This is a genomic window from Mesorhizobium sp. B2-5-3, assembly GCF_006441005.1.
Classification (GTDB): domain Bacteria; phylum Pseudomonadota; class Alphaproteobacteria; order Rhizobiales; family Rhizobiaceae; genus Mesorhizobium.
This window is the reverse complement of the sequence record NZ_VFUS01000005.1, coordinates 114,136-171,806: the sequence shown is the minus strand read 5'-3', so window position 1 is coordinate 171,806 and position 57,671 is coordinate 114,136. Positions and strand designations below refer to the sequence as shown.

The window sequence follows — 57,671 nt, the reverse complement described above, 5'->3', positions numbered from 1 at the left end:
AGCGCAGTGCAACGATCGGCGGCGCCGTCCAGACCCGCGAGTTCACGCTGCCGGGTTTTCGGCACGATTTCGGTGCGATGAATCTGAGCCTGTTCGCCGGCTCGGCCTTCCACCGGAAATATGCAAATGAATTGAACGCCCACGGGCTGGAATTCGCGCCGGTCGCCGACTGTTTCGCCAGCGCCTTCCCGGACGGACGCTGGTTCGGCGTCAGCAACGATCTGGAAAAGACGGCCGCGCGCATGGCTGCCTTCTCCGCCGCCGATGCCGCCACGTGGCGCAAGCTGGTCGCCGCCTTCCCGGCGGAAGCAGAGCATCTGTTTCGCCTCTTGGGATCACCGATGAGCGCCCGCGCCCTTGCCGGCACGGCGTGGAACCTTTGGCGCAAGAAGGGCCTTACCGGCGCGCTCGATACCGGGCGCCTGCTGCTTTCCTCGCCCCGCGCGTGGCTGGAGGAGACTTTCGAGTCGCCCCATGTGCGGGCGACGCTCGCCACCTGGGGCATGCATCTCGACTTTGCGCCCGACATCGCAGGCGGTGCCGTGTTCCCTTATCTGGAATCCATGACCAACCAGAGTTTCGGCATGGTGCTGGGCAAGGGCGGCGCCCACACCATCATTCGTGCCTTATCGGGGATGGTCACGGGCGCCGGCGGCAAGATCTTCACCAACGCCGAGGTGGCCGAAATCACGGTTTCGGCCGGCAAGGCGACGGGTGTGCGGCTCAAGTCCGGTGAGACGCACACGGCCACCAGGGCGGTCATTGCCGGCGTTGCACCCAAGGCGTTGGCCGGCACGCTTTTGCCCAACGGTTCCGGCGACGCCGGCTTCGACACGGCGATGCAAAAATTCCGCCACGCGCCGGGCACCATGATGATCCATCTGGCGCTGGACGATCTGCCGGACTGGCGCGCCGGCGCCGAGTTGCGGCAGTTCGCCTATGTGCATCTGTCACCGTCGCTCGACGCCATGTCGCGCACCTATCAGCAGGCGATGGCGGGCGTGCTGCCGGACGAGCCGGTGCTGGTCCTCGGCCAACCAACCGCGGTCGATCCGTCGCGCGCGCCTCAAGGCAAGCATGTGCTGTGGGTGCAGGTGCGCATGCTGCCGGCAGAAATCCTTGGCGACGCCGCCGGCAAGATCACGCCCGCGCATTGGGATCAGGTCAAGGATCGCTATGCCGAGCGCGTGCTCGACATCGTCGAAACCTACGCGCCCGGCCTGCGAGCCAAGATCCTTGGCCAGGCCGTGTTCTCGCCCATCGACCTCGAGCGCGAGAACCCGAACCTCGTCGGCGGCGACCAGGTTTGTGGTAGCCACCACCTGGCACAGAATTTCCTGTTTCGCCCGGCACGCGGCTACGCCGGTTGGAACACGCCTGTGGCCAATCTGCATCTCACCGGTGCCGCCACATGGCCGGGCGCCGGCACGGGTGCCGCCTCGGGCTTCATGCTGGCGCAACAGCTTGGCGGGAGGTAGCAGCCGAAAGGCATTGGGGTGGAGCAAGGCAAGGTACGGTTGCCCAGGGAACCCACTGATCAAACAACGAAGCCGTGCACGGAAAACAGAAAAACCAACAAGGGGAACGACCATGACAATCAACAGACGCGAATTGCTCGGATACGGTGCCGCCGCACTCGGGGCGACGGCCATCGGCCTGCCGAGGATCGCCGGGGCGGCGGCCGGCGAACTGACCATCGCCTACAATGTCAACCTGCCGTCCTGGGATCCGACCACCGGACCTTCGGCGGTCAACCCGACCATCCAGGGCCTCTACCAGTCGGTGTTCGATCAGTTCATCCCGCAGAAGCCGGACCTGTCCTTCGCGCCGGGGCTGCTCACCGAGTGGGGCTGGAATGACGACCGCACCAAGATCACGATGACGGTGCGCGAGGGCGTAACCTGGCATGACGGCTCGCCGTTCACGCCCGAGGACGTGGTCTGGTCGTTGCAGCGGGCCGGCGATGAAAAGACCGGCAACCCGATCCAGTTCGTGTGGAAGAACGTCAACAACTTCAAGATCGAGGGCAACAAGATCACGGGCGATGTCGTGCAGTTCGACCCGGTCTACTTCAAGTGGATGTCGTTCCTCACGGGCTACATCATGCCGAAGGCCTATTACGAGAAGGTGGGCGCCGAAGGTTTCGAAAAGGCTCCGATCGGCACCGGCCCGTACATGGTCGAGAAGTTCGAACGCAACGCCTTCCTGCGGCTGAAGGCCAATCCGAAGTACTGGGGCGGCAAGCCGGCATTCGAGAACGTGACGATCAAATTCGTCACAGACGCGGCGAGCCGTGTCGCCGAAATCGAGTCCGGCTCCTCGCAGGTGACGCTCGAGATTCCCTATGAGGAGTATGACCGCCTGATCGCCAAGGACGGCCTTGCCGGCTCGATCAAGAATGTTTCCGACATCGGCATGATCTTCTTCAACGACGTCGAGGCGATGCTGGACAAGAACGTGCGCCAGGCAGCCGTCATGGCGGTCGACAAGGAGCTTCTGGTCAAGCGGCTGCTGCGCGGCTACGGCCAGCCGCTCGCCACGCTGGAAACGCCGGAATACGCGGCCTACGACGCGTCGATCAAGGTCGAGCACAATCCGGAAAAGGCCAAGCAATTGCTGGCCGCTTCCGGCTATTCGCCGGAAAAGCCGGTCAAGTTCACCATCCAGACGACCAAGGGCTTCAAGCCCAAGGACTACGAGATGATCCAGGCGATCGTCGGCATGTGGCGCAAGGTCGGCATCGAGGCCACCATTGAAGTCTACGAGATCGCCAAGCATTACGAATTGCGCGCCGCCGACAAGCTGGCGCCGGCGGCCTTCTACAACTGGGGCAACGCCATCGGCGACCCGACCACCTCGACCGGCTTTGCCATGTATGGTCCGAGCCCGCACTCGGTGTGGGACAGCCAGGATCTGATCGACATGATCAACCCGCTGTGGGGTGAGAAGGACGAGGCCAAGCGCATCGCCGGCTGGAAGGCGGTGGACAAATACATCGCCGAGCAAGCCTATGTGCTGCCGCTGATGCAGTATGCGCAGCCGATCGTGCACGCCAAGGGCGTCAACGTCGTGCAGCATGTGTCCGGCGCGCTGTTGCCGGCCCTGATGACCCCGGCCTGATATCGGCCGGGCTTGCCGCGCGCCGTCCATAGCGACGGCGCGCATCTTCTTTCGGCATACGAGCCTCCGGGCTCCAGCAAAGATTTACATGCTCCTGCAACGATTCCTGATCCGTCTTTTGACGATGCTGATCACGCTGTTCGGCGTGGCCGTCGTCGTCTTCGTCGTGATCCGCATCGCTCCCGGCGATCCGATCGCCATGATGCTGCCGCCCGGCGCGACCGATGTCGACATCGCCCGGCTGCGGGCGCTCTACGGCCTCGACAAGACGATTGTCGAGCAGTTCTTCATCTGGCTGTCCGGCGTCGTCAAAGGCGATTTCGGCACCTCGATCTCGCTGCGGCAAGACGTGCTCGGGCTTGTCTTCAACCGGCTGCCGGCAACGCTGGAACTCGCCATCGTCGCGCTTATCATGGCGGTGGCGATCGGGGGGACGATGGCCATCCTCGGCGCCCGCGAACGAGGCACGGCGGTGGAAGCCGGCATCGACATCGCCAGCGGGGCGGCACTTTCCATTCCCGACTTCCTCTGGGGCCTGGTGCTGATCCTGCTGTTCGGGGTGCTGGTGCCGATCTTCGACATTTCCGGCCGGGTCTCGCCGCAACTCGACCTGCCCTTCGTCAGCCAGTTCTATCTGTTCGAAAGCTTGCTTCGGCTCCGCCTCGATCTCACATGGGATCTCCTGAAGCACATGCTTATGCCGGCAGTGGCGTTGGCATTGCCGCTGGCGGCGATCATCTCGCAGCTACTGAAACAATCGCTGAAGGAAGTGCTCGACCTCGACTATGTCGTGCTGGCGCGGGTGAAGGGTTTTTCGGAAACGCAGGTCATCCTGCGCGAGGCGCTGAAGAATGCCGCCCTGCCCACGCTGACGCTGGTCGGCGTGCAGTTCACCTTCCTGATCGGGGGCACGGTCATCGTCGAGCGGCTGTTTTCCTATGAGGGTCTCGGCAACATGGCGATCGACGCGGTCATCAACCGCGACCTGCCGCTGATCCAGGGCATCGTGCTGGTCTTCGCGCTGTTGTTCGTGCTGATCAATCTCGCCGTGGATATGATGTATGCGCTGCTCAATCCGAGGCTGCGCCATGGATGAGAGGCGCATCTCGAGACACGGCTCAAGCGCCAGGCTTTGGCTGGCCGGCGGCTGGCTGCTGCTGGTGCTGCTGGCGGCGATCCTGGCGCCGCTGGTCGCGCCGCGGGACCCGCTCGCGCAGGATCTTATGCTCGAACGTTTGCCGCCGTTCTGGCTCGATGGCGCGGAGCCCGGCTATTGGCTGGGCACCGACAGCCTCGGCCGGGATCTCTTGTCACGCCTGATCTTCGGCGGGCGCATCGCCTTCATCGTTGCGTTCGCCGCCGCCAGCGCCGCCTGCCTTGTCGGCTCGACCCTGGGCTTGATCGCAGGCTATTTCGGCGGCTGGGCCGACCGCATCATCTCGCGCATCGTCGATGTCTGGATGGCATTCCCGCCGGTGCTGTTCGCCATCCTTTTGGTTGCCGTGCTCGGCACGGGTTTGAGCTCTGTCATCCTGGCGATCGCGATCATCGACTGGACGCGTTTCTGCCGGGTCATCCGCGCCGAGGCGATGGGCCAGTCGCGCATGGACTATGTCGAGAACGCCCGCATCGCCGGCTATGGCCGCATCGGCATCATGCTGCGCGAAGTGCTGCCCAATGTGGTGCCATCGATCGTGGCGCTGCTGTCGCTGGAAATGGGCATCGCCGTCATCGTCGAGGCGATCCTGTCCTTCGTCAACCTGTCGATCTCGACCGACGACCCGACCTGGGGCGGCATCATCGCCGAGGGCCGGCTGTCGATCCACCAGGCCTGGTGGGTGCTGGTATTCCCGCTGATCACGCTGATCCTGACCGTGCTGTCGTTCAGCCAGTTCGGCGAGGCGCTGAAGACACGTTTCGATCCGGTGCTGCGATGAGCGCCTGTCTCGATATCAAGGAGTTGAGCGCCGTGCTGCCGAACGGCCAGCGCGTGCTGCGCTCGGTGTCGCTTGCCGTGCAGCCCGGCGAAGTGCGAGCCCTGGTCGGTGAAAGCGGCGCCGGCAAGACGATGATCGGCAAGGCGGTACTTGGCGTCTTGCCGTCGAGCGTGCGCATCGTCGAGGGCGATATGCGGCTCGAGGGCGAAGATCTCGGCAAGCTCAACCCGAAGGCACGGCGCACGCTGATCGGCGCGCGCACCGCACTGATCCCGCAGGATCCGCTGACCGCGCTCAACCCGTCGCGCCGCATCGGCCCGCAAACGACCGACCGGCTGGTGCGCATCCTCGGCTGGAGCGGCGAGAGGGCCGAAACCCGCATCCGGCAATTGCTGGACGAGGTGCAGATCCGTGACCCCGACCGGGTACTGAAAAGCTACCCGCACGAGCTTTCCGGCGGCATGCGCCAGCGCGTGCTGATCGCCGCAGCCTTCGCCGCCGAGCCCCGGCTGATCGTCGCCGACGAGCCGACCACGGCGCTCGACGTCACCGTGCAGAAGCAGATCCTGCGGCTCATCGCTGCGTTGCAGCGCGAGCACGGCACGGCGATCCTGTTCGTCACCCACGACCTCGGCGTCGTCGCCAAGATCAGCCAGAAGGTCTCGGTGCTCTATGCCGGCAAGGTCGTGGAAGAGGCCGAAACAGCTGCCCTCTTCGCGGCACCGCAGCACCCCTACACACGGGCACTGATGGCGGCAACGCCGCGCTACACCGATCCCCTCGCCTCGCTAAAGCCGGTCGACGAGGCAGTGCTGGCCGGGCTTGCCACGGAGATTGCGGCCGCGGACCAGGCGTGGAGGCGACCGCATGGCTGAGCCGCTGTTTTCCGTGCGCGGTCTGAAAGTCGCGCTGCCCGACATGACCCGCAAGCCGCTGATCGGCCGCGCGCCGCTGGCGGAAATCCTAAAAGGCCTGGACTTCGACCTGCCCAAGGGATCGGTGACCGGCATCGTCGGCGAGTCCGGATCCGGCAAGTCGACGCTCGGCCGTGCCCTGGTACGACTGCTGGAGCCCAGCGCCGGCAGCATCAGCTTCGACGGCATAGACATCACACATCTGCCGGAGGCGGAGTTGCGGCCGCTGCGCCGCGATCTGCAGATGATCTTCCAGGATCCTATGTCGTCGCTCAACCCGCGCCGCACCATTGCCAGCATCATTGCCGCGCCGCTGAAGCAGAACGGGCTTGGCGACAATCTCAGGGACCGCGTGGCCGAGGCCTTGCAGCGCGTAGGCCTGCCGCAGAGCTTCGCCGGCCGCTACCGCCACGAACTGTCGGGCGGCCAGCGCCAGCGCGTCGGCATAGCGCGCGCGCTGGCGCTGGCGCCGAAATTCGTGCTGGCCGACGAGATCGTCTCCGGCCTCGACGTCTCGACGCAGGCGCAGATCCTCACCCTTCTGGAGAAACTGGCGGAGGAGATGGGGCTGACGGTCGCCTTCATCAGCCACGATCTGTCGGTCATCCGGCGGCTGTGCCGGCAGGTCATCGTCATGCGCGAAGGCAGGATCGTCGAAGCGAGCGCGACGGACGCTCTCTTCGAAAATCCCCGACAGACCTACACGCGCGACCTGATCGCGGCCATCCCACTGCCCGAAATCGACGACGGCTGGCTGGATATTCCTTCCGCTGCCAAGGCTCCGACATGAATGCATACGCACGCCGAAAAGCGGGCTCGGATGTGCGACCGGCCAATGACAAAGCCCCGCCAAATGGAGGAGAAACTGACATGAAGACAATAATTCGAAATGCAGCACTCGCTGCCGCCATCCTCGGCAGCACCGGTATGGCGGCAGCAAGCTCGATCCCCGGCATGCGCGGGCACGACCACACCGGCATCACGGTTCCCGACATGAAGCAGGCGGTCGATTTCTTCACCGACGTGGTCGGCTGCAAGAAGGCAATGTCGTTCGGCCCGTTCGCCGACGACAAGGGCACCTTCATGCAGGATCTTCTCGGCGTCGATCCGAAGGCTGTCATCGAGCAGGTCACCATGGTTCGCTGCGGCACGGGGTCGAACATAGAGCTGTTCAAATACACCGCGCCGGACCAGAAGGACCTGACACCGAAGAACAGCGACATTGGCGGTTTTCACATCGCCTTCTATGTCGACGACGTCGCGGCGGCGAAAGCCTATCTCGAGGCCAAGGGCGTAAAGACCAGGTTGGGGCCGCTGCCGGTCAAGGAAGGACCCGCCGCCGGCCAGACCATCCTTTACTTCCAGGCGCCTTGGGGCTTGCAACTGGAAGCGATCAGCTATCCCGACGGCATGGCTTACGAGAAGAGTGCCGAGACGGTGCTGTGGAGCCCGAAGAACCCGGAAAAGTGACCCCACGGACCGCGCGTGCGGCGATGCGCGAGCGCGCGGTCGGCTATTTCGCATAATCGTTTCGGCATAAAACTTTAAGCTTGAAATATCTTGGCCCCGGCGCGATACTGAAATCAAGCAAGCGAAGAGGAGATCGCACAGATGAAGGTTGCGGTTCTCGGCGGCGGACCAGCCGGCCTTTACTTCGCCATTTCGATGAAGCTGAGGGACGCCGCGCACGATGTGACGGTTTTCGAGCGTAATCGCGCCGACGACACGTTCGGCTGGGGCGTCGTTCTGTCAGCCGAAACGCTTGAGAATCTGGCCAGGAACGATCCGGTCAGCGCCGTCTGGATCAAGAAGCATTTTGCGTATTGGGACGACATCGCCGTGGTCCATGACGGCGTGCGCACTGTATCCTCAGGCCACGGCTTCTGCGGCATCGGCCGCAAGCGGCTCTTGATCCTGTTGCAGCGGCGCGCACGCGAGCTCGGTGTCAGGCTGATGTTCGAGACCGACATCGCCGATCCCCGGCCCTATATGGAGACGCATGACCTGGTCGTCGCCGCAGACGGGCTGAATTCCAGGGCGCGCAACAGCTTCGTCGACATCTTCAAGCCCGACATCGACACGCGCAAATGCAAGTTCGTGTGGCTCGGCACCCACCAGAAATTCGACGACGCCTTCACCTTCATCTTCGAAAAGACCGAGCATGGCTGGGTGTGGGCGCACGCCTACCAGTTCGACAGCGACACCGCGACCTTCATCGTCGAGTGCAGCGAACAGACCTGGGCCGCCTTCGGTTTCGGCGCCATGACGCAGCAGGAATCCATCGCCGTCTGCGAGCGCATCTTCGAAAAGCATCTTGGCGGCCACAAGCTGATGACCAATGCCAACCACATCAGGGGTTCGGCCTGGATCAATTTCCCGCGCGTGCTGTGCGAGCGCTGGTCGTTTGAGAATCTGGCGCTGATGGGCGACGCGGCGGCCTCAGCCCATTTCTCGATCGGCTCCGGCACCAAGCTGGCGCTGGAGAGCGCTGTCGCGCTGGCCGAGTATGTCGAAACCGAACCGGACCTAAAGGCCGCCTTCCGCAAATATGAGGACGCGCGCCGCACCGAGGTGCTGAAGCTGCAGTCGGCGGCGCGCAACTCGCTCGAATGGTTCGAGGAGGTCGAGCGTTATCTCGGCCTCGATCCGGTGCAGTTCAACTATTCGCTGCTGACCCGCTCGCAGCGCATCAGCCACGAAAACCTGCGGCTGCGCGACGCGGAGTGGCTTGAAAGCGCGGAGGAGTGGTTCCAGCGCCAGGCGGGCGCCGGCGCCAACAGACTCCGTCGCGCCCCGATGTTCGCGCCCTTCCAGCTGCGCGACATGCGGCTCAACAACCGCGTGGTCGTGTCGCCGATGGCACAATACAAGGCTGTCGACGGCTGCCCGACGGACTGGCATTTCACGCACTATGCCGAGCGTGCCAAGGGCGGCGCCGGGCTCATCTATATCGAGATGACCTGCGTCAGCCCCGAAGGGCGGATCACGCCCGGCTGCCCGGGCTTCTATGCGCCCGAACATGAGGCGGCGTGGAAACGGCTGGTCGATTTCGTCCATACCGAGACCGAGGCGAAGATCTGCGCACAGATCGGCCATTCCGGCGCCAAGGGTTCGACCCAGGTTGGGTGGGAAGGCACGGACGTGCCGCTCGCCTCGGGTAACTGGCCAGTCATGGCGGCATCGGCGGTCGCTTGGTCGCCGCAGAATCAGGTGCCGAAGGCGATGGACCGCGCCGACATGGACAGAGTGCGCGACGAGTTCGTGGCTTCGGCTGAGATGGCCGACCGCTGCGGCTTCGACATGCTCGAGATCCACGCCGCGCACGGCTATCTCCTGTCGTCCTTCATCACGCCGGTCACCAACCGGCGCACGGATGCGTATGGCGGTTCGCTGGAAAACCGCATGCGATATCCCCTTGAAATCTTTCGCGCCGTACGCGCCGCCTGGCCGGCGCAGAAGCCGATCTCAATGCGCATTTCGGCCAATGACTGGGTCGGCATCGAAGGCGTAACACCCGCCGACGCCGTCGAGATCGCGCGGCTGTTGCATGAGGCCGGCGTCGACATTTGCGACGTCTCGGCAGGACAAACTTCGGTGCTGGCAAAGCCGGTCTATGGCCGCATGTTCCAGACGCCGTTTTCCGACCGCATCCGCAACGAGGTCGGCATGGCGACGATGGCGGTCGGCAACATCTATGAGCCGGACCATGTCAATTCGATCCTGATGGCCGGCCGCGCCGACCTGGTGGCGCTGGCACGGCCGCATCTCGCCGATCCCTACTGGACGCTGCATGCGGCGGTGGCGCTCGGCGACCGTGGCGTGAAATGGCCGGATCCTTATCTGCCGGGGCGCGACCAGATCTACCGACTGGCCGAACGCGACGCCGCAGCGGGGCTGAAAGTATGACGGCCGCCGCGATGATCGCCGGCAGCCATGCCCTTGTCACCGGCGGCGGGTCTGGTGTCGGCCGAGCGATCGCTCTGGCGCTGGCTGGTGCCGGCATGGACGTCACGATTTGCGGCCGGCGCGAGGCGGAGCTGGCCAAGGTAGCTGGCGAAAGCAAAGGCATTTTCGCCATCACTGCCGATGTCACCAGTGAGGCGGCGATGGCATCGCTTTACGAGACGGCGGAGGCCGCGCGTGGGCCGTTCGACATCGTCGTCGCCAATGCCGGCATTGCGGGCAGCACGCCGGCGCACAGGACCACGCTGGCCGACTGGCAGCGCACGCTCGATGTCAACCTGACCGGCGCCTTTCTGACGGTGAAGCCAGCGCTCGCCGGCATGGCCGCGCGCAAGGCAGGCCGCATCGTCTTCATCGCGTCTACCGCCGGACTGAAGGGCTACGCGTATGTCGCGCCTTACGTGGCGGCCAAGCATGGCGTCGTCGGTCTGATGAGGGCGCTGGCCGCCGAGACGGCGAAATCCGGCGTGACCGTCAATGCGGTGTGCCCGGGGTTTGTCGAGACGGACATGCTGGACGAGTCCATTGAGCGGATCGTGGAAAAAACCGGCCGCTCGACTGAACAGGCGCGGGCGAGCCTTGCCGCGACCAATCCGCAAGGCCGCTTCATCCGGCCGCAGGAAATTGCCGCTGCCGTGCTGTGGCTCTGCGGCGATGCGGCAGCGTCGATCACCGGACAGGCAATTTCGATCTCAGGAGGCGAAACATGGTAGCCGGCCCCCTGCCCGCGCCGTCGGGACCCGGCAAGGACCGCTTGCGGCTGTGGATCAGGCTGCTGCGCGCCTCGCGCACGATCGAGGCCGAACTGCGCGAGCGCCTGAAGAAGGAGTTCAACACGACGCTGCCGCGCTTCGACGTGATGGCCGCGCTCTATCGCGCGCCCGAAGGCATGCTGATGAGCGATCTGTCGCGTTTCCTGCTGGTGTCCAACGGCAATGTCACGGGCATCGTCGATCGGCTCGTATCCGAGGGGCTGGTCGCCCGCGCCCGGCGCAATGGCGACCGCCGTACCTCGATGGTGCGGCTGACGGATGAAGGCTCCAAATCCTTCGCCGTCATCGCTGCCGCACACGAGGGCTGGGTCGGCGAATTGCTGGGCAAGGTCAGCGAGGACGAGGCACGCCGTCTGACCGGCATGCTGACCTCGTTCCGCAGCAACTGGGAGGGACGCGAATGAGCAAGATGGCCGGCTTCAAGCCGAAGCATTTCCTCTGGCAGGTCGAAGGCCGGATCGCCAAGGTCCGGCTCGACCGGCCGGAGCGCAAGAACCCGCTGACCTTCGACAGCTATGCGGAACTGCGCGATACATTCCGCGACCTCGTCTATGCCGACGATGTCGATGCCGTGGTGTTCCTGTCCAATGGCGGGAATTTCTGCTCCGGCGGCGATGTCCACGATATTATCGGCCCGCTGGTCAAGATGGACATGAAGCAGCTCCTGGCCTTCACCCGCATGACCGGCGACTTCGTCAAGGCGATGCTGAACTGCGGCAAGCCGATCATCGCGGCGGTCGACGGCGTGGCGGTCGGCGCCGGCGCCATCATCGCCATGAGCTCCGACATCCGCATCGCCACGCCGGACGCCAAGACGGCATTCCTGTTCACCCGCGTCGGTCTTGCCGGCTGCGACATGGGAGCCTGCGCTATCCTGCCGCGCATCATCGGCCAGGGCCGCGCCGCCGAACTGCTCTACACCGGCCGCAACATGACGGCTGCCGAAGGCGAGCGCTGGGGGTTCTACAACAGGTTGGTCGATGCCGCATCGCTCGAGGCCGACGCGCTCGACATGGCGGCGCGCATCGTCTCCGGCCCGACCTTCGCCCACGGCATTACCAAGACGCAGTTGAACCAGGAATGGTCGATGGGCCTTGACCAGGCGATCGAGGCGGAAGCTCAGGCGCAAGCGATCTGCATGCAGACGCGCGATTTCGAGCGGGCGTACAAGGCGTTCGTTGCCAAGGAAAAGCCGGTGTTCGAGGGGAATTGAGGATGAGCGGGTTGATGGAGACGTTGGCGGGACAGCGCCCCCCTCTGGCCTGCCGGCCATCTCCCCCTCTAGGGGGGAGATTGGCAGCTTCGGCGGCGGCAGCCATCCTGCGGCGCAGGCGATTCGCGAAAGCCGAGATGAGGATCGATCTCCCCCTTAGAGGGGGAGATGTCCGGCAGGACAGAGGGGGGCGCCGTAGAGCACGGACTCTGGAGAATAGCGGAGGCAGAAATGCCTGACCGCTCCTTCCTCGACTGGCCCTTCTTCGAAGACCGTCATCGCGAACTGGCCGAGCACCTCGAAGCATGGTGCGCGAAGAACCTACCCGTCGATCACCATGACGTCGACGCCGCCTGCCGCGAGCTGGTGCAAAAACTCGGCCGGGACGGCTGGCTGAAACCGACGGCGCTCGACACCGACAATCCGGGACCGCTCGACGTGCGCACCTTGTGCATCACGCGCGAGACGCTGGCGCGGCATGACGGGCTCGCGGATTTCGCCTTCGCCATGCAAGGGCTCGGCACCGGAGCGCTCAGCCTGTTCGGCACGCCGCAGCAGCAGCAATGGCTTTTGAAGACGCGCGCCGGCAAGGTCATTTCCGCCTTTGCGCTGTCGGAGCCGCGCTCGGGATCGGATGTCGCCAATATGGAGATGACAGCGACCCGCGATGGTGACGGCTATGTCCTGTCGGGCGAAAAGACCTGGATCTCCAATGGCGGCATCGCCGATCTCTATGTCGTCTTTGCCCGCACAGGCGAGGCACCCGCCGCCAAGGGGCTATCAGCCTTCATCGTGCCCGGGGACAGCAAGGGCCTCGGCATCGCGGAGCGCCTGGAAGTTATAGCGCCGCATCCGCTGGCACGACTGTCTTTCGATCAGGTCCGCCTGCCCGCCTCGGCGCTGATCGGCAAACCGGGCGACGGCTTTCGCATCGCCATGTCGGTGCTCGACGTGTTCCGCTCGACCGTCGGCGCGGCGGCACTCGGCTTTGCTCGCCGCGCACTCGATGAAAGCATCAAGCGGGTGGCCGAACGCAAGCTGTTCGGCGCGCCGATGGCCGAGCTGCAGATGGTGCAGGGCCATATCGCCGACATGGCGCTCGACGTCGATGCCGCGGCGCTTTTGGTCTACCGCGCCGCCTGGACCAAGGACATGGGCGCGGCGCGGGTGACGCGCGAGGCGGCGATGGCCAAACTGTTCGCCACGGACAAGGCGCAAGAGGTGATCGATAAAGCGGTGCAACTGCATGGCGGCGACGGCGTCCGCAAGGGTCATATCGTCGAAGGCCTGTATCGCGAGATCCGCGCGCTGCGCATCTATGAGGGTGCTTCCGACGTGCAGAAGGTGGTGATCGCGCGACAGGTGATGGGGGCGGCCTGACTCCGGTCACGTCAAGGTTTGGACGGTTTCGAACGCGGATATTGCGGAGAGTTTGAAATGCACGAGATTCTGCAGCCGGATGGCTGGGCCAAGCCGGTCGGTTACTCCAATGGCGTAGCGGCTCGCGGGCGGCTTGTCTTCGTCGGCGGACAGGTCGGCTGGAATGGGCAGTGCCAGTTCGAGACCGACGATTTCGTCGGCCAGGTGCGGCAGACGCTTCAAAATATCGTCGCGGTGCTGGCGGAGGCCGGAGCTGAGCCGCGGCACATCACGTCAATGACGTGGTATTTCACCGATAAGAGCGAATATCTGGCCAATCTCAGGGGTATAGGCGAGGCCTATCGCAAGGTGATCGGCCGGCATTTCCCGGCGATGGCCGCGATGCAGGTGATGGCACTGGTCGAGGACCGAGCCAAGGTGGAGATCCAGGCCACCGCGGTTATTCCGGAATAATCGGCCGTCGCTTCGTCATCCTGGGTGCAGCAAGGAGCGTAGCGATACGGCGCAGACCCCAGGATGAGAAATCAGGAAGGCATCGGCCAGACTATTTTCCGAAGGCCGGCCCGCTCCAGCAGCGGCAGCACGTGATCGCAGAAATAGGGGAGTTCCTGCGTGTAGTTGACGAAGGACAGCGCAATGCCCTGGTAGCCATGCCCGGCAATGGCGACCATATCGGCGGCGATCGTTTCGGGCGTTCCGACCAAGGGATAGGTGCCGGCGCCGCCGGCGAAACGCTGGCGGTAGCGGTCATAGGCATACGGATCGTGCGACCGCGAGAACTCCTTCTTGCCGGCCATATGGGCATCGACCGCCTCACGGTCGGCCAGATCGACGGCATAGCGCGTGTAATAGGCCTGCGCCTCCTCCATCGTCGGCCGGCAGACGACATGCGCCACGGTGTAGACGCCGACCTCGCGGCCAGCCTTGTCGGCCCGCTCGCTGATATCGGCGACATGTTTGCCGGCATCGGCCATCTCGGAAAAGGTGGTGAACAGATAGTCACATCTGGCGGCAGCGAAATCGCGGCCCGGACCGCCGAAAGCCGCGTTCATCGTCACCGGTCGCGGAACTTGCAGGCTGGCCGGCCGGCTCACGGCTTCCTTGAGACGATAATAAGTGCCCTCATAGTCGAGAGGTTCAGCCGACGCATACAGCCTTTCCAGAATTTCGATCCATTCGGCGGCCTGATCATACCCCTTCTCGACCAGCGGCGTGCCGAACATGCCGAATTCCTTCGGGTTCCAGCCGCAGACGATGTTGAGGCCGGCGCGGCCCTGGCTGATATGGTCGACCGTCGCCAGCGCCTTGGCGGCGTAGAGCGGATGCACGAGCGGCACATGCACGGTCATGAACAGCCCGATCTGCTCGGTGGCCACACTGAGCGCCGCCGCCCAGGTGAAGGTCTCGAACGACCATTCGCGCACCCTGTTGCGGCCACCAAAGCCGCGCCAGCGCGCGATCGGCAGCAGGAATTCCAGCCCCGCCCGGTCGGCGATCTGCGCCGCCGTCAGATTGTCGTGCCAGCTTGCCGTCCAGCGTTCAGGCACATCCGATATGGCAAGGCCGCCGTCGGCATTGGTGGAGAAGACGCCGAGCTTCAGTCTGTTTGGGCCGTGCAGGGGGTGCGCTTTGATCATGTCCGGAACTCGCGGCGGGAGATCGACACGCTAGGCCCGCGCGAAAATATTTCAAGCCTGAAATAGCTTCGCCTCGCGGCTGTTTGCGGATATGAATTCCGGCACGACAACAAAGGGATGGAGCGATGAGCGGGTTTCGCCACAAATGCATCGGCAGGGAAAGCCTCGTCGGTTCCTTTGCCGCCATTCCGCATCCCGTTGCGGTCGAGGTGATGGCCCAGTCCGGTCTCGATTTCCTCTGCATCGATTGGGAACATGCCCAGATTTCGCGCGACATGATCGAGGCGATGGTGCGCGCGGCCGACATCCATCGCGTGCCGGCCATTGTGCGCGTGCCCGGCCATGCACCGGAAGCGATCGCCGCGGCATTGGACAGCGGCGCGCAAGGCGTGCTCGTCCCGCGCGTCTCGACCGCCGCCCAGGCGCAGGCGGCGGTGAAGGCCTCGCGTTATCCGCCGACCGGCGAGCGCGGCGTCGGGCCCGGACGGGCCGCCGGCTATGGCTACCGCATCTCCGAATATCTCGCTCAAGCCAATGACAGCATCGTCGTGGCGGTTCAGGTCGAGACATCGGAAGGGCTGGCCAATATCGAGGCGATCACCGCCGTCGAGGGCGTCGACGTGATCTTCGTCGGGCCCGGCGATCTCTCCGTATCGATCGATGCGATCGGCCCCAAAGGCGCCGACAAACTCGCGCAAGCGATCCACAGGATCATCGATGCGACAATCGCGCATGGCAGGACATCCGGGATCTTCTGCGCGAAGCCGCAAGATGTCGCCCGATGGGCAGCACTCGGCGCCAGTTTCTTCATCCTGGCCAGCGACACGATGCTTCTGGGGGCTGGCGCTGCTGCCGGCAAAGCCGGCGCGGATGCCGAACTGGGCAGGAGCGGCCGCTAGCGCTATCGAAAGGTATGCCAGGCGCCGCCGCTGCCAACTTTTTAAGCTTAAAACTTTTGCCTTGAAAACTGCCGCGGTTTGGATAAGCATTCCTCGATCGATGGCGACTGCCGTTCCGGACGGGCTTGCCGGACATCCATCGTGGTGCATCGGGTGGGATCAAAGGGTTTCAGTCCTTGTCGTTCATGCTGCCCCCAGTCATCCTCCAGCACGCGCCATGCGTGCGATGGCGTGCGCGCGCCAGATCCGCGATCCGCATACCGAGAGCATCGCCAACCTTGCCTTCCCGCCGATGTGCGTCTGCCGCGACCGGACAGCGCCCGACCGTATGGCAGCGAGCATGAATTGACGCCCCGCTGGGAGGTGGGGCGGCAAGAAACCGTGCGGGCATCAGCCCGCCCGATCAACAACCAGAGGGAACACCCCAGAGGGACCAACAATGAGCCTGACCCGTCGCAATCTCATCCTTCTCGCGGCCGCCATCGGCATCGCCGCCGGACCGGCAACCGCCTATGCCGCCGATGTGCTCAATGTCGGCGCCTACCCGACCAACCCGCCCTTCGAGTACAAGAACGAGAGCGGCACTTTCGAGGGCTTTGAAGTCGACATCGTCAACGAAGCGGCAAAGCGCGTCGGCATGACCACCGACATCGCCGATCTCGGCTTCCAGGCGCTGTTCGCCGCCACCACCTCGAAGCGCATCGATGTCGCCATCTCGTCGATCACCATCACGCCGGAGCGGCTGAAGTCGCAGTCGTTCACGCAGCCTTACTATGATTCCGACATGGGCATCGCCACCAGGACCGACAGCCCGATCAAGGCCGAGGCCGACCTCAAGGGCAAGATCGTCGGCGTGCTGTCCGGCTCGACCGGCGAGACCTGGGTCAAGGCGCATCAGGAGGCCGATGGCCTCAGCGACGTAAAGGGCTATGACACACAGCAGAACCTTTTGCTCGACCTCAGCGCCGGGCGCATCGACGCGGCTGTCAGCGACATTCCGGGCATGCAGTACTCCTTCACCAAGATGAAGGATCTCACCGTCAAGGAACGCATCAAGACCGGCGAACAGTACGGGCTGATGATGACCAAGGACCACCCGCTGCTCGGCAAGCTCAACGACGCGCTGACGGCAATGAAGAAGGACGGCACGCTGGCCGCGATCCACAAGAAGTGGTTCGGCAGCGACGCGCCCGCCGATTCCTCGACCGCCAAGGAAATGCCGGTGCCGAAGGCCTGAGCGGCGGCCGCCAAGGAGAACGTGCCGGCTCGAAAGGCCGGCACGTTCCGTTTGATACATAGTCTCCCGGAACCAGCGCGGCGCGGCAAAACCGCTTTCGCTGTTCCGGACCTCTGCTCCGGCGTCAAGGGACGCCAAACGGTTCGGGAAAGCCTCCCATGTCGCTGCTCGATACCTTCTTCAACGCCGACGTCATCGCGTCCAGTCTGCCGGCGCTGCTGCGCGGCTTTCTCAACACGCTGCTGCTCGGCCTGCTCAGCATCGGCATCGGCATCCCCATCGGCCTGGTGATCAGCCTGTTGCGGCTTTATGCGCCGAAGCCGCTCCGGTGGCTGGCGGTCGGCTACACCGATATCTTCCGCGCGCTGCCGGTGCTGGTCGTGCTGATCCTGATCTATTATGCGCTGCCCTTCCTCGGCATCCGCCTATCGTCCTGGGCTTCCGCCGTAACGGCCTTCGCCATCATCATGTCGGCCTATTCGGCGGAAGTGTTCCGCTCCGGCATCGAAAGCATTCCGCGCGGCCAGTTCGAGGCGTCGCAGGCGCTCGGCCTGCCGTTCCTTTTGACCTTGCGCAAGGTGGTGCTGCCGCAGGCGGTGCGCGTCGTCATCCCGCCGATGACCAGCAACTGCGTCTCGATGTTCAAGGACACCTCGCTCGCCTCCACCGTGGCGCTGCCGGAACTCCTGAAGGAAGCGACCAATGCACAGTCGCTCTATGCCAATCCCTCGCCGCTGATCGGCGCAGCCCTGGTCTATCTCATCTTCCTGTGGCCGATGGTTCGCCTCGTCAGCCTGCTTGAAGACCGTTTCAAGACCGAGAAGACGCGCTGACCGCGCCTACAATTTCCCCTCTACCGAGCACTTCGCAGGAGACGACCATGAACAAGCATCAAGCCGCCAATGCGACCGGCACTTCCGGCGCGTTCCCTGTTGAAAGAATCCGGGCGATGTTTCCGGCCTTGCAGCGGGCAGGCGACTTCATCTTCCTGGACAACGCCGCCGGCGCGCAGATTCCGCAGAGCGTGCTCGATGCGGTGACCAACCATTTGGTTTCGCACAATGTGCAGCGCGGCGGCCGTTATGGGCGCAGCGTCACCGTTGACCAATCGGTCGCCGATGCGCGGACAAGCGTGGCACTGCTGATCAATGCCTACAGCCCATCCGAGATCTGCTTCGGCATGAACGCCACCTCGTTCATCCGCCTAGTCAGCCTCGGCATCGGCCAGATGCTTGGAGAGCGCGACGAGATCGTCGTCACCGACATGGACCATGACGCCAACATCGCGACATGGCTGGCACTCGAATCCGCCGGCGCCAAGTTCAAGTGGTGGCGCATGCGCGAGGACGGCAACCTGCATATCGACGATCTGCGCCCGCTTGTTTCCGATCGTACCCGGCTTGTCGCCTGCACGGTGACGGCGCATTCCATCGGCTCGATCGTCGACGTCGCTTCGGTGGCAGGGATCGCGCACGCCGCCGGCGCCGAAGTGTTCCTCGACTGCGTGCATTACGGGCCGCATGGGCTGATCGACGTCCAGGCATGGGATTGCGACTATCTCGTCTGTTCCGGCTACAAGAATTTCTCGCCGCATATGGGTTTCCTGTGGGGCCGCTTCGAAACGCTGAAGCGACTGCCGACCTTCCGCGAGGACTTCATCCCCGACGAGCCGCCCTACAAGGTCGAGGCCGGCACCTTCATTTACGAGAACGTGTCGGGCATGGATGCGGCCGTGCAGTATCTCGAGCTCATCGGCCGCAATCTTGCTCCGTCCAACAACCGCTCGCGGCGCGAAAACATCGTCGCCGGCATGGGCGCCATCCGCGACTACGAGCTGGTGCTGGCGCGCGAGATGCTGGCTGTGCTGAAGAGCTGCGGGGCAACAATCTACGGCGTTTCCGAGGAGGCCCGGATCAACGAACGCGTGCCGACCTTCTGTTTCAACATCGGCAAATTGTCGCCGCAGCGGATCGTCGAGGAAATGGCCGAGATGCAGATCGGCATTCGCGACGGCCACATGTACGCCCCGCGCCTGATGAAGCGCCTCAACCTGTCGATGGACAGCGGCGCCATCCGCGCCTCGCTGGTGCACTACAATACGGTCGAGGAAGTCAGGCGTTTCGGTGAAGCGCTGCGGGCTGTCATCGCGAAGCTGTCGTAGCGCTCGACCCTTTTCGCGAGAGAAACCGGAGGCGTGACTGCCTCCGTTTCGTCATCCACGGGCGGAGCAAGGAGCGGAGCGACGCGGCGCAGACCCGAGGATTCATGCCGTGATATGCGAGCGTTACCACGGTGCACAACCTGCTCCGCAGCGCTTTTCGGCTGAGATAACGGCATGGATCCTAGGATCTCCGCACCGCGTTGCGGCGCTCCGCCCTAGGATGACGAATTGGAGTCACGCCGCTTTCTTCTTCGCCAGCCTCGCCTTGATGCTGGCGACATCGGCGCGCGGCGTGGCGGCGAACAGCGTCCTGGTGTAGCTGTGCTTGGGGTCTGAAAAGACCTCGTCGCGCGAGCCGTATTCGACCGCCTCGCCGAAATACATCACCATCACGTCGTCGGCGATGTAGCGCACCACGGAGAGATCGTGGCTGATGAAGACATAGGTCAGCTGGAATTCGTCCTGCAGGTCGGCGAGCAGGTTGAGCACCTGTGCCTGCACCGAAAGATCGAGCGCCGAGACCGGCTCGTCCAGCACCAGAAGGCTCGGGTTCAGCATCAGCGCACGGGCGATGGCGATGCGCTGGCGCTGGCCGCCCGAGAACATGTGGGGATAGCGGTTGTAGTGCTCGTGACCGAGGCCGACCTTCTTCAGCATCTTCATGGCGAGGTCGCGCCGCTCGGCGGCCGTCTTGTCGGTGTTGATCAGCAGCGGCTCGCCCAGCACGTCGCCGATCTTCTGGCGCGGGTTGAGCGATCCGTAGGGGTTCTGGAAGACGATCTGCACCTTGCGGCGCATCTCCCTGGTCAATCCGCCCCTGGCGATGTCGACCTTGTTGCCGTCGATGAACAGTTCGCCCGATGTCGCCGGATCGATGAGCGTGATGATGCGGGCGAGCGTGGACTTGCCGCAGCCGCTTTCGCCGACGATGGCGAGCGTCTTGCCCTTATCCACGGTGAACGAGACGCCCTTGACCGCGTGCACCGTGCGCGGCCCGCTGAACAGGCCGCCGCCGATATGGTAGTCGCGAACGATGTTCTTGCCTTCGAGGACGGTGGTGCTCATGCGGAGGCTCCCGCGGCCGAGGGCGCCGGCTCGAACAGCATGTCGGAAACGGTCGGCAGCCGGTCGCCGACCGCGTTCTCCGGCAGCGCCGACAGCAGCGCGCGCGTGTAGTTGCTTTTCGGGCTCTCGAACAGCGACAGCACGTCGGCCTCTTCCATCTTGCGGCCCTTGTACTGAACGATGACGCGGTCGGCTGTCTCGGCCACCACGCCCATATTGTGGGTGATCATGATCAGGCCCATGCCGTATTTGGCCTGCAGCGAAACCAGGAGATCAAGGATCTGCTTCTGGATGGTGACATCGAGCGCGGTGGTCGGCTCGTCCGCGATCAAGAGCTTCGGATTGCAGGCGATGGCGATGGCGATCATGACGCGCTGGCACTGGCCGCCCGACATCTGGTGCGGAAACGAGCTCAGCCGTTCTTCCGGATCGGCAATGCCGACGAGCTTCATCAATTCGATGGCGCGCGCGCGGCGCTGGGCGCGGTCCATGCCCATATGGAAGCGCAGCACCTCCTCGATCTGGAAGCCGACGGTGAAGCACGGGTTGAGGCTGGCGATCGGCTCCTGGAAGATCATGGAGATATCCTTGCCGACGATCTTGCGCCGCTCGGACGGGCTGAGCTTCAGCAGATCGACGCCGTCGAAGGCCATGCGGTCGGCCTTGACGGTCGCGGTGTTGGGCAGCAGCCCCATCACCGCCAGCATCGCCACCGATTTGCCGGAACCGGATTCGCCGACGATCGCCAGCACTTCGCGCGGCTCGATCGACAGGTCGATGCCCTGCACGGCCATGAACGGACCGGCGGCGGTGTCGAAGGAAACGGTGAGATTCTTGATCTCGAGCAGGGACATGCTCACGACCTCTTCAGCTTGGGGTCGAGCGCGTCGCGCAGGCCGTCGCCGATCAGGTTGATGGCAAAGACGGTGATCAGGATGGCAAGGCCCGGGAAGGTCACCACCCACCAGGCGCGCAGGATGAACTCGCGTGCTTCGGCCAGCATCGTGCCCCATTCCGGGGTCGGCGGCTGCGCGCCCATGCCGAGGAAGCCCAGCGCCGCGGCCTCGAGGATGGCGTTGGAGAAGGACAGCGTCGCCTGCACGATCAGCGGCGCGATGCAGTTGGGCAGGATGGTGACCAGCATCAGCCTGAAATGGCTGGCGCCCGCGACCTTGGCCGAGATGACATATTCGCGGTTCTTCTCCGCCATCACGGCGGCGCGGGTGAGCCGGGCGAAGTGCGGCTGCAGCACGAAGGCAATGGCGATCATGGCGTTGACCAGCCCAGGTCCGAGAACGGCGACCAGCACCAGCGCCAGCAGCAGCGACGGGAAGGCCAGGATGATGTCCATGATGCGCATGATGAGCGTATCCACCCAGCCGCGGCAGTAGCCGGCGAGCAGGCCGAGGATGACGCCGGAGATCAGCGCCGTGGTGACGACGACGAAGCCGATGGCGAGCGAGAAGCGCGAGCCGTAGATCAGGCGCGAGAGAATGTCGCGGCCGACGGCGTCGGTACCGAGCAGGAACTGGGCGTTGCCGCCCGCCTGCCAGGCCGGCGGCGTCAGGAAGAAGTCGCGGAACTGGTCGTCCGGCGAATGCGGGGCGAGCAGCGGCGCGAAGACGGCGATCAGGATCAGCAGCGCGAAGACGAAGAGGCCGATCACCGCGCCCTTGTTGATCGAGAAATAGTGCCAGAACTCGGCGAACATCTGCAGCCGGGCGTCCTGCGGCCTGACGACGGTCGCGGCTTCGATTGTGGCAGGGCCTTCGTTGGTCATGTCAATTCGCCCGGATACGCGGGTTGATGACGGCATAGAGCACGTCGACGATGAGGTTCACCGACATGACGATGAGCGCGATCAAAAGCAACCCGCCTTGCACGGTGAAATAGTCGCGCTTGGAAATAGCATCGATCATCCATTTGCCGATGCCTGGCCACGAAAAAATGCTCTCGGTCAGGATGGCGCCGGTCAGGAGCGTGCCGACCTGCAGGCCAATGGTGGTGACGACCGGGATCAGCGCATTGCGGAAAGCGTGCAGCCCGATGACGCGGCGAGGCGCCAGGCCCTTGGCGCGCGCGGTGCGCACATAGTCCTCGCCGAGGACCTCGAGCATGGCCGACCGCGTCTGCCTGGCGATGACGGCAAGCGGAATGGTGCCGAGCACGATGGTGGGCAGGACGAGGTGCGACAGGGCCGAGCGGAATGCACCCTTCTGTCCGGAGATCAGGGAATCGATGGTCATGAAGCCGGTTACCGGCTTGAAGAAATAGAGAAGGTCGATGCGGCCGGAAACCGGCGTCCAGTGCAGCATGCCGGAGAACACGATGATCAGCAGCAGCCCCCACCAGAAGATCGGCATGGAATAGCCTGCCAGCGCCGTTCCCATGGTCAGTTGGTCGAACCAGGAGCCGCGGCGGATCGCGGCGAAGATGCCGAAGGCGACGCCGATGACGATGGCGAAGATCATGGCGAAGATGGCGAGTTCGACGGTTGCCGGGAACCGCACCAGGAAATCCTTGAGCACCGGCGTCTTGGTGGAAAACGAGGTGCCGAAATCACCGCTGAGGATATTGGCCAGATAGGTCAGGTACTGTCGCCAGATCGGCAGGTCGAAGCCGAACTGGTGCATCAGCGCAGCGTGACGTTCGGGCGACAGGCCGCGTTCGCCCGCGAGCACCAGCACCGGATCACCGGGCAGGATGCGCACGAAGCCGAAGGCGAGGATGGTTATCCCGATGAAGGTCGGGACGATGAGGGCGAGCTTGCCGAGGATATAACGCAGCATGGCGGGCGAGGTGGGACGGCGCTGTGGCGCCGCCCCGTTTCGCGAACCTTATTCGGCGATATCGACGCCGTCGAAGCGATGGATGCCGAGCGGATCCATCGCAAAGCCGGAGACGGTCTTCTGCATCGGCATGAACACCTTGGAGTGTGCGAGCGTCGCCCACGGTGCCTGTTCCTTGAAGATGACCTGCGCCTGTTCGTAGAGCTTGGTGCGCTCGGCCTGGTCGGAAACCGTCTTGGCCTTGTTGATGAGCGCATCGAAGTCCTTGTTGCACCATTCCGCGCGGTTGTTCGAACCGACGGAAGCGCAGCTCAAGAGTACACCGAGGAAGTTGTCCGGATCGCCATTGTCACCGGTCCAGCCGACGATGACGGCGCCGTCGTGATCGACCGCCGAAGCGCGCTTGAGGTATTCACCCCAATCGTAGCTGACGATATTGACTGTGACGCCGACCTTGGCGAAGTCGGCCTGGATCAGCTCGGCGGTGCGGCGCGCGTTCGGCATGTAGGGGCGCGACACAGGCATGGCCCAGACATTCATCTTGAGGTCCTTGACGCCGGCCTCTTCGAGCATCTTCTTGGCCGCATCCGGATCGTACGGATCGTCCTTCACGTCCTTGTTGTAGGACCACATGGTCGGCGGGATCGGGTTGACGGCCACCTGGCCGGCGCCCTGGAAGACCGCGTCGATGATAGCCTTCTTGTTGATGGCCATGTTGAGCGCCTTGCGCACGCGCACGTCGTCGAACGGCTTCTGCTGGGTGTTGTACATCAGCGCACCGACATTGAGGCCTTCCTGCTCGTCGACCTTCAGGTTCGGATCGGCCTGCAGGCCGGCGATGTCGGCCGGCGCCGGGTAGGACATGATGTTGCATTCGCCGGCCTTCAGCTTCTGCGCACGGACCGCCGGATCGGTGGTGATGGCGAAGACAAGGTCGTCGATCTTCTGCTTGCCGCCCCAATAGTCGGGGTTGGCCTTGTAGCGGATGGCAGCGTCGGTCTGGTAATCGACGAAGATGAACGGGCCGGTGCCAATCGGCTTCTGGTTGAACAGTTCAGGCGTCTTGTCCGCCTGCAGCTTGTCGGCATATTCCTTGGAAACGATTGAGGCGAAGTCCATGCCCAGCGTCGGGATCAAAGTGATCGCCGGCTCCTTGAGGGTGAACTTCACCGTCAGGTCGTCGACCTTCTCGACCTTGGTGATGTTGTCGCCGAACTGGTCATTGTAATACTGGTAGGCAATGCCCGGTATGTACTGGAACCAGGGGCCGTTCTTGTCGACCTGACGCTGGAACGAGAACACCACGTCGTCGGCGTTGAAGTCGCGCGTCGGGGTGAAATAGTCGGTAGCGGCGAACTTCACACCCTTGCGAAGCTTGAACGTGTATTCCTTGCCATCGTCGGAAATGGACCAGCTTTCGGCCAGGCCCGGCGAGACCGTTGTCTTGCCATGATCGAATTCGACGAGGCGGTTGAAGACCGTACGCGAAGACGCATCGAACGTCTGTCCCGCGGTGTAGGGCGCCGGGTCAAAGCCTTCCGGCGAAGCTTCGGCGCAGTAGACCAAGGTTTTTGCGTTGGCCACGCCGCCCAGGACGCTTGCAGCCAGCAACGCGGCTGCAAAAGTCAGTTTCTTCCTCATTGAGCACTCCCTGATGTTTTTCCAAGCCCCTCTATCAGGCTCGCGAAGCGCGCATATAAGCACCGTTTCTCCGGCTTTGGAACACCCAGTTTGCCTACCCCATGGTAAGCGGGAAAAAAATCCTCCTCTCCGCAAAAAAATGGAAAAATTCAGTATTTTTTTCTATTCACAACATTATTAACGACCGCATTTTTTTATTGATCACCAATCTTACGAGATCAACGTCGCGCCCGCTTTCATATGACCGGGGATGCCGGACGATGCAGGGCCGCTGCGCCCGTGGCGGGAAAGATTTTCGGCGGCAAATCTTTCGACGGCTTGCCGCTGGGGCAAGGCTTGCACGCCCGCCGATAGAGGCCATACATAGACAAGGCACCGTCGGCAGCGGGGGACGCCTCTCTTAGCAGGAGGCGAGCGCGGCAGGGGCGAACAAAACAGGGAGGGACGGTTGGCAAAAGCATCGAACAGGACGGCTCCGCCGAAGACGGCCAAGGCGACCCTGAAGCCGGCCGCGGGCGCCGACAAGCAGCCAACGCCCTCCGCCAAGAACGCAAAGGGCGCAAAGAGCACAAAGGCAAAGGTCGCAGGGAAACCTTCCGCCGGCAAGGCGGACGCTGTTGTCAAACCGGCCGCGAAGCCGGCGGCCAAAGCCGTCCCCGCAAAGACGTCGGCGAAGGCCGGAACTGCTAAAACCGGGACGACAAAGACCAGTTCGACCAAGGCCGGGACGACGAAGACTGGCGCGAGCAAGACCGGGGCGACCCGGACTAGCAAGACTGGGGCCGCACAAGCCGCATCCGTGGCCAAGCCGGCACCGGCGGCCTCGAGACCGGCGGCCGCCAAGCGATTGCCGAAAGCGCTCACCGCCCTTGCCGCAGGCTTGCCGGAAAAGCCCTGGCTGGAAAGCTACCCGAAGAACATGCCGGCCGAGATCGGCGCCCTGCCCTACAGCTCCATCGGCGATTTCCTCGTTGCCGCCTGCAAGCAATTTGCCGGCCAGCCGGCCTTCACCTGCATGGGCAAGTCGATCACCTATGCGGAACTCGAACGGCTTTCGGCGGCGTTCGGCGCCTACCTGCAATCGACCGGGTTGCCCAAAGGCGCACGCGTCGCCCTGATGATGCCGAACGTGCTGCAATATCCGGTGGCGATGATGGCGGTGGCGCGCGCCGGCTACACGGTGGTCAACGTCAACCCTCTCTACACGCCGCGCGAGCTGGAACACCAGCTCAAGGATTCCGGGGCACAAGCGATCATCATCCTGGAGAACTTCGCCAGCACCTTGCAAGCGGTGATCGCCAGGACGTCGGTCAAGCACGTCGTCGTCGCGGCCATGGGCGACATGCTCGGCGGGCTCAAGGGAAGCATCGTCAATCTGGTGGTGCGCCGCGTCAAGAAGATGGTGCCGGCCTGGTCATTGCCCGGCCATGTCAAGTTCAACGCGGCGCTGAAGGTGGGCAGCGGCATGGGTTTCAAGCCGGCCAAGGTGGCGGCCGACGATATCGCGTTCCTGCAATATACCGGCGGCACCACGGGAATCTCGAAGGGTGCTATCCTGCTGCACAGCAACGTGCTGGCCAATGTCGCGCAGAATTCGCTGTGGCTGCAGGACGCTTACACGGTCAAGCCAAAACCCGCCCATCTCAACCTCATCTGCGCACTGCCGCTCTATCATATCTTCGCGCTGACCGTGAATGCGCTGATGGGCATGCAAATGGGTGGACAGAACATACTGATCCCCAACCCGCGCGACATCCCCGGCTTCGTCAAGGAAATGGGCAAGTATCCGATCCATATCTTTCCAGGCCTCAACACGCTGTTCAACGCGCTGCTCAACAATGAGGATTTCCGCAAGCTCGACTTCAAGCCGCTGCTCCTGACGCTGGGCGGCGGCATGGCGGTGCAGAAGGGCGTCGCCGAGCGCTGGAAGGCGCTGACGGGCTGCCCGGTCAGTGAAGGCTACGGCCTGTCGGAGACGTCGCCCGTGGCAACGGCCAACAAGTTCAGCTCCGGCGAATTCACCGGCACGATCGGCCTGCCGCTGCCGTCTACCGAGATCGCCATCCGCGACGAGGAGGACAACAATTTGCCGCTCGGCGAGGTCGGCGAAATCTGCATCAAGGGGCCGCAGGTGATGGCGGGCTACTGGAACCGGCCTGACGAGACCGCCAAGGTGATGACCAAGGACGGCTTCTTCAAGTCGGGCGACATGGGCTTCATGGACGAGCGCGGCTACACCAAGATCGTCGACCGCAAGAAGGACATGATCCTCGTTTCCGGCTTCAACGTCTATCCGACCGAGCTCGAGGAAGTCGTGGCGCTGCATCCCGGCGTGCTCGAAGTGGCGGCAATCGGCGTGCCGGACGAGCATTCGGGCGAAGTGCCGAAACTGTTCATCGTCAAGAAGGACCAGGCGCTGACCGCCGAGGCCATCACCGCCTATTGCCGTGAGAACCTGACCGGCTACAAGCGGCCCAGATACATCGAATTCAGGACAGAACTGCCGAAGACGCCGGTCGGAAAGATCCTGCGGCGCGCATTGCGCGAATAGGAGCCGGCTTGGACCACGATCTTGCCGGCGACGATGCGCCGGACCGGCGCCAGCGCCTCGACCCGGCCGAGTTCATCAAGGCCAACATGCGCCTTGTCCCTGCGCCTGCGCTTCCAGAAATCCGGTTTTACACGGCGCACCCCAGCAGCGGATTGAGACGGCTCGTCGAGCCCGAAGGCGATGCGGAAGATGCACCGGAGCCACAACCGCCCTACTGGGCCTACGCATGGGCCGGCGGCACCGTGCTCGCGCGCTATGTCCTCGACCATCCGATGACCGTGGGGGGACGCCGCGTGCTCGACCTTGGTGCCGGTTCCGGCATTGTCGGCATCGCTGCCGCGAAGGCCGGGGCCCGCGAAGTGATCGCCGCCGAGATCGACCGAAACGGCGTCGCCGCGCTCGGTCTCAATGCAAAAGACAACGGCGTCACGATCTCGGTGATCTGCAAAGACATTACCACCGGTCCGCCACCAGCGGTCGACCTTGTGCTGGCTGGCGACGTGTTCTACGGACCCGATGTCACCCAACGCATGATCCCCTTCCTCGACCGCTGCCTTGCCGCTGGCGTCGAGGTCCTGATCGGCGACCCGCGCCGCGCCGATCTACCATTGTCGCGGCTCAGGCTGCTCGCCGAATATCAGGTGCCGGATTTCGGCGACGCGAAGGGCGCCGCAAGCAGGCCGAGCGGCGTCTTTTCCTTCGAAGCCGAGACGCCGCTAGCGACGAGATCAGATCGTCTCCTTGACCCGCGCTGAAAGGAAATCCGGCAGGTCGACAACCGAATCCAGGATCACGTCGGCAATTCCGGCCAGAGATTCACGCGTGCCGGTGCCGGAGAGCACGCCGACCGCCAGGCCGCAGCCGCCGGCACGAGCCATTTCGAGATCGTGGCGGTTATCGCCGATCATGGCGACCTGCGTCGGCTTCAGGCCGGTGAGATCGCAGAAGGCCTGGATCGTATCCGGCGCCGGCTTGGGATTGGCCACCGCGTCATAGCCGTAGGCGGCGTCGAACAGCTGCGCGACGCCGAGCGTTACCAGCGTTTTTTCCGCGCCGCTGGTCGAATCGTTGGTGGCGACGCCGAGCCGATAGGACCTTGCGTGCAAGGTGCCGAGCGTTTCGACGATGCCCGGCAGAGCCACCGCCATCGCCGAGCCCTGCACCGAGGTGATCTGGTTGAAGCGGGCGACGGCCAGCATCTGGTCTTCATCGGACAGGCGCGGAAACCACAATTCGACGACGTCGAGATTGGTGCCGGAGGCAAAGATGGAGTCGGGCTTGAAGCGCCTGTTGGCGAAATCGAAGCCCGCGGCCGCAAGCAGCCTGTCGGCCTTCCAGCGGTCGCCTTCGGAGGCGTCCATGGCCATGAAGTCGGCAACCCCGAGCCAGGTCGCATTGAAGTCGACAAGCGTTCCGTCCTTGTCGAACAATATTCCCTTGATGTCTGCCAACTCAGTCACTCCGAACCACGCAATTGGTGGATGTGTTCCACCAGGCCGGCGGTCGAGGCATCCCGCTTTGCGGCACTTTCCTTGCCTTCCACGACTGGCAGAAGGCCGGTGGCCAGTTCCTTGCCGAGCTCGACGCCCCACTGGTCGAAGGAGTTGATGTCGAACAGCGTTCCCTCGACGAAGACGCGGTGTTCGTAGAGAGCGATCAGGCGGCCGAGCGTGCGCGGGTCGAGCTTGCGATAAAGAATGGTCACCGAGGGCCGGTTGCCGGAGAAGACGCGGTGCGGGGCAATGCGATCGACATCGGCCGGCTTCATGCCCTTGGACAGCATCTGCGCGCGCGCTTCCTCCAGCGTGCGGCCCCTCATGAAGGCTTCCGACTGCGCCAGGCAGTTGGCGAGCAGCAGGTCGTGATGGTGCTTCAGCTCCGGCTCGTGGCCGTTCGCCGCGGCGAGGAATTCGACCGGAATGAAATCGGTTCCCTGGTGCAGGAGCTGGAAGAAGGCGTGCTGGCCATTGGTGCCGGGCTCGCCCCAGACCAGCGGCCCGGTCGGCGTCGCCACGGGGCCGCCGTCCAGGGTGACGCTCTTGCCGTTCGATTCCATGTCGAGCTGCTGGAGATAGGCCGGCAGCCTGGACAGGCGCTGGTCATAGGGGATGACCGCGCGGGCCGGGTATTTGCAAACGACGCGATGCCACCAGCCGACAAGGCCAAGCAGCACCGGCAGGTTTTTGGCCAGCGGCGCTGTGCGGAAGTGTTCGTCCATTTCGTGCGCGCCATCGAGGAAGGCGCGGAAATCGCGTGGACCAATGGCGATCATCACGGGAAGGCCGATGGCGCCCCACACAGAATAGCGGCCGCCGACCCAATCCCAGAAGCCGAAGACGCGGTCCGGCTCGATGCCGAACTTCGCCACCAGGTCGAGTGCCGTCGAGACAGCGGCGAAGTGCTTGCCGATCGCTTCCTTGCCGAGCGCCTTTTGGACCCAGTCGCGCGCCGTCTGCGCATTGGTCATCGTTTCGACCGTGGTGAAGGTCTTGGAGGCGACGATAAAAAGCGTGCTCTCGGCGGAAAGACCCTTCAGCGTGTCGTGGATATGGGCGCCGTCGATGTTGGAGACATAGTGCGCGCGCGGACCGTCATGATAGGGCGCCAGCGCCAACGTCGCCATGGCCGGGCCGAGATCGGAGCCGCCGATGCCGATATTGACGATGTCGGTGATCTTCTTGCCGGTGGCGCCTGTCGCCTTGCCGGAACGCACCGCGTCGGCGAAGGCGCCCATCGCGTCCAATACGGCGATGACCTCCGCCTTCACATCCTGCCCGTCGAGCACGATGCCCTTGCCGGTCAGGTTGCGCAGGGCGGTGTGCAGAACAGCGCGGCCCTCTGTAACGTTGATCTTCTTGCCGGCGAACATGGCGGCGCGGCGGCCTTCGAGATCGGCGGCGTCAGCCAGATTCTCCAGCAGGTCCATCGTGCGCGCATCGACGGCGCATTTCGACCAGTCGAGCAACAGGTCGCCGTCGCTGGCGGAGAACGTCTTGAACCGCTGCGGATCGGCGGCGAAGGCCTGGCGCATATCGCCGGCTGCCGCGGCGCGATGGTCGCGCAAGGCGGCAAGCTGTTTTTGGAAGGCTGACTGATCCACCGGCGGGCTCCTGGGACTGTTAAATTATCTTAGCAGACCGGATGTTTCCGGCGCGTGTCGTCGCGCCAAACTATTGAGCCGAATTCCGTCCGGTCAATACGCGGCGATGACGCACTGCGTTACACGGGATGCGAAGGCCGAAAGATCACTGGCATAAATCCCAAAGATCAGAAAAATTGATTGGCGCAACCCCTTGTGCCACCGTTACATTCGACTGGTCCAGCCAAACGAAAAAAGCTGGCCATCGAGGAACATTTCCCATGCCACAGCGCAACGACACGGCCATATGGTCCGGCCTGTTCCGGATTTCGGCCGAATCCGGCCAGACTTTGCAGGCACAGATCCGCCAGGCGATCGTGGCCGCTATTCTCGACCGCCAGATCGCCGCTTCGATGCCGCTTCCGTCATGCCGGATATTGGCCGAAAAACTCGGCGTGGCGCGCGGAACCGTGGTGCTGGCCTTCCAGCAACTGGTCGACCAGGGCTTCCTGGTGGCGCGCGAGCGGCGCGGCCATTTCGTCAATCCCGACGTTTTGGCGACGCCGGCCAAGCCGCACCAGAAGGCGCCCGACCAGGCCAACGAGATCGACTGGAAGGCACGCCGGCAGATCGCGGCCAGCGACATGCCGCCGCCAGCCAAGCACGAGAACTGGATCAAGTCGTCCTACCCCTTCGTCTATGGCCAGTTCGATCCGGCGCTGTTCCCGACCGCCGAGTGGCGCGAGTGCAACCGCATGGCGCTTGCCGTGCTGGAGATCCGCAACTGGGCCTCCGACATGGTCGATCGCGACGATCCGCTGCTGATCGAGCAGATCCAGGCGCGGCTGCTGCCCAGGCGCGGCATCTTCGCCAACCCCGACGAGATCATCGTCACGCTGGGCGCCCAGAACGCGCTCTACATGCTGGCGACGCTTTTGATGACCAAGGGCTCGAAGGTGGCGATGGAGGATCCGGGCTACCCCGACGCACGCTCGATCTTCCGGCTCGCCGGCGCCGACATCCAGCCGGTGCCGGTCGACCAGTCCGGCATCGTAACCTCTTCGATTCCCAACGATTCCGGCTTTGTCTTCGTCACGCCCAGCCATCATTGCCCGACCATGGTGCCGCTGTCGGCGGAACGCCGGCAGGACCTTCTGGCGCGCGCCAACCGCTACAACCAGATCATCATCGAGGACGGCTATGACAGCCAGCTTCTCGACGAGGCGCCGCAGCAGGCCTTGAAGAGCCTCGACCGCTCGGGCCGCGTCATCTATGTCGGCTCGATGTCGAAGACGCTGGCTCCGGGCCTGCGGCTTGGCTACATCGTGGCCTCGGCTGGACTAATCGCCGAACTCAGGGCGCTGCGCCGCTTCATGCTGCGCCATCCGCCGGCCAACAACCAGCGCGCGGTCGCGCTGTTCCTGTCGCTCGGCCACCACGAAGCGCTGGTGCGGCGGCTGTCGAGCGCCTTCGACGAGCGGCGCAAGCGCCTGGTCCATGCGATTTCCGCTTTCCTGCCCGAGTGGCGTTCGACCGACTCGGCCGGCGGCACGTCGCTGTGGCTGGAGGGACCGCGCGGCACCGATTCCCGCGGACTGGCCGAGGCCGCCGCCTCGCGCAGCGTCATCATCGAGCCGGGCGACCGCTTCTTCGACCGCACCGAAAAGCCTTCGCGTTTCATGCGCTTGGGCATCTCCTCGATCGCGCTGCAGCATATCGAGCCCGGTATCCGCGAACTTGCAACCGCCGCGGGCCGCAGGCCGGCCGCCGCCTGATCACCTGGGCCTGACCACCTCCCGGGAGCCGCGCAACAGCGGCTCCTGCTTCTTTAGCACTGGCATATGCAACCGGACCGGCTGGCTCATAGGCTGTGCCAATGCCGGCGGCATAGTCGAGGCCTAAAGGGGACGAAGCAGCCGATGGTGGACCAACCGCCGCCCTGCTTCCGAGAAAAGGTGGAGTGCTTCCATGTCAGTGGCTGTCGAAAAGCAGGAAGCGGCCGACCAGCGTTCGCGCCGCTCCGGCGGACGCGAAGCGCGTCGCGCCATGCGGGCGGCGCCGCTCGCCGACGACATCAGGCCGGTTCGCGCCGGCCTTGAGGGGGGGAGCTATGGCCCCCTGCGCGGCACTGATTGCGAGCGCATCCACGAAGCGGTGCTGACCCTGCTGGAGACGGTCGGCTTCGCCAACGCAATCCCGTCCTGCATCGAGGCGCTGACCAAGGCCGGCGCCAGCCATGGCGACGACGGCCGTATCCGTTTCCCGCGCGCACTGGTGCTCGACACGATCAAGCGGGCGGCGCGGCATTTCACGCTGCACGGCCAGGACCCGAAGCACGACATGGTGATCCAGGGCAAGCGCGTGCATTACGGCACGGCGGGTGCTGCCGTGCATCTTGTCGACGTCGAGAAGCGCGAGTATCGCGAATCCTTGCTGCAGGACATCTATGATGCCGCGCGCATCGTCGACGGGCTCGACAACATCCATTTCTTCCAGCGGCCCATGGTGCCGCGCGACATTCCCGATCCGCTCGAAATGGACTTCAACACGCTCTATGCCTGCGTGATGGGCACGTCCAAGCATGTCGGCACGTCCTTCACGGTGCGGGAGAACGTGCAACCGGCGCTCGAAATGCTCTACGCGATCGCCGGTGGCGAGGAGAATTTCCGGGCCCGGCCGTTCGTGTCGAACTCCAACTGTTTCGTCGTGCCGCCGATGAAATTCGCCGAGGACGCCTGCGGCGTGCTCGAGGCCTGCGTCGAAGGCGGCATCCCGATCCTGCTGCTTTCGGCCGGACAGGCCGGGGCCACCGCTCCGGCGGCGATCGCGGGTGCGGTGGTGCAAGCCGTGGCCGAAGTGCTGGCCGGCCTTGTCTATGTCAACACCATCAAGCCGGGCCATCCGGCGATCTTCGGTACCTGGCCGTTCGTGTCGGATCTGCGCACCGGCGCCATGTCCGGCGGCTCGGCCGAACAGGCGGTGCTGACCGCGGCCTGCGCGCAGATGGCGCAGTTCTACGACCTGCCAGGCGGTTCGGCCGCAGGCATGACGGATTCGAAACTGCCCGACATCCAGTCCGGCTATGAAAAAGGCATTACCAATGTGATGGCCGGCCTTTCCGGCCTCAACCTGGTCTACGAATCGGCCGGCATGCATGCGTCCCTGCTCGGCTTCTGCCTGGAAAGCCTGATCATCGACAACGACATGCTGGGCCATTGCCTGCGCTGCGTGCGCGGCATCGAGGTGACGGACGACGCGCTGTCGATCGACACCATTGCTGATGTCTGCCTGAAAGGCCCGGGCCACTATCTCGGCAACGAGCAGACGCTGAAGCTGATGCAGACCGAATATTTCTACCCCGCCGTCGGCGACCGGTTTTCGCCGAAGGAATGGAACGAGAAGGGCCGACCCGACATATTGCAGCGGGCGATCGTCGAGAAGAAGCGCATCCTCGCCGAACGCTTCCCGCGCCATGTGCCGAAGCCGCTCGACGACAGGCTGCGCGCCCGCTTCGGCGACATGATCAAGCTGCCGCGCAACGGCATGGGCGGCTGAGAACGCCCCCCTTTGAAAATAGGTTAATCCGCGCTCAGCCCATAATGTTCGACGACCTCGGTATTGACCAGCTTGGCGTGTAGCGCCATCAGCACGATCTGGGCGTCGAAACTGTCTCCGGCATCGACCGCGGCCTCTATCCGACGCTCCACGTCCTGCCGCGGCTGCGCGCCATGAGAGCGCTCGAATGCCTCAGGCCCAGCAATACAATAGCTGAACAAACACGCCACTTGCGCATAAGCCTGCGGCGGCGGCTCGTCGGGCCAGTGATCCTTCATCAGGTTGACGATGGTGAGCTTTACGCCCTCCGGCACAAGGGCGGGATGCAAGTCGGCTCCGCGCAATGCGGCATCGAGCTGCCTGAGGTCGCTTGAACGGCCGAACATGCCGAGGAAACCGAGGGAAGAGCGTCGTTTGGCCATCATGGTCCAATCTGTTTCCCAGCAAATTGAGTGGCCTGGCAACGGAATGCAAATGCCGTGCAGGTGGTTTCTGCCCATGTCAGCTGGCTATTCGTGACAGGGACGCATTATCTGCGCCCCGATTCGAACAGTTCCACCAGATTGCCGGATGGGTCCCGCAGCAATATCTGGCTGCCGCCCATGCCCTCGACGATTTCGTTCCTGAAAGCCTGGCCGGCAGTTTTCAGCTTGTAAACCACGCCTTCGAGATCCTCCACCTCGATCTGAATGCGGTTCCAGCCGCCGGGTTCGGGCACGCTGCCGTCGGGCATCGGCTGCGACGCCCCACCAGGGCCGCCAGCGGCATTGAGCAGAAGCCGCAGGTTGCCCCTGGAAAGCATGGCGAAGGACGGCGCCGGGTGCATGGCGACCGTGAAGCCGAGATGGTCGCGGTAGAAGGCGATCGCCCTGTCGACGTCATTGACGATATAGCGAACGTTGACCGTTTCCATGGTCTCCTCCGTGCCGAAGCTACCCACTCGCCGCAAGCAATAAGACACCCGCCAGGGCCGATCCGGCAAGCGTCGGCAGCATGCCGATTTTCAGCTTGAGGATGGCGATCATGGTAGCGCAGGACAGCAGCGCGGCACGCCAGTCGATCGAGGACAGCACCGGCATCTCCATTCCGAGCCCCGTCGCGCGCACGTCGCGGAAGATGACGTGCAAGGCGAACCACAGGGCCAGATTCATGATGACGCCGACGACCGCCGCGGTGATCGCGCCCAATGCCGCCGACAATGCCTTGTTGCCGCGCAGCGCCTCGATGTAGGGCGCGCCGAGGAATATCCAGAAGAAGCACGGCGTGAAGGTAACCCACAGCGTAAGCAGCGCTCCAAGCGATCCGGCAAACAACGGATATGGCGATCCGGAATGGCGCAAGCCTGCAAGGAAGCCGACGAACTGCAGGACCAGGATGAGCGGTCCTGGCGTGGTTTCGGCAAGGCCCAGGCCATCGACCATTTCGCCTGGCGCAAGCCAGCCAAGAGAACCGACGGCCGCTTGCGCGACATAGGCCAGAACGGCATAGGCGCCGCCGAAAGTGACGACCGCCATGAGGCTGAAGAAGCCGCCGATCTGCGTCCAGACGCTGTTTGCCGATGTGAACGCCCAGATCAGCACAACCGGTCCAAGCCAGATCGGCAGCCAGATCGCGATGGTGCGCGGCGCGTGCCATCGCGTCGGCCTGGTGTGGGCCAGTTCGCCGCGCTCGAACATCAGATCGACCGCGCCCGTGGCGTCGGGAGCTTCGTCCTTGCCATGCGCGGCGCCAGAAAACAGGGCCGGCGCGATGCCGTTTCCGACCCATCCCACCAGTCCTGCAAACAGGACGAGGAGCGGAAAGGGGACGTTGAGCACGTAGATGCCGACAAAGGCGCAAAGCGCGATCGCCGCCATAACCCGGTTCTTCAAGGCGCGCCGGCCGATGCGGATCACGGCCTCGACCACGATCGCCAGCACCGCCGCCTTCACCCCGAAAAACAGCGAGTCGACCAGCGGCGCATCGCCATAGAGCGCATAGAGGATGCTCAAGGTCAGCATGACGACCGCCCCGGGCACGACGAAGAGGATGCCGGCGACAAGACCGCCGATCGTCTTGTGCAGCAGCCAGCCGATGTAGATGGCGAGTTGCTGGGCCTCGGGGCCAGGCAGCAGCATGCAGTAGTTCAGCGCATGCAGGAAACGCTGCTCGCCGATCCAGCGCTTTTCCTCGACCAATTCCCTGTGCATGAGCGCGATCTGCCCAGCCGGTCCGCCGAAACTGAGCAACCCGATCTTCGCCCAGAGTTTCGTGGCCTCGCGGAAGCTCGGGACCGCAGGCGCCTCGATGAGGTCAGCACTTTCCTCGGAAAGGAGGGAGCTCATGACGCCTTCGCCCCGGCCGGCCAATTGTGCGTTTCGTCGGTGGCATCGCGGCACCAGCGGAAGAACGCGTCGTAAAGCAGCATGCCGGCATCCAATTGTTGCAGGTCATCGCGAAACATGCGCGACAAGCCAAGCGAGGCGGCGAGAAATCCCGCCGCCTGCGGAACCAGGTCGAGGCTGGCCGTGTCGGCTGCGCGCACGATCACGGCGAGGCGGTCGAGCGCTTCGGATTCGAGCCCGAACTCCTCGAGCATCGTGTCGAAGGTGCAGCGCTCGCCGCGATGGCTCCAGAACGCATTGTCGATGTCGAAAGGCACGGCCTGAAAACGATCGGCGACATCGGGCACTTCCGCGGCGTCGACGAACAGGAAGACCGCTTGAGGATCGACGAAACGGCGGATCAGCCAGGGGCAGGCAATGCGATCGACTTTGGGCCGGGCCCGCGTCACCCAGACGGTGCGGCCCTTGTCGTCACGAGGCGGCATCCTGTCGGCACGGACCAGAAGGCCGTGGGCGTCCCGCCAGGCTTCGAAGCCGCCTTCGAGCGATTCGGCGGCAATCCCTTCATGACGCAACCATGCGGCGACGCCTTGCGAGAGCTTTTTTCCCTGCTGGCAGACGACCGCCACGCGGCCACCGGCGAAGTCGGCTGCCCAAGTCTGGACGGTTTTGAAATCGCGCCGGTACGACGCCGGCAGCAAACGTGGATCGGCGTTGTAGTCGTCCTCGGTACGGATATCGAGGATTGCAGGCGCGCCCGGCAAACCGACCATACGGATCAGTTGCGGCACGGTGACAGCGGTTGTTGACGGCATGGCGTCCACCTCCTGAAAGAGAAGCCTGGACGCGAACGTTGGGCTGACGCCTCACGGGGTCGTCGCGATGAACCCCTTGCAGCGATGGTGGATTTGTTGGGCAGGCTTGTCAAGGACGCAATGTCCCCGGCCTGTGGCAGGCCGCGAAACGGAAAGACGACCGGCGGCCGATCAGGCCGCCGATCGGCGATCGCTATCCGTCAATTATCGCTTGAAACGATCGATGATTGTCCGGGGAATAATCAGTGATTGTCCCGGGGCACGCCCTTCGTATGAGCGACGTCCTGGTATTTCACCGCCGGTTTCAGCACCATGCCGCCCGAGAACTGGTCGACCATACCGCGCTGGATTTCCTGCCATGGTGTCTGGTGCTCGGGATAATGGTAGCCGCCATTGTTCTGCAGCTCGGCGCGGCGGCGGGTGATCTCGTCATCGGTGACGAGAATGTTGGCCGTGCCCTTTTTCAGGTCGATGCGAACGCGGTCGCCTGTCTTGAGCAACGCAAGCCCCCCGCCGATGGCGGCTTCCGGCGAGGCGTTGAGGATGGAGGGCGAGCCTGACGTGCCGGACTGGCGGCCGTCGCCGATGCAGGCCAGCGCGTGGATGCCCTTCTTGATGAGATAGGCCGGCGGCTGCATGTTGACGACCTCGGCGCCGCCGGGATAGCCGACCGGACCGGCGCCGCGCATGAACAGGATGGTGTGCTCGTCGATCCCTTGCGCCGGGTCGTCGATGCGGGCGTGGTAATCCTCCGGACCGTCGAAGACCATGGCATTGCCCTCGAAGGCCTCGGGGTCCTTCGGGTTGGAGAGATAGCGCTCGCGGAATTCGGGCGAGATGCCGCTGGTCTTCATGATTGCCGAATCGAACAGATTGCCCTTGAGATTGATGAAGCCGGCATTGGCCTTCAGCGGCTCGGCGACAGTGCGGATGACCTCGCGGTTCTCGTTGACGGCATCGCGGCAATTGTCGCCCATTGTCTTGCCGTTGGCGGTCAGAGCATCCGGATGCGGCAGCAGCCCGGCTTTCATGAGCTCCGCCACCACGGCCGGCACGCCGCCCGCGTGATGGTAGTCCTCGCCCAGATATTCGCCCGTCGGCTGGAGATTGACGATGAGCGGCACGTCGAGGCCGATCTTCTGCCAGTCGTCATTGTCGAGCGGCACGCCGAGATGGCGGGCGATGGCGTTGAGATGGATCGGCGCGTTGGTGGAGCCGCCGATCGCCGAATTGACGACGATGGCGTTCTCGAACGCCTTGCGCGTCATGATGTCGGAGGGCTTCAAATCCTCGTGCACCATATCGACGATGCGTTTTCCCGTCTCGTAGGCGATCTGGCCGCGCTCGCGATAAGGAGCCGGAATCGCGGCCGAACCCGGCAGCTGCATGCCGAGCGCCTCGGCCAGCGAGTTCATGGTGGTGGCGGTGCCCATGGTGTTGCAGTAGCCGGTGGACGGCGCCGAGGAGGCGACGATGTCCATGAACTCGTCGTAGCCGATCTCGCCGGCCGACAGGCGCTGGCGCGATTCCCAGACGATGGTGCCCGAACCGGTGCGCTTGCCCTTGTGCCAGCCGTTAAGCATCGGACCGACCGACAGCGCTATGGCCGGAATGTTGACGGTCGCCGCCGCCATCAACAGCGCCGGCGTCGTCTTGTCGCAGCCGATGGTGAGCACGACGCCGTCAAGCGGATAGCCATAGAGCACTTCTACCAGGCTGAGATAGGCAAGGTTGCGGTCGAGAGCTGCGGTCGGGCGCTTGCCGGTCTCCTGGATCGGGTGGCACGGGAATTCGAAAGGAATGCCGCCCATCGAGACGATGCCTTCGCGCACGCGTTTGGCGAGCTCGATGTGGTGGCGATTGCAAGGCGACAGGTCGGAACCGGTCTGGGCAATGCCGATCAGCGGCTTGCCCGACATCAGTTCGGCGCGCGTCAGCCCGTAATTCAGGTAGCGCTCCAGATAAAGTGCCGTCATGCCCGGATTGTCGGGGTTGTCGAACCACTCCTGCGAGCGAAACTTTTTCTTTCCTGTGGGGGCGCCAGCCATCATGGTCTCCGTATTTGTATGACAAATCGATATGACAACGCGCGGATGCAGGCAAGGGGCACGCGTGATCTGAATCCGGACTTTGGTGCGATAGACATCAATCGGGCCGCACGCTACCAACAATCCGACATTGGTCGTCCGGGAGGTTCTGATGGCTTTGGTGATCGAGGGCGAGGAGCGCATCGCCGCACCCCTCCAGAAAGTTTGGGAAGCGCTGAACGATCCGGCGGTGCTGAGAGAAAGCATCCCCGGCTGCCAGAGCCTCGAAATGAAGTCGCCGACCGAGATGGCGGCGACGGTGGTGCTGAAGATCGGCCCGATCAAGGCGACCTTCAACGGCGAGGTGACGCTGAGAAATCTCAATCCCCCGCATGCCTACACGATCCAGGGCGAAGGCAAGGGCGGCATCGCCGGCTTCGCCAAGGGCGGCGCCGACGTGACGCTGACCGAGGATGGGGCGGACGCGACGGTGCTCAAATACGCTGCCAAGGCCGAAGTCGGCGGCAAGATCGCCCAGCTCGGCAGTCGGCTGATCGAATCGACCTCGAAGAAATTGGCGGGACAGTTCTTTTCGAGCTTCGGCGAGAAGGTGGGGGCTGCTTAGGCTGGTCTATCCAGCGTTAGCGCCCCTGGACGACATTACTCGAAGACGATGCTCGGCACGGCGTCCGCGGCCGCGCCGCGCTCTTCGTTGACCCTGTCCCAGACCTTCGAAGCGATATCGCGATAGATCTTCGCTTCGGCACTGTCGGGCTTCGATGCCACCACCGGCGCACCTTCATCCGAGCTTTCGCGAATGCCCATCTCCAGCGGCACCTCGCCAAGGAAGGTGACGCCGAGGCGCTCGGCCTCACGGCGTGCGCCGCCATGGCCGAAGATGTCGTAGCGCTTGCCGGTGTCGGGGGCGAGGAAATAGCTCATGTTCTCGACGATGCCGAGCAGCGGCACGTCGACTTTCCTGAACATGTTGAGGCCCTTGCGAGCATCGATCAGGGCCAGATCCTGCGGCGTCGAGACGATGACCGCGCCGGCCAACGGCACCTGCTGGGCCATGGTGAGCTGGGCGTCACCGGTGCCAGGGGGCATATCGACGACGAGCACGTCGAGTGGCCCCCATTCGACTTCGCGCAGCATCTGCGTCAGCGCCGACATCACCATCGGCCCGCGCCAGATCATCGGCGTTTCCTCGTCGACGAGGAAGCCCATCGACATCACCTTGAGACCGTAATTCTGCATCGGTTTCAGGATCTTGCCGTCGACGGTCTGCGGCCGGCCGCGGATGTTGAGCAGCCTTGGCATGGACGGGCCATAGATGTCGGCATCGAGCACGCCCACTTTCAGCCCGTTGGCGGCGAGGCCGAGGGCCAGATTGACGGCTGTGGTCGACTTGCCGACACCGCCCTTGCCGGACGCAACCGCGATGATCGCCTCGATGCCGGGCACGCCGCGCTTGCCCTGGCTGTGCGAGGCAGGCGCATGGGGCGCCGGGCGCGGCGCGGCAACGGGCGGGGCGGGACGTGGCGCCGGGCGCGCCGCGACAGGCGCCTCCATGCCGCCGCCCTTCTTCTCCGCCGTCAAGGTGACGACGGCGCCGGCGACACCAGGAATAGCTTTCACGACACGCTCGGCCGCGGCGCGCAATGGCTCCATCTCCTGCGCCCTGGCGGCCGGAACGGTGATCGAGAAGAACACTTTCGAATCGGCGATGAAAATCTCGGAAACCATGCCGAGGTCGACGATGTTGCCGGTGAAATCGGGGCCATTGACCGTTTTCAGGCGCTCGATGACGGTTTCCTTGGTGACGGACATGGCTGTTGCTTCCCTGGCGTTCGGCTGCTGCTCACATAGTGCAGATCGCCGGCGGCTCCAAGCGCCAGGCCGCGACATCAGCCTGCCAGGCGAACCGCCAGATAGGTCAGTGCAGAAATCGCCGCCGTCGCCGGCAAGGTGACGACCCATGCGATGACGATGTTGCCGGCTATGCCCCAGCGCACCGCCGAGACACGGCGGGCGGCGCCGACGCCGATGATGGCGCCGGTGATGGTGTGCGTGGTCGAAACCGGAACACCGAGCCATGTCGCGGCGAAGAGGGTGATGGCGCCGCCGGTCTCGGCGCAGAATCCCTGCATCGGGTTGAGCCTGGTGATCTTCGAGCCCATCGTGTGGACGATGCGCCAACCGCCGAACAGCGTGCCCAGCGCCAATGCCGACTGGCAAGTCAGGACCACCCAGAGCGGCACGTAGAAATCCGTTCCGAGCATGCCTTGGGAATAGAGCAGCACGGCGATGATGCCCATGGTCTTTTGCGCATCGTTGCCGCCATGACCGAGCGAATAGAGGGAGGCGGAAAAGAACTGCATGACACGGAAGGTACTGTCGACGGCAAACGGCGTCTGGCGCACGAACAGCCAGGAAACCACCAGGATCAGGAGAAGCGCCAGGACAAAGCCCGTCGCCGGCGACAGGACGATGGCGGCGACCGTCTTGCCGAGCCCCGCCCAGACGATGGCACCCGTGCCGGCCTTTGCGACGCCTGCCCCCACCAATCCGCCGATCAACGCATGCGAACTGCTCGATGGGATGCCGGCGATCCAGGTGACGATGTTCCAGACGATGGCGCCGACCAGGGCGGCGAAGATCACCGCCGGGGTGACGATGCTTGCATCGATGATACCTTTGCCCACGGTTTCGGCGACATGGAGGCCAAAGAACATGAAGGCGATGAAATTGAAGAAGGCCGCCCAGAACACCGCGTAATGCGGTCTCAGCACCCGGGTCGAGACAATGGTGGCGATCGAGTTGGCGGCGTCGTGCAGGCCGTTGAGGAAATCGAAGAACAGCGCGACGGCGACAAGGCCGACCAGCAGGGGAAAGGCGATCGCGACTTCCATCGCCTAGACGTTCTCGATGACGATGCCGCTGATCTCGTTGGCGACGTCCTCGAAGCGGTCGACCACCTTCTCCAATTGGCCATAGATCTCCGAGCCGATCAGATAGGCCATCGCATCGCTGCGGCCGTGCCGCCTGAAGAGATCCTTCAGGCCCTGCTCATGCAGATCGTCGGCTCGGCCTTCGGCACGCATGACTTCCTCGGCGAGTTCGTTCAAGCGCGCACTGTTGGCGCCGACCTTGGCCAGCAGCGGGATCGCCTCCGCGACGAGCCTGGCGGCATCGACAATGACGGCGCCCATTTCCTGCATCAGCGGATCGAATTCCCTCTTCTCGAACAGCCGCACCGTCTTGACGGTCTTGTGCATCATGTCGATGGCGTCATCCATCGACTGGATCAGGTCCTTGATATCGCCGCGGTCGAAAGGCGTGATGAATGAGCGCCGCACGGCAAGCAGGACTTCGGCGGTGATATGGTCGGCCTCGTCCTCGAGATCGACGATCTTTTGGCACCAATGCTCGATGTCCTTGCCCAGGAGGAGCTGCTGCAGGGCCTCCGCGCCACCGACCACCGTGCGGGAATGCCGCTCGAACAGGTCGAAGAAGCGATCTTCGCGCGGCAACAGCTTGCGGAACCAGCCCAGCATGTTCGTCCCTCCCGGCGCACCAGTTCCATCCACATAGCGCCGCACGCGCCCATGGGGAACAGTAAGCCGGCTGAAAGATGTGGATGCAGCCAATTGCAGGCACCGCTCGCAATTGGCTGGCCGCCGGCAAAGCGGGGGTCGTCAAGCGACCGGAGCGACCTATTTCCAAGGAGACGCCGGGGACGACAAGCAGCGAAGGAGAAACGATCATGCTTGCAAACAGCAACGCGACGGCCAACCTCGCGGTGAAAGAGCTGGCGAAGGCAAAGGCTTTCTACGAGGGGACGCTCGGCCTGAAACAGGTGCATGACGAGGGTGGCGAACTGATCGTGTACAAAAGCGGCGACACCACGATCAATGTCTATCGCTCTCAGTTCGCCGGAACCAACAAGGCGACGGCGGTGACGTGGACGGTCGGCGATGAGATCGACACCGTCGTCAGCGGGCTGAAATCGAAAGGCGTTGCGTTCGAGCACTACGAGATGCCCGGCCTGACACTGGAAGGCGACATCCATGTCGGTCACGGCATGAAGGTCGCCTGGTTCAAGGATCCGGACGGCAACATCCTCAATCTCGTCGACCGATAGGTTTCTGCGATCAAGCATCGGCTTGGGGCGATCGACATCGCAGTGGCCGGCAGCCCTCTGGCGCGGTGCGGCGGCGGCGGTTAGCTTCAGATATGATCGACAAGCTGGAATTTTTCATCGCGCTGGCCAAGGAAGAGCATTTCGGGCGGGCTGCCGAAGTGTGCGGCGTCACCCAGCCCACCTTGTCGGCCGGCATCAAGCAACTTGAGGGTCAGCTGGGCGTGATGCTGGTCCTGCGCGGCTCGCGCTTCCAGGGCCTGACCCCGGAGGGCAAGCAGGTGCTGGTGTGGGCGCGCCGCATCGTCGGCGATACCAGAACCATGCGCGAGGAGATGCGGGCGGCGCGGCACGGCTTGTCGGGACGTATCCGCATCGCCGCCATTCCCACCGCGCTCGCCATGGTGGCGCGGCTGACGACGCCATTCCGCGAAAAACACCCCGGCGTCACCTTCTCGGTACTGTCCCGGACCTCGATCGAAGTGCTGTCGCTGCTCGGCAATTTCGATATAGACGCCGGCATCACCTATCTCGACAACGAACCGCTCGGACGAGTGACCAGCGTACCACTCTACGATGAGCGCTATCAGCTGATCACCGCCATCGGAAACCCCTATTCCGACCGCGACAAGGTGACATGGGCCGAGATCAGCCACCTGCCGCTCTGCCTGCTGACCCCGGACATGCAGAACCGCCGCATCATCGACCAGCACCTGGCCGAGGCCGGTGTCGAGGTCCGGCCGACGCTGGAATCCAATTCGATGATCGTGCTGTTCTCGCATATCCGCACGGGCAAATGGTCCTCGATCATGCCGCTCAACCTCACGGAAACGTTCGGCTTTTCCGAACCTATCAGGGCTATCCCGATCGTCGAGCCGGACGCCAGCCACACGGTCGGGCTGGTGGCCGCGTTGCGCGAACCGCATACGCCGCTGGTTTCGGCGCTGCTGGACGAGGCGATGGCGCTTGCAGACGATTTCCGCGCCCACCGGTAGGTTAGGGAATGCAGGCGCTGGAGCTCGATAGAAAATTTCTATCGAGCGACGGATCAGCTTTATTGATTTCAGGGGTTTCTCCTGATTTTGTAAAGACTTAGCGATAAAGCCACCGACCAGGGAGGGCGCTGCGTGACGATGCAGCCTGCAAGTACCGAGATCGCATCGCGCACGGCCGCGATCATCCAGGAGCTGAAATATCTCGAAGGTCCGCTGCTGCCGATCCTCCATAACATTCAGGAAGAGTTCGGCCATGTGCCGCAGGCAGCACTCCCGGTCATTGCCGACGGACTGAACCTTTCCAGAGCAGAGGTGCACGGCGTCGTCACCTTCTATCACGATTTCCGCGCCCGCCCGGCAGGCCGGCATGTGCTCAAGCTCTGCCAGGCCGAAGCTTGCCAGTCGATGGGTTCCGACGTGGTCGCCGCCAGGATCAAGCAATTGCTCGGCATTGATTTCCACGAGACGGCGAAAGACGGTTCGGTGACCCTGGAGCCGGTTTATTGCCTCGGGCTGTGCGCCTGCTCGCCCTCGGCGATGCTCGATGGCGAGGTGATCGGGCGGCTCGACAACGAGAAGATCGAAGAAATCGTCGCAAAGGTGCGCTCATGATCCCGCGCATCTACATTCCCGGCGACTCCGGCGCGCTGGCGCTCGGTGCCGAAAGGGTCGCCAAGGCAGTTCGCGCTGAACTCGCCGAGCGCGGCGTTGAGGCCAAGATCGTCCGCAACGGGTCGCGCGGCGCCTATTTCCTAGAGCCTATGGTCGAGGTCGCCACAGCAAACGGCCGCGTCGCCTACGGGCCGGTGAAGCCGTCCGACGTCAAGAGCCTGTTCGACAATGGCTTTCTCACCGGCGGCCATCACAAGCGCTGGCTGGGCGCGCCGGACAAGATCCCGTTCCTGGCCAAGCAGACCCGTCTGACCTTCGCGCGCTGCGGCATCAACGACCCGCTGTCACTCGACGCCTATAAGTCGCTTGGCGGGCTGAAGGGCCTGCAGAACGCGGTGGCCATGGCCCCGGCAGAGATCGTCAGCCAGGTTACGGAGTCCGGCCTGCGCGGCCGCGGCGGCGCCGGCTTCCCGACCGGCATCAAATGGAAGACCGTGCTCGATACGACATCCGAGCGCAAATACATCGTCTGCAACGCCGACGAGGGCGACAGCGCCACCTTCGCCGACCGCATGATCATGGAGGGCGATCCCTTCGTGCTGATCGAAGGCATGGCGATCGCCGGCATCGCCACCGGCGCGACCAAGGGCTTCGTCTACATCCGCTCGGAATATCCGCATGCGGTGGCGGTCATGAACAAGGCCGTCGAGGTCGCCCGCAAGGCCGGCGTGCTCGGCGTCAGCGTGCTCGGTTCGGCCACCGCCTTCGACATGGAGATCCGCGTCGGCGCGGGCGCCTATGTCTGCGGCGAGGAGACCTCGCTTCTGAACAGCCTGGAAGGCAAACGCGGCGTGGTGCGCGCCAAGCCGCCGCTGCCGGCAATCCAGGGCCTTTTCGGCAAGCCGACGGTGATCAACAACGTCATCTCGCTGGCTTCGGTGCCCGTCATCATGGACAAGGGCGCCGCCTACTACAAGAATTTCGGCATGGGCCGCTCGCGCGGCACGATCCCGATCCAGATCGCCGGCAACGTCAAGCGCGGTGGCCTGTTCGAGGCGGCTTTCGGCATGACGCTGGGCGAAATCATCGACGATATCGGCGGCGGCACGGCCACCGGCCGGCCGGTGAAGGCGGTGCAGGTCGGCGGTCCGCTCGGCGCCTATTTTCCGCGCGCGCTGTTCGACACACCGTTCGACTATGAGGAATTCGCCAAGCGCGATGGACTGATCGGCCATGCCGGCATCACCGTATTCGACGACACCGCCGACATGCTGAAGCAGGCGCGCTTCGCCATGGAGTTCTGCGCCATCGAAAGCTGCGGCAAGTGCACGCCCTGCCGCATCGGCTCGACGCGCGGGGTGGAGACCATCGACAGGCTCGCCGCCGGCATAGAGCCGGAGAAGAACCTCGCCCTGGTTACCGATCTCTGCAACACGATGAAGTTCGGATCGCTCTGCGCGCTGGGCGGCTTCACGGCCTACCCGGTGATGAGCTCGATCACGCATTTCCCCGAGGATTTCAAGCCCGCGCCGGCGCGCGTGGCTGCTGAATAGGAGCTGGCAGATGAACATCAAGGCCGACTTCCCGACGCTTATCGAAGAGATCGATTACGGAACTCCGCAATCGAAGGCTGAGAAGCGGATCACGCTGACCGTCGACGGCCGCAGCATCAGCGTGCCGGAAGGCACGTCGATCATGCGCGCCGCGATGGAAAGCGGGGTCGAGATCCCGAAGCTATGCGCCACGGACATGCTGGACTCGTTCGGTTCCTGCCGCGTTTGCCTGGTCGAGATCGAAGGGCGCGGCGGCACGCCGGCGTCCTGCACGACGCCTGTCGGCGAAGGCATGGTGGTGCGCACGCGGTCGGAACGGCTCGACGCCATTCGCCGCGGCGTCATGGAGCTCTATGTCTCCGACCATCCGGTGGGCTGGAACGAGAAGGCCGGCACCGGCGCCAGTGAGTTCGACGCGGTGGCGAAGTCGGTTGGCCTGACCGAGAACCGCTACGGCGTCGAAGGCCGCAATCACGTCAAGGAGGATGGCGTCGCGCCCGGCCACGGCTCGCTGGCCGTCGACTACGTCGCGCGTGACGAATCCAATCCGTATTTCACCTATGATCCGGCGCAATGCATCGTCTGTTCGCGTTGCGTGCGGGCCTGCGAAGAGGTGCAGGGCACCTTCGCGCTGACGATCGAGGGCCGCGGCTTCGAATCGCGCATGGTCGCCGGCATGCACGAGGATTTCATCGCTTCCGAATGCGTGTCCTGCGGCGCCTGCGTGCAGGCCTGCCCGACCGATGCGCTGCGCGAGAAGACAGTGCTCGCCAAGGGCCTGCCGGAACGCTCGGCCGTCACCACCTGCGCCTATTGCGGCGTCGGCTGCTCGTTCAAGGCCGAAGTGAAGGACGACGAGGTCATCCGCATGATGCCCTACAAGGAGGGCAAGGCCAATCACGGCCATTCCTGCGTGAAGGGCCGCTTCGCCTATGGCTATGCCACTCACAAGGACCGCATCCTGTCGCCGATGATCCGCGAGAAGGTCAGCGATCCCTGGCGCGAAGTGAGTTGGGAGGAGGCGATCGCCCACACGGCCAAGGAGTTCCGCCGCATCCAGTACCAGTACGGACGTACGGCGATCGGCGGCATCACCTCGTCGCGTTGCACCAATGAGGAGACCTATCTGGTCCAGAAGCTGGTGCGCCAGGGCTTCCGCAACAACAATGTCGATACCTGCGCGCGCGTCTGCCATTCGCCGACCGGCTACGGGCTCGGCCAGACCTACGGCACCTCGGCCGGCACGCAGGATTTCGATTCCGTCGAATTCACCGACGTCGCCGTCATCATCGGCGCCAATCCGGCTTCCGCACACCCGGTTTTCGCCTCGCGGCTGAAGAAGCGGCTGCGCCAGGGCGCCAAGCTGATCGTGCTCGACCCGCGCCGCACCGAGATGGTCAAGTCGGCGCATGTCGAAGCCGACTACCACCTGCCGCTGAAGCCCGGCACCAATGTCGCCGTGCTGACGGCGCTGGCACATGTCATCGTCACCGAAGGCCTGTTCGACGAGGCCTTCATCCGCGAGCGCTGTGACTGGACGGAATTCCAGGACTGGGCGTCCTTCGTCGCCCTGCCGGAGAACAGCCCCGAAACCGTCGGCAAGCTGTCCGGCGTCGATCCCGAACTGATCCGCGGTGCGGCACGTCTCTACGCCAAGGGCGGCAACGGGGCGATCTACTACGGCCTCGGCGTCACCGAGCACAGCCAGGGCTCGACCACGGTGATGGCGATTGCCAATCTCGCCATGGCCACCGGCAATATCGGTCGCCCGGGCGTCGGCGTGAACCCGCTGCGCGGCCAGAACAACGTGCAGGGCTCGTGCGACATGGGCTCCTTCCCGCACGAACTGCCAGGCTATCGCCATGTCTCGGGCGACGCGGTGCGCGACATCTATGAAAGCCTGTGGGGCGTGAAGCTGGACGACGAACCGGGGCTGCGCATCCCCAACATGCTGGATGCAGCCGTCGACGGCTCCTTCAAGGGCATCTACATCCAGGGCGAGGACATCCTGCAGTCCGACCCCGACACCAAGCATGTCGCCGCCGGCCTGGCCGCGATGGAATGCGTGGTCGTGCACGATCTCTTCCTCAACGAGACGGCGAACTACGCGCATGTGTTCCTGCCGGGCTCGACCTTCCTCGAGAAGGACGGCACCTTCACCAATGCCGAGCGCCGCATCAACATGGTGCGCAAGGTGCTGGAGCCGAAGGCGCGCTACGCCGACTGGGAAGCGACGCAGGAGCTTGCCCGCGCCATCGGGCTCGACTGGAACTATATGCATCCGTCCGAGATCATGGACGAGATCGCCAAGACGACGCCGAGCTTCGCCGGCGTCTCGTTCGAGTTGCTCGACCGCGTCGGGTCGGTGCAGTGGCCCTGCAATGAGAAGGCGCCACTCGGCACCCCCATCATGCATGTCGACGGCTTCGTGCGCGGCAAGGGCAAGTTCATCCGCACCGAATATGTGGCGACGGACGAGCGAACCGGGCCGCGCTTCCCGCTGCTTTTGACCACCGGCCGGATCCTGTCGCAGTACAATGTCGGCGCGCAAACGCGGCGCACCGACAATATCATGTGGCACTCCGAGGACCGGCTGGAGATCCATCCGCACGACGCCGAGAACCGTGGCCTGCGCGACGGCGACTGGGTGCGGCTGACCAGCCGCTCCGGCGAGACGACGCTGCGCGCGCAGATCACCGACAGGGTGTCACCGGGCGTGGTCTATACGACCTTCCACCATCCCGACACGCAGGCCAACGTCATCACCACGGACTTTTCGGACTGGGCGACCAACTGTCCGGAATATAAGGTGACGGCGGTGCAGGTCGGTGCCTCCAACGGACCATCGGAATGGCAACGCGACTATGACGAGCAAGCGCGCAACAGCCGCCGCATCGCCCCGCTGGAAGCGGCGGAGTAGACTTGGACGAGACATTCGACAATAAGAGCTTCAATCTTGATGGTTGATCGACCACCATTGCGTCGAGCTTCACTCGATACCCCTTCCCCGATCGACCGGGATGAGGAAAGGCTTGAGGGGTGCGTCTCGTGACCCGCAAACGCCCCGCCATCACCGAAATGTCCCGTCTCGCTCGCCGCGCCAGCGGCACGGCAGCGGCCCGCCGCATGGTGCCGGAAGAAACGCCGGTGGCGTTCTCCTTTGCCGGCACGGCGCACGCGGTGATGATGGCGAGCCCGGCCGATTTGAAGGATTTCGCGCTCGGTTTCTCGCTGACCGAAGGCATCATCGCTTCACCCGAAGAGATCGAGGCGATCGAGGTCGAGGATCTAGGCGCCGGCATCGACATCCAGATTCGACTGAAGGACCAGGCCAACACGCGCTTCGAGGCGCGGCGGCGCAGGCTCGCCGGACCGGTTGGCTGCGGGCTCTGCGGCATCGAATCCATCGAGGAAGCGATGCGCGCGGTCGATTCGGTTGGTGCGTCTAAACTTACGCTTGATGCCGGCGACATCGTCCGTTCCGTCAAGCTTCTCTCCAGGATGCAGCCGCTGCACAGCGAGACGGGCGCGGTGCACGCCGCCGGCTTCTATATCCCCGGCAAGGGCACCGTCATTGCGCGCGAGGATGTCGGCCGTCACAACGCACTGGACAAGCTGGCCGGTGCATTGGCCAAGGCCGGCATCGACGGCGCGACCGGCGCGGTAGTGGTGACGTCGCGCGTCTCCGTCGAGATGGTGCAGAAGACGGCGACGATCGGCTCGCCTTTCATCATTGCCGTCTCTGCGCCGACCGCGCTCGCCGTCCGCACCGCCGAACAAGCCGGCATGACGCTGGTGGCCTTGGTTCGGGGCGACGATTTCGACATTTTCACCCATCCGGACCGGGTGGTTCGCGGAGTTGCCAAACATGTCGCATGACGAAGACCACATCATGAGCACCAGCGAGAAGCTGGTGCGGATGGCCAACCAGATCGCGGTCTTTTTCCACTCCAGGCCGCGCGAAGAAGGCGTGGCCGGGGTGGCCGAGCATATCAACAAATTCTGGGAGCCGAGGATGCGGCGTCAGTTCTTCGAGATGCTGGACAGCGGCGGCGACGGCTTCGATGAACTCGTCGTGGCTGCCTCGACCAGGATCAAGCGGCCGGTCTCGCCCGCCGAGGCCGATCTGAAGCTCGGGCTCAAGCTTCCCCCAGGCGACGTAGCCGCCCAGCAAAAATAGCCATTGGTTCGCGTCCGCTTATATTTCCTTCCGCTAAAGTTTAAGCTGCCGCAGGCGACGCAGCTCTGCTATGGTCGACGATCCGAAATCGCCAGGCCGGGCGGAACAACTCGTGAGGCCGATCGAGACCCGATACGCCCGTAGCGGCGATGTGCGGATCGCCTATCAGGTGGTCGGCCAAGGCGCGTTCGATCTCGTCTTCGTGCCGGGCTTCATCTCCAACCTCGACCTGCATTGGGAGGATGAAGGCTATAGCAGGCTGCTGAAACGGCTTTCCGCCTTCTCAAGGCTGATCCTATTCGACAAGCGCGGCACCGGCCTGTCCGACCGCGTCGATGCCAACCATCTCCCCAGCCTCGAAACGCGCATGGACGACGTGCGTGCGGTGATGGACGCGGCCGGCAGCGGCCGCGCGGCCCTGCTCGGCGCCTCGGAAGGCGCTCCGATGGCCATGCTGTTCGCCGCCACCTATCCGGAGCGGACACGCGCCCTGGCGCTCTATGGCGGCTATGCCCATTTCCACCGATGGGTGATGCCGCCGGAACGGCTGGAGGCATTCATCGCGACGACGGAAACCGCCTGGGGCACAGGCGCCACCTTGCCGCATTTTGCGCCCGGCCGCGTCGAAGACAGTCACTTTGCCGCCTGGTGGTCGCGATTCGAGCGGCTGTCGGCAAGTCCAACGGCGGCGGCGGCGCTGGCGCGAATGAATGCCGGCATAGACGTGCGCGGCATACTCTCGGCGATCAGCGCGCCGACGCTGCTGATCCACCGCCGCAACGACGCGCGCGTCGATCCCGATGCCAGCCGCTTTCTCGCCCGGAAAATCCCGAACGCCCGGCTTGTCGAAATCCCCGGGCGCGACCACCCGGTGTGGACCGGTGATGTCGACCGGGTCGCCGACCTGATCGAGGAATTCCTGACCGGCGAGCCGGCCGTGGCCGACAGCGAGCGCGTGCTCGCCGCATTGCTGGTGACGCGTATCTACGATACGGCGCGCCTCGGCGACCGCATGTGGAGCGAGCGCAGCCAGCGATTCCAGGAGACCTGGCGATTGCTGGTGGGGCGCCATGGCGGACGTGTCGCAGGCACGCATGGCGAGCTGATGATCTCGCGCTTCGACGGTCCGGCGCGCGCCATACGCTGCGCGGCGGCATTGCGCGAAGCGGCGCAGGAGATCGGTGTGGCCAGTGCACAGGGCGTGCATGTCGGCGAGATCGAGATGCGCGGACCGCCGGTCGGCTTGACTGCACGCGTGACCATACAACTTGCGGCCCATGCCAGCCGCGGCGAGATCCTGGCGTCGCGGCTGGTTTCCGACCTGGCGACCGGCTCCGGCCTACACTTCATCGATGGCGGACGCATTGCGCTCGACGAGTTGGACGAGCCGTTGGCGTTTGTTCTTGCGACGTCCGAGCAGCATCTGGAACCCGCCTGCCGATCCAAGCCCAGGCCTGCCGAACCGGCCGCGCTGACGGCGCGCGAAAGCGAGGTGGTGAGCCTGATCGCCGACGGCAAAAGCAATGCCGCGATCGCCGCCGAGCTCAACCTCAGCGAGCATACGGTCAAGCGTCACGTCGCCAACATATTGCTCAAGCTCGACCTGCCGTCGCGGGCGGCGGCGGCCGCGTTTTCGGCACGCAACCCTGGCCCGCACGGGCCATAAAGGCCATGGCGCTTTCGGGCGAAGCGGCCGATGGCGTCGGGGATTATCAATTCTTCCCATGCAGGCCAGGCGATATCGCCGTGACGGTACTGCGAAGGGAGGATGAAATGGTGAAATCAAGTCGCAAGACCAGATTGCTCGTCATCGCGGCCGGCGTCGGCGCCTTGCTGGCCCTGGCTCCGGCGCGGGCCGAGGATGCCTCGGCGACGGCAGCATACAAGGACATAGAGGCCACGCTCGGCTCCGTACCGGACATGTTCAGGACTTTGCCTGACGTGGCGGTCGCCGGTGCCTGGGCCGAGATAAAGTCGATGCAGCTCAACCCCAAGACCGCACTCGACGGCAAGACCAAGGAACTCATGGGGCTTGCCGTCGCCTCGCAGATTCCTTGCCAGTACTGCGTCTACTTCCACACCGAGGCCGCCAAGCTCAACGGCGCGACCGACGAGGAGATCAAGGAAGCGGTGGCGATGGCCGCGATCGTTCGCCACTGGTCGACGATGCTCAACGGCAGCCAGGTCGACCTCACAGCCTTCAAGAAGCAGACCGACGACGTGTTCGCGGCCGTGAAGGCCAAGTCGCAGTGACACTATCGCTGCACGGCGATGACCGCCGGGCAGCACTTTGCTCATCAACCGCCCGATCGGGAAGACGGGCCCATGGAGGACGAAATGCTGACCAAGACACAGACCGTTGACGGCGCGGCAATCAAGAAAGCCATCGAAGGGCGCGACGGACAGATGCTGTCGAGCTTTTACGCCGACGATGCGGTGTTGCGGGTCGTCGACCGCAATAATCCGCCGAGCAAGCCGCGCGAGATCCGCGGCCGAGCGGCGATCAGCACATTCTGGGACGACATCTGCAGCCGGGCAATGACCCACAAGGTCGATACCACCATTGCCGATGGCGACAATCTCGCCTTCACGCAAGCCTGCGCCTACCCGGACGGGACCAAGGTGTTCTGTGCGGCGATGCTGGAACTCAAGGGCGGGCGGATTGCACGGCAGACGGTCGTGCAGGCCTGGGACGAGTAAGCGGCATCAGCCGCATCTTCGGAGGAGGAAAACATGTTCAGCGCCAGATGGCAGATCGACGCCAGGTTCGGACACAAGCAGACCGTGCTCGACCTCTTGCGGAAATGGGAATCCGAGATCGGTTCGCAGGTCGGCGTCGCCGACCTGAAGTTCCAGATCATGACGGGTTCGATCGGCGCGCGGGAGGCGACGGTCGAATCTCACCACCAGGTCGAAAGCCTGGCCCAGTTGGAAGAGTTCTTCGCCAGGATCGGCAAAATCGACGCGCATGCCAAATGGGGCAAGGAGATCGAGCCTTACGTCGTGTCGGGCACCAGCCTCTGGCAGATTTTCCGCATCGTCGAATAATGCATGTCGCCCAAAGGTGCCCATAGAACAACGATCTGAAGCGCGCCGCATCGGTCCCTTTCGACGCGACGCGCTTTCGCTACCATGACGGCTTCCGCCTGCCCGCTATGGCTCTCCCGGGCCATTTCCCCACTGGCCCTTTCGGGCGAAGCAGCGAGGAGCCGGATCGGTGCAATGTGCTCTCCTGCACCATCCTGCGCACCCGACGGATGGACGGCACAAGCAAAGCAACAAGATAAATCGTCGCGTCGAAACCATATGGCGCGGGCGCGATCAGGGAGGAAACCGATGACCGACGAAACCTATGCAAAACTGCGTGAAGGCTTGCGCGGAGAGCTGATCCTGCGCGGCGGAGCCGGCTATGAGGAGGCCCGCAAGGTCTACAACGGCATGATCGACAAGAGTCCGGCGCTGATTGCACGCTGCGTCGATGTCGCCGACGTGATCACCGCTGTAAGGTTCGCGCGCATAAACGACCTCCTCATCGCCGTGCGCAGCGGCGGCCACAACGGCGCGGGATTGGGGATTTGCGACAACGGTCTCGTCATCGACCTGTCGATGATGAAAGGCGTCCATGTCGACCCGAAAACCCGCACCGTGAGGGTCGCGCCCGGCTGCACTTCGGGCGACGTGGACCACGCCACCCATCCTTTCGCGCTCGCCGTTCCGTTCGGCATCGTTTCGACCACGGGCGTCGCCGGCCTTACCCTCGGTGGAGGAACCGGCTATCTCACGCGCAAATACGGCCTCACCATCGATAATCTGATCGAGGCCGATCTGGTGCTGGCCGATGGCAGCATGGCGAAGGCCAGCAAAAGCGAGAATCCCGACCTGTTCTGGGCGCTCCGGGGCGGCGGCGGCAATTTTGGCGTGGTAACCAGCTTCCTGTTCCAGGCTCATCCGGTGAACATGATCTTCGGCGGTCCGGTGTTCTGGGACGCCAGGCACGCGTCGGCGGTCATGCGTACCTATCGCGACTACCTGCCGGAAGCGCCGGAAGACCTCGGCGCTTTCGTCGGCCTCAAATCCGTCCCTTCGAGCGATCCTTTCCCGCGCGAGCATTGGGGCAAGCGCGCCTGTGCCATCATCTCGTGCTACAACGGCACGGAGGAGGACGGGCGCAAGGCCATGGCGCCGCTGCTGGACACCTTGCCGCCGCCAATGTTCAACTGGATGGGCGTAATGCCGTTCCCGGCGATGCAGTCGCTATTCGACCCGCTCCTTCCGAAAGGCCTGCAATGGTACTGGAAGGGCGATTTCGTCAAGTCGCTTCCCGACGAAGCGATCGCGACCCATATCGCACAGGCCGCCCAGGCGCCCAGCGAATTGTCGCTCATGCATCTATACCCGATTGACGGCGCCGTCCGCCGCGTCGGCAAGGACGAGACCGCCTGGAACGCGCGTGACGCAAGCTGGTCGATGGTCATCGCCGCCATCGACCCCGATCCGGGCAAAGCCGCCGACCTGACCGCGTGGGCACGGAATTACTGGGCGAGCGTCCATCCCCATAATGGCGAGGGCGGCTACGTGAACTTCATGATGGACGATGAAGGAGACGCGCGCTTGCAGGCGAGCTATGGCGGGAATTACGAGCGGCTGAGCCAGGTTAAGCGAACCTACGACCCATCCAATGTCTTCCGGGTCAACCTGAACATCAAGCCCGCGACGTCGGCGATGCCGGGCCGGACGGCCGCGTAGTGCCGGGGTCTCGCCGCTGATGCCGTTCGGCGGCCGTGCCTGTCAAATGCAGCGCAATCGCGAAGTGGAATGGCGCTGACGACCCTCTCAAGCGGGGTCGCCGGCGCCGGCCACAGCCATATAAGATCTGCCTTTGCCGGAAGGAGACAGATTACCCGTGCGCCACCATCACATGGCGCACGGCGGTATAATCCTCCAGCGCGTAGAGCGACATGTCCTTGCCGTAACCGGACTGCTTCAGCCCGCCATGCGGCATCTCGTTGGTCAGCATGAAGTGGGTGTTGATCCAGGTGCAGCCATATTGCAGGCGAGCGGCCGTCGCCATGGCGCGCGAGACGTCCCTGGTCCATACCGATGACGCCAAGCCATAATCGCTGTCGTTGGCCCAGTTCACCGCCTCGTCGACTTCCGTGAAACGGGTGACCGAGACCACCGGGCCGAAGACTTCGCGGCGCACGATCTCGTCCTCCTGCAAGGCGCCGGCGACGACGGTCGGCTGGTAGTAGAAGCCGGTGCCCTCGCCCGGCTTGCCGCCGGTGGTGATCTCGATGTGCTTCAATTCCGAGGCGCGCTCGACGAAGCTCGAGACACGATCGCGTTGGCGGCGCGAGATCAGCGGGCCGATCTCGTTCTCGGCATCGTCCGGCAGATTGTACTTGATGGTCGACACGGCCGAGGAGAGATCGGCGACGAGCTTGTCGTAGACCTTCTTGCCGGCATAGATGCGGCAGGCGGCGGTGCAGTCCTGGCCGGCATTGTAGTAGCCGAAGGCGCGCAGGCCGTTGACCACGGCGCCGAGGTCGGCATCATCGAAGACGATGACCGGGGCCTTGCCGCCGAGTTCCAGATGCGTGCGCTTGACCGACTTGGCGGCCGCCTGCAGCACCTTCTTGCCGGTGGCGACATCGCCGGTGATCGAGATCATGTTGACCTTGGGATGGTTGATCAGCGTATTGCCGACGCTCTCGCCGCGTCCGAGCACGACATTGACGACCCCTTCGGGCAGGATTTCGGCCAGGATCTTCGCCAGTTTCAGCGCCGTCAGCGGCGTCTGTTCCGACGGTTTGAAGACGACCGTATTGCCGCCGCCGATCGCCGGCGCCAGCTTCCAGGCCATCATCATCAACGGGTAATTCCACGGCGCGATGGAAGCGACGATGCCGATCGGATCGCGCCGGACCATCGAGGTGTGGCCCGGCAGGTATTCGCCGGCTACCTGGCCTGGCATGGAGCGGACGGCGCCGGCGAAGAAACGGTAGCAGTCGACGATCGCCGGGATTTCATCATTGAGCACGGCATTGATCGGCTTGCCGCAGTTCAGCGCCTCGAGCGCCGCGAATTCCCTGGCTTCGGCCTCTATGCGGTCGGCGATCTTAAGGAGATAGCCCGAGCGCTGCGCGGGCGTGGTTCGCGACCAAGCCGCGAACGCTTTCCCGGCAGCCGTCACCGCCGCCTCGATCTGCGCCGGGCTCGCCTCGGGGAGATTGAGAATGGTCGCCCCGGTCTTCGGATTGAGGACCGGCTCCTCGGTCTCGGTGCCTTTCTCGAACTTCGAGCCGATCAACATCTGGGTGTCCATTGGATTCTCCATTGGCAATAGTGAGTAGTGAATGATGAATAGTGAGTAGTGAGTAGTGAGTAGTGAATAGTGAGTAGGTTTCTGCCGCGTATTCACTATCCAAAACTACTATTCACCATCCTCCCATTCACTACTCACTACTCACTACTCACTGCTCACTATTTCATTTCCCGCTGCCGGCGATCTGGTCGCCGTCGCGGGTCAGGTAGTAGGCGGCGAGGATCGGCAGCAGCGTCACCAGCACCACCACCATCGCCACGACATTGGTGACCGGGCGCTGGCGCGGGCGGATCAGTTCTTCAAGCATCCAGATCGGCAGCGTCTGCTGCTGGCCGGCGGTGAAGGTGGTGACGATGACCTCGTCGAACGACAGCGCGAAGGCCAGCATGCCGCCGGCAAGCAGCGCCGTGGCGATGTTGGGCAACACGATATGCCGGAAGGTCTGGAAACCATCCGCGCCGAGATCCATCGAGGCCTCGATCATCGAGCCCGAGGTGCGGCGGAAGCGGGCAACGGCATTGTTGTAGACGACAACCACGCAGAAGGTGGCGTGGCCGAGCACGATCGTCCAGAACGAGAACGGAATGTCGGCCAGCGCGAAAGCCGAACGCAGCGCAATGCCGGTGATGATGCCGGGCAGCGCGATCGGCAGGATGACCAGCAGCGAAATGGTTTCACGGCCGAAGAATTTCGTCCGTGACACCGCGGCGGCGCACAGCGTGCCGAGAACCAGCGCGATGGCCGTTGAGATGGCGGCGACGCGCACCGAGAGCGACAGCGCTTGC

At 64.0% G+C, this 57,671-nt stretch carries 53 protein-coding genes (2 of these 53 only partly in view); 34 read left to right on the top strand and 19 right to left on the bottom strand.

All coding sequences use genetic code 11. The features are described from left to right. The 13 genes from FJ867_RS13735 to FJ867_RS13670 form a co-directional block, all read left to right on the top strand. On the top strand, positions 1–1,478 hold the 3' portion of the coding sequence (locus FJ867_RS13735; protein WP_140670826.1) for an NAD(P)/FAD-dependent oxidoreductase. Its footprint begins 97 nt before the window's first position; the window shows 1,478 of its 1,575 coding nt (coding positions 98–1,575); the start codon falls outside the window, past its left edge; its stop codon occupies positions 1,476–1,478. A 112-nt stretch (positions 1,479–1,590) separates the two neighbouring features. After that, complete coding sequence (locus FJ867_RS13730; RefSeq protein WP_140624853.1) at positions 1,591–3,120, top strand: ABC transporter substrate-binding protein; 1,530 nt, start codon at positions 1,591–1,593, stop codon at positions 3,118–3,120. Positions 3,121–3,208: 88 nt separating this feature from the next. After that, positions 3,209–4,216, top strand: a complete 1,008-nt coding sequence (locus FJ867_RS13725) for an ABC transporter permease (RefSeq protein ID WP_140496965.1) — start codon at positions 3,209–3,211, stop codon at positions 4,214–4,216. Next, on the top strand, positions 4,209–5,057 hold the full coding sequence (locus FJ867_RS13720) for an ABC transporter permease (protein WP_140523761.1): 849 nt from the start codon (positions 4,209–4,211) through the stop codon (positions 5,055–5,057). Before FJ867_RS13725 ends, FJ867_RS13720 begins: the two co-directional genes overlap by 8 nt. After that, positions 5,054–5,932 carry an ABC transporter ATP-binding protein gene (locus FJ867_RS13715; RefSeq protein ID WP_140496969.1) on the top strand — a complete coding sequence of 293 codons (879 nt, stop codon included), beginning with the start codon at positions 5,054–5,056 and terminating at the stop codon, positions 5,930–5,932. The genes FJ867_RS13720 and FJ867_RS13715 overlap by 4 nt, the downstream gene beginning before the upstream one ends. After that, positions 5,925–6,761: an ATP-binding cassette domain-containing protein gene (locus FJ867_RS13710; RefSeq protein WP_140559702.1), complete on the top strand. Its 837-nt coding sequence runs from the start codon at positions 5,925–5,927 to the stop codon at positions 6,759–6,761. The genes FJ867_RS13715 and FJ867_RS13710 overlap by 8 nt, the downstream gene beginning before the upstream one ends. Before the next feature lie 80 nt (positions 6,762–6,841). After that, the gene (locus tag FJ867_RS13705) at positions 6,842–7,441 is read left to right on the top strand and encodes a VOC family protein (RefSeq protein WP_140556784.1); all 600 of its coding nucleotides are present in this window, start codon (positions 6,842–6,844) and stop codon (positions 7,439–7,441) included. 141 nt (positions 7,442–7,582) lie between these two features. Then, the gene (locus FJ867_RS13700) at positions 7,583–9,877 is read left to right on the top strand and encodes a bifunctional salicylyl-CoA 5-hydroxylase/oxidoreductase (RefSeq protein WP_140817635.1); all 2,295 of its coding nucleotides are present in this window, start codon (positions 7,583–7,585) and stop codon (positions 9,875–9,877) included. Then, positions 9,874–10,647: an SDR family NAD(P)-dependent oxidoreductase gene (locus FJ867_RS13695; RefSeq protein WP_140496977.1), complete on the top strand. Its 774-nt coding sequence runs from the start codon at positions 9,874–9,876 to the stop codon at positions 10,645–10,647. The genes FJ867_RS13700 and FJ867_RS13695 overlap by 4 nt, the downstream gene beginning before the upstream one ends. After that, entirely contained in the window at positions 10,641–11,111 is a 471-nt protein-coding gene (locus FJ867_RS13690) for a MarR family transcriptional regulator (protein WP_140496979.1), read from the top strand. The genes FJ867_RS13695 and FJ867_RS13690 overlap by 7 nt, the downstream gene beginning before the upstream one ends. Next, positions 11,108–11,920, top strand: coding sequence for an enoyl-CoA hydratase family protein (locus tag FJ867_RS13685; protein WP_140496981.1), 813 nt, complete (start codon positions 11,108–11,110; stop codon positions 11,918–11,920). The genes FJ867_RS13690 and FJ867_RS13685 overlap by 4 nt, the downstream gene beginning before the upstream one ends. Positions 11,921–12,151: 231 nt before the next feature. Beyond that, positions 12,152–13,300 carry an acyl-CoA dehydrogenase family protein gene (locus FJ867_RS13675; protein WP_140496983.1) on the top strand — a complete coding sequence of 383 codons (1,149 nt, stop codon included), beginning with the start codon at positions 12,152–12,154 and terminating at the stop codon, positions 13,298–13,300. A 57-nt stretch (positions 13,301–13,357) separates the two neighbouring features. Then, complete coding sequence (locus tag FJ867_RS13670) at positions 13,358–13,753, top strand: RidA family protein (RefSeq protein ID WP_140496985.1); 396 nt, start codon at positions 13,358–13,360, stop codon at positions 13,751–13,753. Positions 13,754–13,824: 71 nt separating this feature from the next. Here the strand turns inward: FJ867_RS13670 and FJ867_RS13665 are convergent, their stop codons facing one another. Next, complete coding sequence (locus FJ867_RS13665; RefSeq protein ID WP_140564907.1) at positions 13,825–14,937, bottom strand: LLM class flavin-dependent oxidoreductase; 1,113 nt, start codon at positions 14,935–14,937, stop codon at positions 13,825–13,827. Between the two features lie 125 nt (positions 14,938–15,062). On the opposite strand from FJ867_RS13665, the gene FJ867_RS13660 reads away from it, so the two are divergent. From FJ867_RS13660 to FJ867_RS13645, 4 genes are all read left to right on the top strand, one after another. Then, positions 15,063–15,836: an HpcH/HpaI aldolase/citrate lyase family protein gene (locus FJ867_RS13660; RefSeq protein WP_140496989.1), complete on the top strand. Its 774-nt coding sequence runs from the start codon at positions 15,063–15,065 to the stop codon at positions 15,834–15,836. A gap of 439 nt (positions 15,837–16,275) precedes the next feature. Further along, positions 16,276–17,073: an ABC transporter substrate-binding protein gene (locus FJ867_RS13655; RefSeq protein WP_140817633.1), complete on the top strand. Its 798-nt coding sequence runs from the start codon at positions 16,276–16,278 to the stop codon at positions 17,071–17,073. A gap of 158 nt (positions 17,074–17,231) precedes the next feature. Next, a complete protein-coding gene (locus FJ867_RS13650; RefSeq protein WP_140496993.1) occupies positions 17,232–17,906 on the top strand; it encodes an amino acid ABC transporter permease in 675 nt (224 codons plus the stop codon). Between the two features lie 47 nt (positions 17,907–17,953). Next, a complete protein-coding gene (locus FJ867_RS13645) occupies positions 17,954–19,234 on the top strand; it encodes a cysteine desulfurase-like protein (RefSeq protein ID WP_140523731.1) in 1,281 nt (426 codons plus the stop codon). Positions 19,235–19,468: 234 nt separating this feature from the next. Here FJ867_RS13645 and FJ867_RS13640 read toward each other — a convergent pair whose 3' ends face one another. The 6 genes from FJ867_RS13640 to FJ867_RS28960 form a co-directional block, all read right to left on the bottom strand. Continuing rightward, a complete protein-coding gene (locus tag FJ867_RS13640; protein WP_140496998.1) occupies positions 19,469–20,299 on the bottom strand; it encodes a dipeptide ABC transporter ATP-binding protein in 831 nt (276 codons plus the stop codon). Continuing rightward, complete coding sequence (locus FJ867_RS13635) at positions 20,296–21,153, bottom strand: ABC transporter ATP-binding protein (protein WP_140497000.1); 858 nt, start codon at positions 21,151–21,153, stop codon at positions 20,296–20,298. The genes FJ867_RS13640 and FJ867_RS13635 overlap by 4 nt, the downstream gene beginning before the upstream one ends. Before the next feature lie 2 nt (positions 21,154–21,155). Beyond that, positions 21,156–22,010: an ABC transporter permease subunit gene (locus FJ867_RS13630; RefSeq protein WP_181165298.1), complete on the bottom strand. Its 855-nt coding sequence runs from the start codon at positions 22,008–22,010 to the stop codon at positions 21,156–21,158. 70 nt (positions 22,011–22,080) lie between these two features. Continuing rightward, positions 22,081–23,088 (bottom strand): ABC transporter permease subunit, encoded by a 1,008-nt coding sequence (locus FJ867_RS13625; protein ID WP_140497004.1) that lies wholly within the window; start codon positions 23,086–23,088, stop codon positions 22,081–22,083. Positions 23,089–23,136: 48 nt separating this feature from the next. Further along, entirely contained in the window at positions 23,137–24,729 is a 1,593-nt protein-coding gene (locus FJ867_RS13620; RefSeq protein WP_140497006.1) for an ABC transporter substrate-binding protein, read from the bottom strand. Positions 24,730–24,939: 210 nt separating this feature from the next. Then, positions 24,940–25,479 (bottom strand): hypothetical protein, encoded by a 540-nt coding sequence (locus FJ867_RS28960; RefSeq protein WP_224684797.1) that lies wholly within the window; start codon positions 25,477–25,479, stop codon positions 24,940–24,942. A 97-nt stretch (positions 25,480–25,576) separates the two neighbouring features. Between FJ867_RS28960 and FJ867_RS13615 the strand changes: the two genes are divergently transcribed. Both FJ867_RS13615 and FJ867_RS13610 read left to right on the top strand, forming a co-directional pair. Continuing rightward, positions 25,577–27,280 (top strand): long-chain fatty acid--CoA ligase, encoded by a 1,704-nt coding sequence (locus tag FJ867_RS13615; protein WP_224646604.1) that lies wholly within the window; start codon positions 25,577–25,579, stop codon positions 27,278–27,280. 8 nt (positions 27,281–27,288) lie between these two features. After that, a complete protein-coding gene (locus FJ867_RS13610) occupies positions 27,289–28,035 on the top strand; it encodes a methyltransferase (RefSeq protein WP_181168361.1) in 747 nt (248 codons plus the stop codon). On the opposite strand, the gene FJ867_RS13605 is transcribed toward FJ867_RS13610, so the two are convergent. Then, complete coding sequence (locus FJ867_RS13605; protein WP_140497010.1) at positions 28,009–28,731, bottom strand: HAD family hydrolase; 723 nt, start codon at positions 28,729–28,731, stop codon at positions 28,009–28,011. The genes FJ867_RS13610 and FJ867_RS13605 overlap by 27 nt on opposite strands. 5 nt (positions 28,732–28,736) lie before the next feature. Further along, the gene (pgi, locus tag FJ867_RS13600) at positions 28,737–30,380 is read right to left on the bottom strand and encodes a glucose-6-phosphate isomerase (RefSeq protein WP_140497012.1); all 1,644 of its coding nucleotides are present in this window, start codon (positions 30,378–30,380) and stop codon (positions 28,737–28,739) included. A 260-nt stretch (positions 30,381–30,640) separates the two neighbouring features. On the opposite strand from pgi, the gene FJ867_RS13595 reads away from it, so the two are divergent. Both FJ867_RS13595 and FJ867_RS13590 read left to right on the top strand, forming a co-directional pair. Beyond that, positions 30,641–32,134: a PLP-dependent aminotransferase family protein gene (locus FJ867_RS13595; protein WP_140497014.1), complete on the top strand. Its 1,494-nt coding sequence runs from the start codon at positions 30,641–30,643 to the stop codon at positions 32,132–32,134. A 193-nt stretch (positions 32,135–32,327) separates the two neighbouring features. After that, positions 32,328–33,914 carry a trimethylamine methyltransferase family protein gene (locus tag FJ867_RS13590; RefSeq protein ID WP_140497016.1) on the top strand — a complete coding sequence of 529 codons (1,587 nt, stop codon included), beginning with the start codon at positions 32,328–32,330 and terminating at the stop codon, positions 33,912–33,914. A gap of 23 nt (positions 33,915–33,937) precedes the next feature. Here the strand turns inward: FJ867_RS13590 and FJ867_RS13585 are convergent, their stop codons facing one another. The 5 genes from FJ867_RS13585 to FJ867_RS13565 all read right to left on the bottom strand — a co-directional run bounded on the left by FJ867_RS13585 (position 33,938) and on the right by FJ867_RS13565 (position 39,101). Continuing rightward, positions 33,938–34,336, bottom strand: a complete 399-nt coding sequence (locus FJ867_RS13585) for a hypothetical protein (RefSeq protein ID WP_140497299.1) — start codon at positions 34,334–34,336, stop codon at positions 33,938–33,940. Positions 34,337–34,443: 107 nt separating this feature from the next. Further along, positions 34,444–34,827, bottom strand: a complete 384-nt coding sequence (locus tag FJ867_RS13580) for a VOC family protein (protein ID WP_140817631.1) — start codon at positions 34,825–34,827, stop codon at positions 34,444–34,446. Between the two features lie 19 nt (positions 34,828–34,846). Further along, positions 34,847–36,238, bottom strand: coding sequence for a chromate efflux transporter (gene chrA, locus FJ867_RS13575; RefSeq protein ID WP_140497020.1), 1,392 nt, complete (start codon positions 36,236–36,238; stop codon positions 34,847–34,849). Then, positions 36,235–37,053, bottom strand: coding sequence for a sulfurtransferase/chromate resistance protein (locus FJ867_RS13570; RefSeq protein ID WP_140497022.1), 819 nt, complete (start codon positions 37,051–37,053; stop codon positions 36,235–36,237). Before FJ867_RS13570 ends, chrA begins: the two co-directional genes overlap by 4 nt. A 242-nt stretch (positions 37,054–37,295) precedes the next feature. Next, positions 37,296–39,101 (bottom strand): IlvD/Edd family dehydratase, encoded by a 1,806-nt coding sequence (locus tag FJ867_RS13565; RefSeq protein WP_140497024.1) that lies wholly within the window; start codon positions 39,099–39,101, stop codon positions 37,296–37,298. A gap of 151 nt (positions 39,102–39,252) precedes the next feature. Here FJ867_RS13565 and FJ867_RS13560 point away from each other — a divergent pair, with 151 nt between their 5' ends. Continuing rightward, entirely contained in the window at positions 39,253–39,705 is a 453-nt protein-coding gene (locus FJ867_RS13560) for a carbon monoxide dehydrogenase subunit G (RefSeq protein WP_140497026.1), read from the top strand. Between the two features lie 35 nt (positions 39,706–39,740). On the opposite strand, the gene FJ867_RS13555 is transcribed toward FJ867_RS13560, so the two are convergent. The 3 genes from FJ867_RS13555 to FJ867_RS13545 form a co-directional block, all read right to left on the bottom strand. Beyond that, a complete protein-coding gene (locus tag FJ867_RS13555) occupies positions 39,741–40,910 on the bottom strand; it encodes an Mrp/NBP35 family ATP-binding protein (RefSeq protein WP_140817629.1) in 1,170 nt (389 codons plus the stop codon). A 77-nt stretch (positions 40,911–40,987) separates the two neighbouring features. Then, on the bottom strand, positions 40,988–41,992 hold the full coding sequence (locus FJ867_RS13550; RefSeq protein ID WP_140497030.1) for an inorganic phosphate transporter: 1,005 nt from the start codon (positions 41,990–41,992) through the stop codon (positions 40,988–40,990). 3 nt (positions 41,993–41,995) lie between these two features. Beyond that, the gene (locus FJ867_RS13545) at positions 41,996–42,637 is read right to left on the bottom strand and encodes a DUF47 domain-containing protein (RefSeq protein WP_140550195.1); all 642 of its coding nucleotides are present in this window, start codon (positions 42,635–42,637) and stop codon (positions 41,996–41,998) included. A gap of 209 nt (positions 42,638–42,846) precedes the next feature. On the opposite strand from FJ867_RS13545, the gene FJ867_RS13540 reads away from it, so the two are divergent. The 12 genes from FJ867_RS13540 to FJ867_RS13485 all read left to right on the top strand — a co-directional run bounded on the left by FJ867_RS13540 (position 42,847) and on the right by FJ867_RS13485 (position 55,307). Continuing rightward, on the top strand, positions 42,847–43,224 hold the full coding sequence (locus FJ867_RS13540) for a VOC family protein (protein ID WP_140513034.1): 378 nt from the start codon (positions 42,847–42,849) through the stop codon (positions 43,222–43,224). A 92-nt stretch (positions 43,225–43,316) separates the two neighbouring features. After that, a complete protein-coding gene (locus tag FJ867_RS13535) occupies positions 43,317–44,216 on the top strand; it encodes a LysR family transcriptional regulator (protein WP_140523710.1) in 900 nt (299 codons plus the stop codon). A gap of 132 nt (positions 44,217–44,348) precedes the next feature. Continuing rightward, on the top strand, positions 44,349–44,828 hold the full coding sequence (locus FJ867_RS13530) for a formate dehydrogenase subunit gamma (RefSeq protein ID WP_140564912.1): 480 nt from the start codon (positions 44,349–44,351) through the stop codon (positions 44,826–44,828). Beyond that, the gene (locus tag FJ867_RS13525) at positions 44,825–46,381 is read left to right on the top strand and encodes an NADH-quinone oxidoreductase subunit NuoF (protein ID WP_140580495.1); all 1,557 of its coding nucleotides are present in this window, start codon (positions 44,825–44,827) and stop codon (positions 46,379–46,381) included. The genes FJ867_RS13530 and FJ867_RS13525 overlap by 4 nt, the downstream gene beginning before the upstream one ends. A gap of 10 nt (positions 46,382–46,391) precedes the next feature. Further along, positions 46,392–49,301 carry a formate dehydrogenase subunit alpha gene (gene fdhF / locus FJ867_RS13520; protein WP_140817627.1) on the top strand — a complete coding sequence of 970 codons (2,910 nt, stop codon included), beginning with the start codon at positions 46,392–46,394 and terminating at the stop codon, positions 49,299–49,301. Positions 49,302–49,429: 128 nt separating this feature from the next. Then, on the top strand, positions 49,430–50,260 hold the full coding sequence (gene fdhD / locus FJ867_RS13515; RefSeq protein ID WP_140664093.1) for a formate dehydrogenase accessory sulfurtransferase FdhD: 831 nt from the start codon (positions 49,430–49,432) through the stop codon (positions 50,258–50,260). Then, positions 50,250–50,561 carry a formate dehydrogenase subunit delta gene (locus FJ867_RS13510; protein WP_140817625.1) on the top strand — a complete coding sequence of 104 codons (312 nt, stop codon included), beginning with the start codon at positions 50,250–50,252 and terminating at the stop codon, positions 50,559–50,561. The genes fdhD and FJ867_RS13510 overlap by 11 nt, the downstream gene beginning before the upstream one ends. Before the next feature lie 112 nt (positions 50,562–50,673). Beyond that, complete coding sequence (locus FJ867_RS13505) at positions 50,674–52,227, top strand: alpha/beta fold hydrolase (RefSeq protein ID WP_140497048.1); 1,554 nt, start codon at positions 50,674–50,676, stop codon at positions 52,225–52,227. Between the two features lie 107 nt (positions 52,228–52,334). Further along, positions 52,335–52,814, top strand: coding sequence for a carboxymuconolactone decarboxylase family protein (locus FJ867_RS13500; RefSeq protein ID WP_140657857.1), 480 nt, complete (start codon positions 52,335–52,337; stop codon positions 52,812–52,814). 18 nt (positions 52,815–52,832) lie between these two features. After that, positions 52,833–53,261: a nuclear transport factor 2 family protein gene (locus FJ867_RS13495; RefSeq protein WP_224518980.1), complete on the top strand. Its 429-nt coding sequence runs from the start codon at positions 52,833–52,835 to the stop codon at positions 53,259–53,261. 33 nt (positions 53,262–53,294) lie between these two features. Next, positions 53,295–53,609 carry a hypothetical protein gene (locus FJ867_RS13490; protein ID WP_140497050.1) on the top strand — a complete coding sequence of 105 codons (315 nt, stop codon included), beginning with the start codon at positions 53,295–53,297 and terminating at the stop codon, positions 53,607–53,609. Between the two features lie 288 nt (positions 53,610–53,897). After that, entirely contained in the window at positions 53,898–55,307 is a 1,410-nt protein-coding gene (locus FJ867_RS13485) for an FAD-binding oxidoreductase (protein ID WP_140817623.1), read from the top strand. 151 nt (positions 55,308–55,458) lie between these two features. Here the strand turns inward: FJ867_RS13485 and FJ867_RS13480 are convergent, their stop codons facing one another. Both FJ867_RS13480 and FJ867_RS13475 read right to left on the bottom strand, forming a co-directional pair. Continuing rightward, entirely contained in the window at positions 55,459–56,886 is a 1,428-nt protein-coding gene (locus FJ867_RS13480; RefSeq protein ID WP_140817621.1) for a gamma-aminobutyraldehyde dehydrogenase, read from the bottom strand. Between the two features lie 163 nt (positions 56,887–57,049). Beyond that, positions 57,050–57,671, bottom strand: partial view of an ABC transporter permease gene (locus FJ867_RS13475; RefSeq protein ID WP_140523673.1) — the 3' portion only. Its footprint extends 194 nt past the window's final position; the window shows 622 of its 816 coding nt (coding positions 195–816); its start codon lies off the right edge, out of view; it ends in the stop codon at positions 57,050–57,052.

Coding starts and splice junctions, on each gene's coding strand:
- FJ867_RS13500 (WP_140657857.1), top strand. CDS start 52,335: ATGGTGAAATCAAGTCGCAAGACCAGATTGCTCGTCATCGCGGCCGGC.
- FJ867_RS13660 (WP_140496989.1), top strand. CDS start 15,063: ATGAGCGGGTTTCGCCACAAATGCATCGGCAGGGAAAGCCTCGTCGGT.
- FJ867_RS13715 (WP_140496969.1), top strand. CDS start 5,054: ATGAGCGCCTGTCTCGATATCAAGGAGTTGAGCGCCGTGCTGCCGAAC.
- FJ867_RS13565 (WP_140497024.1), bottom strand. CDS start 39,101: ATGGCTGGCGCCCCCACAGGAAAGAAAAAGTTTCGCTCGCAGGAGTGG.
- FJ867_RS13655 (WP_140817633.1), top strand. CDS start 16,276: ATGAGCCTGACCCGTCGCAATCTCATCCTTCTCGCGGCCGCCATCGGC.
- FJ867_RS13540 (WP_140513034.1), top strand. CDS start 42,847: ATGCTTGCAAACAGCAACGCGACGGCCAACCTCGCGGTGAAAGAGCTG.
- FJ867_RS13585 (WP_140497299.1), bottom strand. CDS start 34,336: ATGGCCAAACGACGCTCTTCCCTCGGTTTCCTCGGCATGTTCGGCCGT.
- FJ867_RS13625 (WP_140497004.1), bottom strand. CDS start 23,088: ATGCTGCGTTATATCCTCGGCAAGCTCGCCCTCATCGTCCCGACCTTC.
- FJ867_RS13555 (WP_140817629.1), bottom strand. CDS start 40,910: ATGTCCGTCACCAAGGAAACCGTCATCGAGCGCCTGAAAACGGTCAAT.
- FJ867_RS13675 (WP_140496983.1), top strand. CDS start 12,152: ATGCCTGACCGCTCCTTCCTCGACTGGCCCTTCTTCGAAGACCGTCAT.
- fdhF (WP_140817627.1), top strand. CDS start 46,392: ATGAACATCAAGGCCGACTTCCCGACGCTTATCGAAGAGATCGATTAC.
- FJ867_RS13695 (WP_140496977.1), top strand. CDS start 9,874: ATGACGGCCGCCGCGATGATCGCCGGCAGCCATGCCCTTGTCACCGGC.
- FJ867_RS13670 (WP_140496985.1), top strand. CDS start 13,358: ATGCACGAGATTCTGCAGCCGGATGGCTGGGCCAAGCCGGTCGGTTAC.
- FJ867_RS13490 (WP_140497050.1), top strand. CDS start 53,295: ATGTTCAGCGCCAGATGGCAGATCGACGCCAGGTTCGGACACAAGCAG.
- FJ867_RS13525 (WP_140580495.1), top strand. CDS start 44,825: ATGATCCCGCGCATCTACATTCCCGGCGACTCCGGCGCGCTGGCGCTC.
- FJ867_RS13495 (WP_224518980.1), top strand. CDS start 52,833: ATGACCGCCGGGCAGCACTTTGCTCATCAACCGCCCGATCGGGAAGAC.
- FJ867_RS13620 (WP_140497006.1), bottom strand. CDS start 24,729: ATGAGGAAGAAACTGACTTTTGCAGCCGCGTTGCTGGCTGCAAGCGTC.
- FJ867_RS13685 (WP_140496981.1), top strand. CDS start 11,108: ATGAGCAAGATGGCCGGCTTCAAGCCGAAGCATTTCCTCTGGCAGGTC.
- FJ867_RS13645 (WP_140523731.1), top strand. CDS start 17,954: ATGAACAAGCATCAAGCCGCCAATGCGACCGGCACTTCCGGCGCGTTC.
- FJ867_RS13705 (WP_140556784.1), top strand. CDS start 6,842: ATGAAGACAATAATTCGAAATGCAGCACTCGCTGCCGCCATCCTCGGC.
- FJ867_RS13485 (WP_140817623.1), top strand. CDS start 53,898: ATGACCGACGAAACCTATGCAAAACTGCGTGAAGGCTTGCGCGGAGAG.
- FJ867_RS13510 (WP_140817625.1), top strand. CDS start 50,250: ATGTCGCATGACGAAGACCACATCATGAGCACCAGCGAGAAGCTGGTG.
- FJ867_RS13590 (WP_140497016.1), top strand. CDS start 32,328: ATGTCAGTGGCTGTCGAAAAGCAGGAAGCGGCCGACCAGCGTTCGCGC.
- FJ867_RS13635 (WP_140497000.1), bottom strand. CDS start 21,153: ATGTCCCTGCTCGAGATCAAGAATCTCACCGTTTCCTTCGACACCGCC.
- chrA (WP_140497020.1), bottom strand. CDS start 36,238: ATGAGCTCCCTCCTTTCCGAGGAAAGTGCTGACCTCATCGAGGCGCCT.
- FJ867_RS13630 (WP_181165298.1), bottom strand. CDS start 22,010: ATGTTCGCCGAGTTCTGGCACTATTTCTCGATCAACAAGGGCGCGGTG.
- FJ867_RS13560 (WP_140497026.1), top strand. CDS start 39,253: ATGGCTTTGGTGATCGAGGGCGAGGAGCGCATCGCCGCACCCCTCCAG.
- FJ867_RS13700 (WP_140817635.1), top strand. CDS start 7,583: ATGAAGGTTGCGGTTCTCGGCGGCGGACCAGCCGGCCTTTACTTCGCC.
- FJ867_RS13570 (WP_140497022.1), bottom strand. CDS start 37,053: ATGCCGTCAACAACCGCTGTCACCGTGCCGCAACTGATCCGTATGGTC.
- FJ867_RS13665 (WP_140564907.1), bottom strand. CDS start 14,937: ATGATCAAAGCGCACCCCCTGCACGGCCCAAACAGACTGAAGCTCGGC.
- FJ867_RS13545 (WP_140550195.1), bottom strand. CDS start 42,637: ATGCTGGGCTGGTTCCGCAAGCTGTTGCCGCGCGAAGATCGCTTCTTC.
- FJ867_RS13535 (WP_140523710.1), top strand. CDS start 43,317: ATGATCGACAAGCTGGAATTTTTCATCGCGCTGGCCAAGGAAGAGCAT.
- FJ867_RS13650 (WP_140496993.1), top strand. CDS start 17,232: ATGTCGCTGCTCGATACCTTCTTCAACGCCGACGTCATCGCGTCCAGT.
- FJ867_RS13690 (WP_140496979.1), top strand. CDS start 10,641: ATGGTAGCCGGCCCCCTGCCCGCGCCGTCGGGACCCGGCAAGGACCGC.
- FJ867_RS13640 (WP_140496998.1), bottom strand. CDS start 20,299: ATGAGCACCACCGTCCTCGAAGGCAAGAACATCGTTCGCGACTACCAT.
- FJ867_RS13725 (WP_140496965.1), top strand. CDS start 3,209: ATGCTCCTGCAACGATTCCTGATCCGTCTTTTGACGATGCTGATCACG.
- FJ867_RS13730 (WP_140624853.1), top strand. CDS start 1,591: ATGACAATCAACAGACGCGAATTGCTCGGATACGGTGCCGCCGCACTC.
- FJ867_RS13550 (WP_140497030.1), bottom strand. CDS start 41,992: ATGGAAGTCGCGATCGCCTTTCCCCTGCTGGTCGGCCTTGTCGCCGTC.
- FJ867_RS13580 (WP_140817631.1), bottom strand. CDS start 34,827: ATGGAAACGGTCAACGTTCGCTATATCGTCAATGACGTCGACAGGGCG.
- FJ867_RS13710 (WP_140559702.1), top strand. CDS start 5,925: ATGGCTGAGCCGCTGTTTTCCGTGCGCGGTCTGAAAGTCGCGCTGCCC.
- FJ867_RS13720 (WP_140523761.1), top strand. CDS start 4,209: ATGGATGAGAGGCGCATCTCGAGACACGGCTCAAGCGCCAGGCTTTGG.
- FJ867_RS13480 (WP_140817621.1), bottom strand. CDS start 56,886: ATGGACACCCAGATGTTGATCGGCTCGAAGTTCGAGAAAGGCACCGAG.
- FJ867_RS13595 (WP_140497014.1), top strand. CDS start 30,641: ATGCCACAGCGCAACGACACGGCCATATGGTCCGGCCTGTTCCGGATT.